Source organism: Chloroflexota bacterium (assembly GCA_016197225.1).
Lineage (GTDB): Bacteria > Chloroflexota > Anaerolineae > Anaerolineales > VGOW01 > VGOW01.
The window spans coordinates 114888-171010 of record JACPWC010000071.1; the positions used below are offsets into that span (position 1 = coordinate 114888).

At 59.3% G+C, this 56123-nt stretch carries 58 protein-coding genes and 2 tRNA genes (2 of these 60 cut by a window edge); 21 read left to right on the forward strand and 39 right to left on the reverse strand.

Features of this window, described 5'->3' with window-relative positions; translation table 11 throughout:
* The 28 genes from HYZ49_13525 to HYZ49_13660 all read right to left on the reverse strand — a co-directional run.
* Nucleotides 1-264: the 5' portion of an acylphosphatase gene (locus HYZ49_13525; protein ID MBI3243305.1), read on the reverse strand. It extends 15 nt beyond the left edge of the window; only the first 264 of its 279 coding nucleotides appear in the window; its start codon is at nucleotides 262-264; its stop codon lies off the left edge, out of view.
* Nucleotides 258-800 carry a ribonuclease H-like domain-containing protein gene (locus HYZ49_13530; GenBank protein ID MBI3243306.1) on the reverse strand — a complete coding sequence of 181 codons (543 nt, stop codon included), beginning with the start codon at nucleotides 798-800 and terminating at the stop codon, nucleotides 258-260. The genes HYZ49_13525 and HYZ49_13530 overlap by 7 nt, the downstream gene beginning before the upstream one ends.
* 115 nt (nucleotides 801-915) lie before the next feature.
* Nucleotides 916-2109: a hypothetical protein gene (locus tag HYZ49_13535; GenBank protein ID MBI3243307.1), complete on the reverse strand. Its 1194-nt coding sequence runs from the start codon at nucleotides 2107-2109 to the stop codon at nucleotides 916-918.
* A gap of 7 nt (nucleotides 2110-2116) precedes the next feature.
* Complete coding sequence (locus HYZ49_13540; GenBank protein ID MBI3243308.1) at nucleotides 2117-3019, reverse strand: AEC family transporter; 903 nt, start codon at nucleotides 3017-3019, stop codon at nucleotides 2117-2119.
* A 2-nt stretch (nucleotides 3020-3021) separates the two neighbouring features.
* Complete coding sequence (locus HYZ49_13545; GenBank protein ID MBI3243309.1) at nucleotides 3022-4020, reverse strand: HEAT repeat domain-containing protein; 999 nt, start codon at nucleotides 4018-4020, stop codon at nucleotides 3022-3024.
* Between the two features lie 6 nt (nucleotides 4021-4026).
* Nucleotides 4027-5157, reverse strand: coding sequence for a site-2 protease family protein (locus HYZ49_13550; GenBank protein MBI3243310.1), 1131 nt, complete (start codon nucleotides 5155-5157; stop codon nucleotides 4027-4029).
* 145 nt (nucleotides 5158-5302) lie between these two features.
* Nucleotides 5303-6823 (reverse strand): exo-alpha-sialidase, encoded by a 1521-nt coding sequence (locus HYZ49_13555; protein MBI3243311.1) that lies wholly within the window; start codon nucleotides 6821-6823, stop codon nucleotides 5303-5305.
* A gap of 190 nt (nucleotides 6824-7013) precedes the next feature.
* A complete protein-coding gene (locus HYZ49_13560; protein MBI3243312.1) occupies nucleotides 7014-7535 on the reverse strand; it encodes a hypothetical protein in 522 nt (173 codons plus the stop codon).
* Complete coding sequence (locus HYZ49_13565; GenBank protein MBI3243313.1) at nucleotides 7532-8317, reverse strand: ABC-2 family transporter protein; 786 nt, start codon at nucleotides 8315-8317, stop codon at nucleotides 7532-7534. The genes HYZ49_13560 and HYZ49_13565 overlap by 4 nt, the downstream gene beginning before the upstream one ends.
* 62 nt (nucleotides 8318-8379) lie before the next feature.
* A complete protein-coding gene (locus tag HYZ49_13570) occupies nucleotides 8380-9183 on the reverse strand; it encodes an ABC-2 family transporter protein (GenBank protein MBI3243314.1) in 804 nt (267 codons plus the stop codon).
* A complete protein-coding gene (locus HYZ49_13575; protein MBI3243315.1) occupies nucleotides 9180-10265 on the reverse strand; it encodes an ATP-binding cassette domain-containing protein in 1086 nt (361 codons plus the stop codon). The genes HYZ49_13570 and HYZ49_13575 overlap by 4 nt, the downstream gene beginning before the upstream one ends.
* A 36-nt stretch (nucleotides 10266-10301) precedes the next feature.
* Complete coding sequence (locus HYZ49_13580; protein ID MBI3243316.1) at nucleotides 10302-11366, reverse strand: GNAT family N-acetyltransferase; 1065 nt, start codon at nucleotides 11364-11366, stop codon at nucleotides 10302-10304.
* Nucleotides 11359-12714, reverse strand: coding sequence for an aspartate aminotransferase family protein (locus HYZ49_13585; GenBank protein ID MBI3243317.1), 1356 nt, complete (start codon nucleotides 12712-12714; stop codon nucleotides 11359-11361). Before HYZ49_13585 ends, HYZ49_13580 begins: the two co-directional genes overlap by 8 nt.
* Before the next feature lie 13 nt (nucleotides 12715-12727).
* The gene (locus HYZ49_13590; GenBank protein MBI3243318.1) at nucleotides 12728-13177 is read right to left on the reverse strand and encodes a GNAT family N-acetyltransferase; all 450 of its coding nucleotides are present in this window, start codon (nucleotides 13175-13177) and stop codon (nucleotides 12728-12730) included.
* Between the two features lie 43 nt (nucleotides 13178-13220).
* Nucleotides 13221-14123 carry an aminoglycoside phosphotransferase family protein gene (locus HYZ49_13595; protein MBI3243319.1) on the reverse strand — a complete coding sequence of 301 codons (903 nt, stop codon included), beginning with the start codon at nucleotides 14121-14123 and terminating at the stop codon, nucleotides 13221-13223.
* On the reverse strand, nucleotides 14120-14962 hold the full coding sequence (locus tag HYZ49_13600; protein ID MBI3243320.1) for a class I SAM-dependent methyltransferase: 843 nt from the start codon (nucleotides 14960-14962) through the stop codon (nucleotides 14120-14122). Before HYZ49_13600 ends, HYZ49_13595 begins: the two co-directional genes overlap by 4 nt.
* A complete protein-coding gene (locus tag HYZ49_13605; protein ID MBI3243321.1) occupies nucleotides 14959-15912 on the reverse strand; it encodes a hypothetical protein in 954 nt (317 codons plus the stop codon). The genes HYZ49_13600 and HYZ49_13605 overlap by 4 nt, the downstream gene beginning before the upstream one ends.
* A complete protein-coding gene (gene rsgA, locus HYZ49_13610; GenBank protein ID MBI3243322.1) occupies nucleotides 15909-16910 on the reverse strand; it encodes a ribosome small subunit-dependent GTPase A in 1002 nt (333 codons plus the stop codon). The genes HYZ49_13605 and rsgA overlap by 4 nt, the downstream gene beginning before the upstream one ends.
* Nucleotides 16911-17253: 343 nt before the next feature.
* A tRNA-Arg gene (locus tag HYZ49_13615) sits at nucleotides 17254-17325 on the reverse strand.
* Nucleotides 17326-17605: 280 nt separating this feature from the next.
* Nucleotides 17606-17851, reverse strand: a complete 246-nt coding sequence (locus HYZ49_13620; GenBank protein MBI3243323.1) for a hypothetical protein — start codon at nucleotides 17849-17851, stop codon at nucleotides 17606-17608.
* 19 nt (nucleotides 17852-17870) lie between these two features.
* Entirely contained in the window at nucleotides 17871-18119 is a 249-nt protein-coding gene (locus tag HYZ49_13625) for a MoaD/ThiS family protein (GenBank protein ID MBI3243324.1), read from the reverse strand.
* Nucleotides 18120-18165: 46 nt separating this feature from the next.
* Nucleotides 18166-18615, reverse strand: a complete 450-nt coding sequence (locus HYZ49_13630; protein MBI3243325.1) for a hypothetical protein — start codon at nucleotides 18613-18615, stop codon at nucleotides 18166-18168.
* 2 nt (nucleotides 18616-18617) lie between these two features.
* A complete protein-coding gene (locus HYZ49_13635) occupies nucleotides 18618-20213 on the reverse strand; it encodes a hypothetical protein (GenBank protein ID MBI3243326.1) in 1596 nt (531 codons plus the stop codon).
* 103 nt (nucleotides 20214-20316) lie between these two features.
* The gene (locus HYZ49_13640) at nucleotides 20317-21672 is read right to left on the reverse strand and encodes a LysM peptidoglycan-binding domain-containing protein (GenBank protein ID MBI3243327.1); all 1356 of its coding nucleotides are present in this window, start codon (nucleotides 21670-21672) and stop codon (nucleotides 20317-20319) included.
* A gap of 91 nt (nucleotides 21673-21763) precedes the next feature.
* Entirely contained in the window at nucleotides 21764-22120 is a 357-nt protein-coding gene (locus tag HYZ49_13645; protein ID MBI3243328.1) for a DUF192 domain-containing protein, read from the reverse strand.
* Nucleotides 22121-22181: 61 nt separating this feature from the next.
* Nucleotides 22182-23543, reverse strand: a complete 1362-nt coding sequence (locus HYZ49_13650; protein ID MBI3243329.1) for a LysM peptidoglycan-binding domain-containing protein — start codon at nucleotides 23541-23543, stop codon at nucleotides 22182-22184.
* A 135-nt stretch (nucleotides 23544-23678) separates the two neighbouring features.
* Nucleotides 23679-24077 (reverse strand): response regulator, encoded by a 399-nt coding sequence (locus tag HYZ49_13655; GenBank protein ID MBI3243330.1) that lies wholly within the window; start codon nucleotides 24075-24077, stop codon nucleotides 23679-23681.
* A 117-nt stretch (nucleotides 24078-24194) separates the two neighbouring features.
* Entirely contained in the window at nucleotides 24195-25541 is a 1347-nt protein-coding gene (locus HYZ49_13660) for a M20/M25/M40 family metallo-hydrolase (GenBank protein ID MBI3243331.1), read from the reverse strand.
* Between the two features lie 91 nt (nucleotides 25542-25632).
* Here HYZ49_13660 and HYZ49_13665 point away from each other — a divergent pair, with 91 nt between their 5' ends.
* The 3 genes from HYZ49_13665 (at nucleotide 25633) to HYZ49_13675 (ending at nucleotide 27762) form a co-directional block, all read left to right on the forward strand.
* Complete coding sequence (locus HYZ49_13665; GenBank protein ID MBI3243332.1) at nucleotides 25633-26457, forward strand: tRNA (adenine-N1)-methyltransferase; 825 nt, start codon at nucleotides 25633-25635, stop codon at nucleotides 26455-26457.
* Between the two features lie 43 nt (nucleotides 26458-26500).
* Entirely contained in the window at nucleotides 26501-27091 is a 591-nt protein-coding gene (locus HYZ49_13670) for a hypothetical protein (GenBank protein ID MBI3243333.1), read from the forward strand.
* 95 nt (nucleotides 27092-27186) lie between these two features.
* Nucleotides 27187-27762, forward strand: coding sequence for a CoA pyrophosphatase (locus HYZ49_13675; protein ID MBI3243334.1), 576 nt, complete (start codon nucleotides 27187-27189; stop codon nucleotides 27760-27762).
* Nucleotides 27763-27766: 4 nt separating this feature from the next.
* Here the strand turns inward: HYZ49_13675 and HYZ49_13680 are convergent, their stop codons facing one another.
* Complete coding sequence (locus tag HYZ49_13680) at nucleotides 27767-28693, reverse strand: DUF1385 domain-containing protein (protein ID MBI3243335.1); 927 nt, start codon at nucleotides 28691-28693, stop codon at nucleotides 27767-27769.
* A 258-nt stretch (nucleotides 28694-28951) separates the two neighbouring features.
* Here HYZ49_13680 and HYZ49_13685 point away from each other — a divergent pair, with 258 nt between their 5' ends.
* Nucleotides 28952-29539, forward strand: a complete 588-nt coding sequence (locus HYZ49_13685) for a sigma-70 family RNA polymerase sigma factor (GenBank protein ID MBI3243336.1) — start codon at nucleotides 28952-28954, stop codon at nucleotides 29537-29539.
* A 14-nt stretch (nucleotides 29540-29553) separates the two neighbouring features.
* Complete coding sequence (locus tag HYZ49_13690) at nucleotides 29554-29967, forward strand: hypothetical protein (GenBank protein ID MBI3243337.1); 414 nt, start codon at nucleotides 29554-29556, stop codon at nucleotides 29965-29967.
* A gap of 41 nt (nucleotides 29968-30008) precedes the next feature.
* On the opposite strand, the gene HYZ49_13695 is transcribed toward HYZ49_13690, so the two are convergent.
* The 9 genes from HYZ49_13695 to HYZ49_13735 all read right to left on the reverse strand — a co-directional run bounded on the left by HYZ49_13695 (nucleotide 30009) and on the right by HYZ49_13735 (nucleotide 39351).
* On the reverse strand, nucleotides 30009-30905 hold the full coding sequence (locus HYZ49_13695; GenBank protein MBI3243338.1) for a phosphotransferase family protein: 897 nt from the start codon (nucleotides 30903-30905) through the stop codon (nucleotides 30009-30011).
* Between the two features lie 71 nt (nucleotides 30906-30976).
* Nucleotides 30977-31786 carry a hypothetical protein gene (locus HYZ49_13700; protein ID MBI3243339.1) on the reverse strand — a complete coding sequence of 270 codons (810 nt, stop codon included), beginning with the start codon at nucleotides 31784-31786 and terminating at the stop codon, nucleotides 30977-30979.
* Complete coding sequence (locus HYZ49_13705) at nucleotides 31783-33009, reverse strand: NAD(P)-binding domain-containing protein (protein MBI3243340.1); 1227 nt, start codon at nucleotides 33007-33009, stop codon at nucleotides 31783-31785. The genes HYZ49_13700 and HYZ49_13705 overlap by 4 nt, the downstream gene beginning before the upstream one ends.
* 206 nt (nucleotides 33010-33215) lie before the next feature.
* Nucleotides 33216-33884 carry a hypothetical protein gene (locus tag HYZ49_13710; GenBank protein MBI3243341.1) on the reverse strand — a complete coding sequence of 223 codons (669 nt, stop codon included), beginning with the start codon at nucleotides 33882-33884 and terminating at the stop codon, nucleotides 33216-33218.
* Nucleotides 33885-33928: 44 nt separating this feature from the next.
* A complete protein-coding gene (locus HYZ49_13715; GenBank protein MBI3243342.1) occupies nucleotides 33929-36436 on the reverse strand; it encodes an FAD-dependent oxidoreductase in 2508 nt (835 codons plus the stop codon).
* Nucleotides 36437-36547: 111 nt separating this feature from the next.
* A complete protein-coding gene (locus HYZ49_13720) occupies nucleotides 36548-38203 on the reverse strand; it encodes an APC family permease (GenBank protein ID MBI3243343.1) in 1656 nt (551 codons plus the stop codon).
* A gap of 132 nt (nucleotides 38204-38335) precedes the next feature.
* A complete protein-coding gene (thpR, locus tag HYZ49_13725) occupies nucleotides 38336-38941 on the reverse strand; it encodes an RNA 2',3'-cyclic phosphodiesterase (GenBank protein ID MBI3243344.1) in 606 nt (201 codons plus the stop codon).
* 89 nt (nucleotides 38942-39030) lie between these two features.
* Nucleotides 39031-39103, reverse strand: a tRNA-Lys gene (locus HYZ49_13730).
* 95 nt (nucleotides 39104-39198) lie between these two features.
* Nucleotides 39199-39351 (reverse strand): hypothetical protein, encoded by a 153-nt coding sequence (locus HYZ49_13735; GenBank protein MBI3243345.1) that lies wholly within the window; start codon nucleotides 39349-39351, stop codon nucleotides 39199-39201.
* Nucleotides 39352-39541: 190 nt separating this feature from the next.
* On the opposite strand from HYZ49_13735, the gene HYZ49_13740 reads away from it, so the two are divergent.
* Nucleotides 39542-40249, forward strand: a complete 708-nt coding sequence (locus HYZ49_13740; protein ID MBI3243346.1) for a response regulator transcription factor — start codon at nucleotides 39542-39544, stop codon at nucleotides 40247-40249.
* Between the two features lie 157 nt (nucleotides 40250-40406).
* On the opposite strand, the gene HYZ49_13745 is transcribed toward HYZ49_13740, so the two are convergent.
* A complete protein-coding gene (locus HYZ49_13745) occupies nucleotides 40407-41114 on the reverse strand; it encodes a response regulator transcription factor (protein ID MBI3243347.1) in 708 nt (235 codons plus the stop codon).
* Nucleotides 41115-41550: 436 nt separating this feature from the next.
* Here HYZ49_13745 and HYZ49_13750 point away from each other — a divergent pair, with 436 nt between their 5' ends.
* The 15 genes from HYZ49_13750 to HYZ49_13820 form a co-directional block, all read left to right on the forward strand.
* Nucleotides 41551-41802, forward strand: a complete 252-nt coding sequence (locus tag HYZ49_13750; protein MBI3243348.1) for a hypothetical protein — start codon at nucleotides 41551-41553, stop codon at nucleotides 41800-41802.
* Between the two features lie 59 nt (nucleotides 41803-41861).
* A complete protein-coding gene (locus HYZ49_13755; GenBank protein ID MBI3243349.1) occupies nucleotides 41862-42089 on the forward strand; it encodes a hypothetical protein in 228 nt (75 codons plus the stop codon).
* A 9-nt stretch (nucleotides 42090-42098) separates the two neighbouring features.
* Nucleotides 42099-42611: a hypothetical protein gene (locus HYZ49_13760; GenBank protein ID MBI3243350.1), complete on the forward strand. Its 513-nt coding sequence runs from the start codon at nucleotides 42099-42101 to the stop codon at nucleotides 42609-42611.
* Between the two features lie 90 nt (nucleotides 42612-42701).
* Complete coding sequence (locus tag HYZ49_13765) at nucleotides 42702-43436, forward strand: acyltransferase (GenBank protein ID MBI3243351.1); 735 nt, start codon at nucleotides 42702-42704, stop codon at nucleotides 43434-43436.
* A gap of 10 nt (nucleotides 43437-43446) precedes the next feature.
* Complete coding sequence (locus HYZ49_13770; protein ID MBI3243352.1) at nucleotides 43447-44643, forward strand: glycosyltransferase family 2 protein; 1197 nt, start codon at nucleotides 43447-43449, stop codon at nucleotides 44641-44643.
* Nucleotides 44644-44667: 24 nt separating this feature from the next.
* Nucleotides 44668-46320 (forward strand): radical SAM protein, encoded by a 1653-nt coding sequence (locus HYZ49_13775; GenBank protein ID MBI3243353.1) that lies wholly within the window; start codon nucleotides 44668-44670, stop codon nucleotides 46318-46320.
* Between the two features lie 85 nt (nucleotides 46321-46405).
* Complete coding sequence (locus HYZ49_13780) at nucleotides 46406-47956, forward strand: O-antigen ligase family protein (protein MBI3243354.1); 1551 nt, start codon at nucleotides 46406-46408, stop codon at nucleotides 47954-47956.
* A 37-nt stretch (nucleotides 47957-47993) separates the two neighbouring features.
* Nucleotides 47994-48569, forward strand: coding sequence for an N-acetyltransferase (locus tag HYZ49_13785; GenBank protein MBI3243355.1), 576 nt, complete (start codon nucleotides 47994-47996; stop codon nucleotides 48567-48569).
* Nucleotides 48566-49636, forward strand: coding sequence for a DegT/DnrJ/EryC1/StrS family aminotransferase (locus HYZ49_13790; GenBank protein ID MBI3243356.1), 1071 nt, complete (start codon nucleotides 48566-48568; stop codon nucleotides 49634-49636). Before HYZ49_13785 ends, HYZ49_13790 begins: the two co-directional genes overlap by 4 nt.
* Nucleotides 49637-49654: 18 nt before the next feature.
* Nucleotides 49655-50617, forward strand: coding sequence for a Gfo/Idh/MocA family oxidoreductase (locus HYZ49_13795; GenBank protein MBI3243357.1), 963 nt, complete (start codon nucleotides 49655-49657; stop codon nucleotides 50615-50617).
* A 10-nt stretch (nucleotides 50618-50627) separates the two neighbouring features.
* Nucleotides 50628-51398: a glycosyltransferase family 2 protein gene (locus tag HYZ49_13800; protein MBI3243358.1), complete on the forward strand. Its 771-nt coding sequence runs from the start codon at nucleotides 50628-50630 to the stop codon at nucleotides 51396-51398.
* Nucleotides 51395-52477, forward strand: a complete 1083-nt coding sequence (gene wecB, locus HYZ49_13805; GenBank protein ID MBI3243359.1) for a UDP-N-acetylglucosamine 2-epimerase (non-hydrolyzing) — start codon at nucleotides 51395-51397, stop codon at nucleotides 52475-52477. Before HYZ49_13800 ends, wecB begins: the two co-directional genes overlap by 4 nt.
* A gap of 96 nt (nucleotides 52478-52573) precedes the next feature.
* Nucleotides 52574-53896 (forward strand): NAD(P)/FAD-dependent oxidoreductase, encoded by a 1323-nt coding sequence (locus tag HYZ49_13810; protein MBI3243360.1) that lies wholly within the window; start codon nucleotides 52574-52576, stop codon nucleotides 53894-53896.
* A 118-nt stretch (nucleotides 53897-54014) separates the two neighbouring features.
* The gene (locus HYZ49_13815; GenBank protein MBI3243361.1) at nucleotides 54015-54767 is read left to right on the forward strand and encodes a polyprenol monophosphomannose synthase; all 753 of its coding nucleotides are present in this window, start codon (nucleotides 54015-54017) and stop codon (nucleotides 54765-54767) included.
* Nucleotides 54706-56123, forward strand: partial view of a glycosyltransferase family 39 protein gene (locus tag HYZ49_13820; GenBank protein MBI3243362.1) — the 5' portion only. Its footprint extends 226 nt past the window's final position; only the first 1418 of its 1644 coding nucleotides appear in the window; the start codon lies at nucleotides 54706-54708; its stop codon lies beyond the right edge, outside the window. Before HYZ49_13815 ends, HYZ49_13820 begins: the two co-directional genes overlap by 62 nt.

The window sequence follows — 56123 nt, forward strand, 5'->3', positions numbered from 1 at the left end:
GCCGGTGAATTCGCCGCTGGCGGCTTCCCACTCCGAGACCACCCGCTCGACGCAGGCGTGGGTTGGGCCGACGCGCAAAAAGTCCAGCAGACTCTCCAGCGCCGGCTTTGGGCCTTCGGCCATCACTTCCACCGAGCCGCCAGGCAGGTTGCGCACCCAGCCGGTGAGGTTGAGCGAGCGCGCTGTCTGGCGGGTGGTGTCGCGAAAGTAAACGCCCTGGACAAGGCCGTGAATGCGGGCATGAAGGCGAGTGGATTCTACCATTTGACCGCCACGGTCTTCACCCGCCCGAACTTGTCGCGGTATTTGAGGTGCTTGTGTTGTTGGCCGTAGTCGTACAACTCGCGAGTCACTTGCACGTCCTGGCGGCAGTAATCGAGCACCTTCTCCACCTGCCCGGCCTTGAACCAGGCTACAGCTTGCAGGCCGTCGGCGCTTTTGCTGTGATTGAGGGTGGCGGCGGCCACCGAATCGAGCGAGAGCCGGAAGCCCAGCGTTTGATAAATGTTCTCCAGCATGTCGAGGGTGGGCAGTTGAAGCGGTTTCCCGGCGTAAGGCCGCAGGACTTCATAATCGAAGCGGCGGGTGTTGAAGCCCACTACCAGGCCGGCGGTGCGCAAGTCGGCCAGCAGTTTGTCCACGTCGGCTTCGAGATAGTCGGTAAATTCGCCGCTGGTCAGGTTATACGTCACCGCGCAGGCCAGCTTCATTTTGGCGATGTTGCTCCAGCCGCCCACGTCGTCGGAGAGAAGCTGGGTTTCAAGGTCGAAGATGAGGGTGGGAGCGGTTGAAGTGGACATGGTAAATGATCCCTTCGGGTGGCAAATGACAAATGACCAATGACAAATGACGAATGACCAATGACAAATGACGAATGACCAATGACGAGTGACGATGAACAAAAGTTGTCGTCCGTCACCGTTTTCGCCGGGGCGCGAAGATGAGGGCGGCGATGGCAATGGCCGGCAGGCCGAAGACGGCCAGAGCCGGGAGGGTGTCGCGCAGAAACTTGGTGACCGGGCTGGCTTCCAGCACATCGTTTTGCCAGTCGGCTTGTAGTTCGGCCAGGCTCACGTTGAGCACCCGTTGCACGCCGCCCTCGCACGAGGCCCCGTCGCGGTACGCCAATAGCAGGTCGTTCATCTCACCCGGCCCCCAGCGATCCAGAATATAGCGGGACATGGATCGGCTTTGGGCGTAGGAGAGCAGGGCCTTATCCTGATCCACGGCAAAGGGCGCGCACAAGACGCGGAGGGTGATCAGCGAGTCGGTTCGGGCGGCGGCATCGAGGGCAAGCGCCAGGTCGGAGCGCGGTTGCAGTTCGTTGTTGGCCGCCAGCCCCTCGTCCAGCCAGCGCGGCATGTTGTCGTAGCCGGGGCCGACCACCTGATAGATCATGACGTGAGTCAATTCGTGCGGCAGGTCGCGCTCCAGGTTGAGCACGGCTTCGGGGCCGGGGGCGGCGGTGATGAGCACCACCCCCAGTTCCGGGTCGGCGTGGCCGGCCACCCATTCGCGTCCGCCGAGCCGCAGGCCCGATTGCAAGTCGTCAATGTTGGCGTATACGTAGACGTTGATCTCCGGCGGCGACTGGGCGGCAATGAAACGGCTGACCTGGTTGAGGGCTTTGTAGCCGATGTCGGCGATGGCCTGACCGAAGATCAGGTCGCCGTTGTACCAGTGAGCGTTGATGGCGCCGCGCCCGACGGTTTGCCAGTTGAAGCGGTTGTCTTCGTAAATTTTGATCGCGTCTTCAGTCACCAGGGTGTGGCCGTCGGCGTCGGTGAGCCGCCAGGAGTAATGAACGGGCGCGAAGGGCGGGATGGGCCGGGCCTGCAAGTCCCAGGTGTATTTGGTTTCGATCCGGGGCGAGGGGGTGATGGGCACTTCGAGGACGTCAGTGTGGTCGGCGTCCCCGATTTGCACCAGCAGGAAGGCGGAAATGATGTTCGACTCGCTGTGGGCGACGAGGGTGAAGATCATCTGCCCGCCGAAGGTGTAGATCACGTCGTTGGAGTCGTCAACGATGCCGACCTGGGCCTGGGCGGGGCGGGCGGCTTGAACGAAGAGGACTGATAAGAGAGACAGGGTGACAAGCAGGCGAGGCATATGTTCACTATTGAAGGAAGGCGATGAGAGGAGCGAGGGTGAGCGGGCTGAGCAGGGTGGTGACGAACACCACGCCGGTGACAAAGACCGGGTCAACATTGTATTCGACGGCGATGATGGTGGTGATGACGGCGGTGGGCATGGAGGCTTCCACCACCGCCGCTTGCCGGGCCGGGCCGGCGAGGCCCACCAGGGCCGCCATCAGCAACCCGACGAGCGGGCCGCAGACCAATTGAAAGATCGAAGCCGTTGTCACCAGGCGCAAATTTTCCGGTCGGCGCACTTCGGCCAGTTGCAGGCCCAGCACCACCAGCATCACCGGCAGGGCGGCCTGGCTCAACAACTTGACGGCGCGAAAGATCGGTAGGGGCAATTCCCAGCCCATCAATCGTAGAAAGATGGCGAGGATAAGACCGTAGATCATCGGCACTTTGAAAACGCCCACCAGCGCCTGGCGCAATGCCGCCCGGCCACTGGAGGCGACCACAATGCCGGCGGTGTAAACCAGCGCGGTGCTCACCACGTAATAAATGGTGGCCCAGGCCAGGGCGGTTTCCCCGAAGGCAAACAGGTTGAGGGGCAGGCCGTAGTTGCCGCCGTTGCCAAACATGTTGACGAGCACCAGCCCGGCCAGAGTGTGACGCTCCAGCCTGAGCAGGCGGCCAAATAAAAATGCGGCCAGCCCCAGCAGGGCCACGGTTCCGGCGGTGAAGAGGGCCATGCGCCCGAATTGCTCGCCGCTCAGGTTGCTTTCGGTAAACGAGGTGAGCACCAGGCACGGGCTGAAGATGTAGAAGATGATGCGCGAGAGGGTTTTGAGATCGATCTTCTGCGCCCGGCCAATGGCAAACCCGGCGCCGGCGGCCAGCAGGATCGGCGCGATCTGGTTCAGCAGGATGGAAAAGAGCAATGTCAATTCAGGCGGGCTTGGCGCGCGCGCGGATCGTCTTCGTCGTCATCGTCGAGGCCCAGCAGGCTAAAGTCGGCAATGCCGTCCATCAGTTCGGTGTTGGCCAGGGCGTCGTCAATGATCTCGGCCAGTTCCTCGTCGTCGGTGTCTTCCAGCAGGTTCTGCAACAACTCGCGGGCGTCATCGCCGCCGATCTCGCCCAGCGCCCAGATGCTGATTTCTTTGACTTCGGGGTCATCGTCGCGAATGAGTTGGCCCAGAGCCGGGATGGCATCGGCCAGCGACAGTTCGCAGGCGGCCCGCGCCGCCTCAAACCGGATTCTGGGAGTGCCACGTTCCAGGTTCTCGATCACGGCCCGGCCCCAGCGTTCGCGATTCAAACTGCGGCCCATAGCAAACAGGGCGCTCACCTGCAGTTGTTCGTCGTCGCTTGTGTAAGCCTGATTAATGGCGGCGGTCACTTCGGGCTGGTCGGCGAAGCCCAGGGACTCCAACGCCCGGCGGCGAATGTCGAGGGTGTCGGTTCCGTCGTAAACGGCCAGGAGCGCCTCTTCAACTTTGTGGGCCAGGGCCGGGCCTATTTCTTCCATCTGGCTCAGGTAGATGTACTGGCCGAGGGCGGTGGCGGCGGCGGCCCGGGCTTCGGAGGCCGGGTCGCGATTGAGAATGACAATAAAGGCGTCAATCAGGTCAACGCCCTCATCTTCCCACAGGTTGCGAATGGCCCCGGCCCGCACTTCGCCATCCGGATCGTCGAGGACGGCCCGGGCGACGGCGCGAATATCCAGATCAAAAGTCTCTTCGGCCAGTTCGCCGAGATCGTTCATGATCGTCAAGCGCCGGGCGGTTGATATTTTGGGCCAGGCTTCGACGAAAGCCGCCACCTGTTTGGCGTTGAGATCAGAGAGGGCGCGCAGGTCTTGTTTTCGCGGTGGAAATTTTTCATCCGCCAGGTCGGCAAGAATCTGGGGGAAGGCTTTGGGGCCGTGTTTGGTGGGCATAGGAACTCAGCGTGGAAAGATGGGATTGAAGATGTCGTTGATGATGAGGAAGACCATGAGCGCCAGCAGGAAAGCCAGGCCCATGACGTGAACAAAGCCCTCGCGCATCGGCTCCACCCGCCGCCCGCGCACGGCTTCGATAAGGACAAACATAATGCGTCCGCCGTCGAGGGCCGGGAGAGGCAGGAGGTTGGTGAGGGCCAGGGCCACGGTGATGGTGCCGATGAATTTGAGAATTGGGAACCAGGCGTTGATTTCAATGGCCGTGTCCACGGCGGCGTCGTTGATGCTCTTGAGGCCGACGACGCTGACAAAACGCACGTCGCTGGCCTTGATCTCCTGGCTGATAATCCGCACCGGCATCATGATCGTTTCGCTGATCTGATAGAAGACTTCCCTGACTCCAAGAACGAAGGCTTGCGGCCACGGATGCTTGACCAGTTGCCAGCCGCTGTCCAGCGCCACGCCCATCGGCCCCTGGCCTTGCGGCCACTCGGTGCGCGGCGTCACTTGTATGTTCATCGTCTGGCCGTCGCGGCGGATAGAGAGCGTGACCGGCACGCCCAGGTTCTGGCCCACCACTTCGCTCAGGCGGTTGTTGTTGGTGGTCACCGCCTCGTCGTTGATGGTCAGGATCGTGTCGCCCGGCCTGAGACCGCCGGCCTCGGCGGGCGTGCCGGAGACGACTTCGGAGATTTTGACGTTGTTATCGTAGATCGGCCAGCCGGTGGCGTAGCCGATGGCGAAGACGATGAAGCCGATGAGGAGGTTGGCCGCCGGCCCGGCGGCCAACACGGTGAAGCGGACTCGTTTAGAAGAGGCGGCCAACCCGTCCGGCACGTTGGGGTCGTCCTCCCCGGCGGGCCGCACAAAGCCGCCGAGCAGTAACCAGTAGAGCGAGTAAATGACATCGTCGGGATCAATATCGGCTGGCGGCTTGCCGAAGAACCAGCGGCGCTTGCCCTGCTTGTCTCGCGCCGTGCCCAGCAGGCGCGGCGGCATGGGCATGCCGATGCCGAATTCCTTGACCTTGACTTTGAGCTTGATGGCGGCGATGAAGTGGCCCAGTTCGTGGAAGAAGATCAGCCCGCCCAGGACGGCCACAAAGATGGCGAAATTGCGGATGGCTTCAAGCATGTTAATTTCCTCTGCGGGAAATTATACCCCGTTGGAGGTTAATGGGGGGTGATAGTTCGGTTGCCGCCCGATTGAAGAAAACAAAAAGCGGGCAGGAGGCCGCCTGCCCGCTTTTGCGTAACATTGAGATTCCGCTGAAGAAGGGTTAGCGCGTGATGATCGGCGCGTTGGCCGAAGCGTGATCAGAAGCCGCGCTGGGGATGGCGTGCTCGCCGCCGGCGTTGACGACAAAGCTACCCGCCGCTCCTCTCAAGCCGCCCGACACTGTGTACGTCGCCTGATTACAGTTCGGGGTTGCTGTGGCGCAATCTGTTCCGCCAGCCGTTGGAGTAAAGGCAACCGCAAACGCCCCAAACGCCTGGCCGCTGGCGTTGAAGGAGGTCGAGATGTAATCGCCAACCATGCGGCCCTGACTGGTGTTGGGGAGCCAGCTCAGGCTCATTGGCCCGGCAATTGCGGTCGGCGCGCTCCAGCTTGAGCTGCCGTTCGCCGACTCAATGAAACCGACGTTGAGTTGACAGGTGGAGGCGCTACAACTTGACTTGGGGTAGTAGTAGTAAGTCAGCCCCAGGTGGGCGCTGGCGCCGGAGGTGGCCTTGTCAACCGCCAGGCCCGGAATGAAGTGATCAACTTTGCTGCTGGTGGCGTCAATTGGAATGCGAGTCACTGCCGACCAGGTGACGCCGTCATTGGAAGTGCTCATCACAATATCGTTCCGGGCACAACCCGCTCGGAAGCGGCAATCCTGCCAGGCGACATACACCTTGCCAGCGCTGTCAATTTCGGCGGACGGCAACGGCCCGGTTCGCAGGCCGCCGGCCACGGTGTGGTCTATGGCCGAAGCGACCGTGACGGTGCTGCTCCAGCTTGTGCCGCCGTTGGTGGAGCGGAAAGCAATGATTTGCGTTTCGTTGGCGTTGGCCGCCGGCACAATCACCGTGCCGTTGGGCTGAACCACCGGCTGGCCGCCGAGGCCGGTGGCATTGTTAGCCGGCTTGAGGCGCGGCCCCCAGTTCAAGCCGCCGTCCGTTGAGGTGCTCATGTAGATTCGGTCACCATCGCTAAATTCATCCCATTCGGTATAGCAATTGCCATAGAAAAGGCTGGTGGCCGTGTTGTCGCAGGCAATCCAGTTCTTGTCCACATCGCCGATGGAGGAGTCTGGGATGAGGATTGGGTTGCCCCAGGTGAGGCCGCCGTCGGTGGAGCGGCTGGTAACAACGCCTACCCCGCTCACCCCGCCGGCCTCGAGCAGAACCAGAGACGAGATCATCCAGACGTTATCCTGGGCGTCGTAGGCGACAGCCGGATCGGTGGCGCGGTCCCAGGGATTGGCCGGGTTGTCGTGCTTGGTGAGGCCGGGCAAATTGCCGCCCGTCCAGGTCGCGCCGCCATTTGTCGAAGTGGCCCAGGCAATATTGGATGAGCCGCCGTCGAAGAAGCGGCCCGTTTGAGTCGCCATGACAATGGTGTTGCCAAAGGAGAACGTGTCGGGTTCAACCTGCGTTTTGTGCTGGCTGGTGGTGTTGGTATATGTGTCGAAACTGATCTGGGTGACAGGCACATTGGCGAAGACGAGCAAGGGCAACGCTAAGACGAGCACGAGCGAAAGGGCCACGATAGCCGCCCGGCGGGTCTGCCGGAGCGCGCGAAAATGCAATTGCATAGCTTCCTCCTGATTGGGGTGAGAATTATGTTGAGACGATGAGTTGCCAGCCTGGGAAACAATTCGATGGTATTCTCCCTGACGCCTCCTTTCTGGCCTAAATAAGTTGGAGTGAATGGTGCTGTAGAATCAAACCGACGAATCGCCAAAAAGGATACGGAGAATCCGATTAAGAGTTGAGGGCCTTTATTTACCCTACACAGGGCAACAAGCTGACACTGGTGTCGAGCAGGCTTTGGCTGGTGTTGCCCGCTCCATCCTCGGCCACAATGTAAAACTCCCACGGGCCGTATTCCGACCCTGGCACGTCCAGGCCTCTGACAGTTGCCCTGTATTTGTCATTACCCAAAGACTCCAACTCAATTGGCGTGAACGATTGAGCCGCGCCAACGCGATACCATAACACCACCTGCGTCACGCCTGACGGATCGGTAATGGTGGCCGTGACCGTGATTGATGTCGGCTTGCAATCTGACTTGGCGAAGACGGCGCTGGAGGCGGCGATGCTGTCGAAGTCTGGACCGACTGTATCGGCTGAAGTTGGAGAGGCCGGCGGGGCGGTGAGGGTCGGGACATCGCCGCCCCGCGTGGGCGGCGGCTGACCCGGAATCACCTCCTCGCCCACACAAGCCGCCAATGTCGAAGCGCAGATCATGATGACAAGAAAACTTTTCGTCATCCGTTCAATCTGATAAATCCGTTGACCCTTCATGCCGACGCGCCCGAGTAAGCTCTCAGGCCGCGCCGCCACACCCAGCGAGCAAGCAGAAGCAGGGCAACGGCCAGCGTCGCCGCGCCGGGCAGCGTTTGTGGCGTGAGGCGGTTGGTGAGCGCCTCGGCTGGCACGGTGACGGCAAAGGCGACCGGGACGAGGAAGGTCAGACCCGTGCGAAGCCAATCGGGATAAATGCCCACCGGCCAGCGCCCGGCGGCGTACACGCCCTGAAACAGATTGACCATCTCGTCAATTCGCAACACCCAAAACGCTATGGTCGTGAGCATGAGCCAGAAGCTATAAATCATCGCCGCGCCGCAGAGCAAGGCCACTGCGAAAGACAGCGCCTGCCCCGGGCCAACTGCAAACTGCAATTCATAAAGCGCCACGCCCATCACAACTGCTCCCATCACCAAATCGGTCGTTTGCCACAAACGGAACTCGCGCACGCTGATGAGAACCTGCGAGTCGGCGGGCTTGGTGAGGGCGAAATCGAGCGTGCCTTCCTGGATGTCGCCCATCAGCCGTTCCATGTTGGGCTGGATCACGGTGCGGATGACGCCGCCGGTGAGGATGTGGACGCCCATCACCATCAACAATTCCGGGCGCGACCAGCCGGCGAGGTCGGCGGTGTGGCTGAAGACCAGCGACAGGCCGACCAGGCCGGTACCCAGGGCGATGAATGATTGAAGCAATTGAATGAAGAAGTTGACGCGATATTGCAGTTCGTTCAACACGCCAACGCGGAAGTGAATCCAGATGAGTTTGAGAGTGTTCATGGTTGCACCGTCGCCAATAACCAATAACGAATAACCAGTTATCAGTTATTCGTTATTGGTTATTAATTTCCAACAGACGAAAACTGCCGAATGCCAAACCGCCACACAATGTTGACCAGCAGTGTGCCAGACAGAATCCAGAAAAATTGCATGCCCAGGCCGGCGAGCAATTGGGTGGGCGTGAGCTGACTGACGAGCGACTCAATGGGAAAACCGAACGTCCACTGAAAAGGCAGGAAGCTCGCCAGCTTTTGCACCCAGCCGGGCATCAACGACATGGGCACCAGCCGCCCGGAAAGCAATAGCTCAATCGCAAAATACAACTCGTAGATGGCGCTCACGCGCGTTGTCCAGAAGGTGAGCATGCCCAGCAGGGAGAGGGCCATGGTCCGAATCAGGTACGCGCCCCAGATGGCAAAGAAGAAGACGGCGATCCCCAAAGGAGTCGGGCTGAAGGTTGGCTTGAAGACCAGCGACAGGAACGCGGCCAGCGGCAACCACAAAATGATGACGGCCACTTTCCAACCTGCGAAGTAAGCGATGTCGTTGTGAAGCGGGTGCAACGGGCGCAGAAGTTCGGCGGCCAGGCGGCCCTGCCGGATGCGCCACTCCCAGCCATAAGGCGTGAAGACGATGTTCATATTGCGCACCAGAGTCCACACGATGTAGTAAGCGGCGAACGCGCCCGGCGTATAGCCGCCCACCGAGCCGCCCTGGGCGTTGGCGACGGTTGACCAAACGACCAGGTAAATCACCGGCTCGGCGACCATCCCGATCATGTAAAAGTAATTCGCCACCCGGTATTGCAATTGAGTCACGACGGCGATCTTCATCGTGGTCAGATAGAAGTCGAGCATCCGTTTCATGAGACGGCCTCTTTCTGCGCCGGCGCTGCCTGAGCAAAGACGCGCTCGATCACGTCGTCAATTGGCGTGTCTTCCACCGTCAGGTCAGACACAGACAAGTCGGCCAGCAAGCGAGCAGTGGCGCGGGACGTTTCGGCTTTGGGCACACGCAGAGTCACGCGCTCGCCGTCGCGGCCCGCCACTTCGCCGTAAGCGCTCAAGTCAACGCTTGGGTCGTCGAGCGTCAGGCCGATGGTTTTGTAGGACGAGAAGCGCTCGACCAGGGTGCTCAGGTCGCCGTCGAACAAAATCTGGCCGTGATGGATGACGATGACGCGCTTGCACAACGCTTCGACATCGGCCATGTAGTGGCTGGTGAGAAGCACGGTTGCGCCGTAGCGCTGGTTATACTCGGCCACGAAGTGGCGCAGGCGGCGTTGCATGGTCACGTCGAGGCCGAGGGTCGGCTCGTCGAGGAAGAGCACTTTGGGGCGGTGCAGAAGCGCGCCCACCAGTTCCGCCTTCATGCGCTCGCCCAGCGACAGATTGCGCACCGGTTTGTGGACGAGTGGCCCAAGTTCGAGCAATTCGATGAACTCGTCGCGGGTCTTCTTGAAGTCGGCCTCGGGGATGTTGTAGATGGCCCGGTTCAGATCGTACGAGTCCAGGGCCGGGATGTCCCACACCAGTTGATTACGATTGCCCATCACCAGCGTAATCTGCTGGAGAAAGTCTCGCTCGCGCTTCTCCGGCAAGTGGCCCAGCACGCTCAACTGGCCGCCGGTCGGATAAAGCAAACCGGACAGCATCTTGAGCGTCGTCGTCTTGCCGGCGCCGTTGGGGCCGAGAAAGCCGACGACCTCGCCGGGGGTGATGTCGAAGGTGATGCGGTCAACCGCTTTCACCTCGCGTGTCTTGCGGCGCACCAGGCTTTGCATGGCCGCCTTCAGCCCGGCCTCGCGCTCCGGCACAAAGTAGCTTTTGCTGAGATTGGAAACGTGAATGACAGAATTGTTTGTGGACAAGGTGACCTCTTGGTTGATAACTTTAGCGTCAGCAGTTGGCGCATACTCGGCCAGGGCAACTCGCTGGCCATAAGGCATGTTGGCCTGGCGCACGCGCCACTCCGTTGCCCGCTCTTAAACTGGCTTGCGGTAGATGGTATCGCGCCTAACGACTCGAAAGCCACAGCTCTCATACAAGCGTGTTGCGCCCAGGTTTTCACTATCAGGAGTTAGAGCAGACTCGGACATGCCTTCTGCTTTTTGCGCTTGTAGGCTGCGGGCGATCAGCGCCCGGGCCAGGCCCCGACGCCGCCAGGCCCGATCTACCCCAATTCCCTCTGTATAGCCGCGTTTTCGGTTGAACTTCTCGTTCTGTGCCTGATCGATAAAAGTCAACACATGCCCTGCAACTCGTTGGGTCGCGAGATCCCAGGCTATTTGCCACAGATGCGGTTGAAAGAGAGGGTTGGTCAGCCAGGCTTGATAATCTTCTTCAGTGGACTTTGTATATCCCCACTCGTCTTGACTGGTGTCGTCAACAGATGCCCAGATGGGGCGATAATGTTCAGGTAATGCCGGGCGCACTTCCAGCCCTTCGGGCAACGGCAAATCGGGAATGTCATCAAGTGATGACCGCACCATTTGATAGAAGTGGCGTATGGGTTGGTAGTCTGCGCGCTCCAGCATTAGGGTCGTGCCTTCTTGAAATTGCGAGGCCGAAGCCTGAAAGAATTTGGCCTGATCCGTTGGATGTGTCGCCGCGATGTCACGAAGGCGATTCTCAATCCACCACAGCATCACCCGACCAATCCCCTGACGCCGCCACGTCGGCGCCAGAAAGCCGACAAATTCATATATTCGTCCGGTTGCTGGTTCATCCCACCACCACCCTCGCGAGTAGCCAATGACCGCGCCCGCGATTTCTGCAAAGATCATATCTTGGTAGGGATCACAGTTGGTCAGGTGGTTATTATAATTATTGGCGATACCTTCAACGGTATCCGTGCGCTCGATTTTGTCTGCCCCGGCACTGGCCGTAATGACGGCTAATATATGGGGATAGTCACTCTCGCCTCGAAAGCGGCGAAAACTCAATCCAGAGATAGCAGGGGCATTCGCTACGGCAATCTGATCATCAGACATAATTGCTCCTAAGTTGCTGATCGGATTCAATAAATCCGTGATTTCTTTCTTACCCAACCAGCGCCTCAACGCTCTCTCGAAACACTTTCGTGTGATAGTCAACATCCTCCGCTGTTGTGCTGGGCGACATGAGCGCCATGTTGTGAAACGGCGTCATCAGGATGCCACGATTGAGGGCGAACAGGTGCATAAAACGATCAAGCTCAACGTCCACCGCGGCGGCAGCCTCGCCGCCGTTTCGTGGCGGCGTCTCGCGGAACCAATATTCGGCCCGGCATCCGAGCCGCTTCACAATCCACGGCAGTCGCTTCTCACGAATCACTGATTCGACTCCTTCGCCGAATCGTTCGCCGAGCGGAATCATTCGGGCAAAGGCTTTTTCGGTGAGCACGTGCTCAAGCGTGGCCCGCATCGCCGCCAGCGCCAACGCATTGCCCGACAGTGTGCCGCCAATGCCGCCCGTGTCAGCATCTTCCACGCTGGTTGCGCTGCGGATTCGTTCGGCCACCTCGACGCTCAGGCCGTAAGTTGCGGCGGGCATTCCGCCCGCAATCGGCTTGCCGATGGTGAGCAGGTCCGGCTTGAGGCCGTAGGCTTTGGTGTAGCCGCCCGGCCCGGCGCAGATCGTGTGCGTCTCGTCAATGATCAGCAATGTGCCGGTGTGGCGGGTGATCTCCCGCAGGGTGTCGTGGTAGCCAGGATCGGGATGGATGATGCCGATGTTGGTCATGGCCGGTTCGGCCAGCACACAGGCCACGTCGCCGGGGGCGAGCGCCTCTTCAAGAGCGGCCAGGTCGTTGAACTCGATCACTTTGGTCGTCGTGGCCGGGTTCACTGCAGGGCCAAGGTTGCCCTGCCTGGGGCCGGCGACCCCGTCGTTCAAGGTGACGAACGTCTCATCCACCGTGCCGTGATAACAGTAATTGAAGGCCAGAATCAGTTTGCGGCCCGTGATGTGTCGGGCGAGCCGGATCGCGAAACGATTAGCGTCGGTGGCGGTCATGGCGATCTGCCAATAGGGCAGGCCGAAGCGTCGGGCAAGTTCCTCGCCAACCCAGATCGCGTTTTCGGTGGGGAGCATGAGGGTGATGCCATGCCGTGCTTGCTCGACGAGGGCGTTCACCGTGGCTTCGGGCGCGTGGCCGGTCATCGCGCCCGTGTCGCCCAGGCAAAAGTCAACGTAGTCGTTGCCATCCACGTCGGTGAAGTGCGCGCCCTTTGCTTCTTTGACGAAGACGGGGTACTTGCCCGCCCAGCGCACCATCCAGTTCATGGGCACGCCACCCAGTAGGCTGGATTTGGCCCGCTCGAACAGTTCGCGCGAGCGCGGGTGCTTCTCGACGAAGAGTTGTTCTTCTTGTGCCAGGCGTTCTTTCAATCGGGTTCGGTCAATGGTAGTCATCATTTTCCTTTCGGCTTTATGACTCAGCAATGGTGGGGTGTGACTCTGATTCTAGCGCATCATTGACCAACCACTGGCCGACCACTTTCCCCAGGCCAATGCCCTGATCCTTGAAGCCCAGCTTCTTGTAAAACTCAACCGCGTCGTCGGTGAACAGGTAGACGTGTTGTCCCGGCAGTTTGTCGAACACAATTTGCATCATCTTGCTGGCAATGCCCTGATGACGATAGGCCGAGAGCGTCCACACGTCCACAATGTAAGCGTTGCAAACGCCGTCCGACAGCGCCCGCACCGTGCCGATGATGCGAGCGTCGGCGTAAGCGATGCACGTGATCGCGCTGTTTTCAAACGAGCGCCTGAGTTGCTCCGGGTTTCGGCCATTGTCGAAATTGTCCTGAAGCAGAGTCGCTTTCATCTCGGTCCAATCCACGCTGTCGAGGTTTTCTTTGTAGACGACTGTTGTCATTGCATTCTATTCCTTGCTCTGGGCGGTAGTTTCAGATTGCGGTCTATCCGTCCGCAAGAACTTCCGCGATTGCACGTCGGGCTATTCCGGCAAGCACTGGATTCGTGTTCTGGTAGTAAGGGAGGGCAATCAACCCGACAGACAGCGCCCAGCCGCGACCTCGCGCCCAAGTCGCATCATCGACTTGTAGGGTTGCACGGAACACGTCCCGGGTTTCGGCAGACAGGTAGAGCCACGCGGCCATCACGTCGCAGGCTGGATCACCCACGCCCAGACATCCGAAATCAATGACAGCGATGAGCCGGCCCTGTACAGCCAGCAGATTCCCAGATTGCAGGTCTCCATGGAGCCAGACGGGCGGGCCGTGCCAAGCTGGCGCCTCGATGGCTGCGTCCCACACAGCGGTCACTGTGTCGGCATCGAGCGTGCCTCGCAGAGTGGCAATTGCGTCGCGGGTCTCCGTGTCTCGCCTTGCCAGCGGTTCGCCGCGAGAGGAGTTGTGCGGCCCGGGCGGCGGCCCGCCTGTTGCATCAAGTCGTTGCAGGGCAGCTATGAATTGCGCTAAATCAATCGCCGCTTGGCGTGGCTCGGCAATGCGCTCGAGGGCCGCATTCTCGCCTTCGAGCCACCGATAAACCGACCAATGCCAGGGGTAGCCCTCACCGGGTTCACCTTTTGCGAGCGGAACGGGGATGGCGAGCGGCAGGAACGGGGCAAGCCTCGGTAGCCACAAGTGCTCCTCCTCCACCTGTCCAACGGCCCTATGAATGCGTGGCAATCGCACAACCATGTCATCGCTGAGCCTGTAGAGCGCGTTGTCAGTTCCGGCGGAAGGGACCGGTTCGATGGGAAGGTCTGCCCACTGCGGAAACTGCGCGGCGAGCAACCGGCCCACGAGGAATGCGTCGGTATCCATCTCGTCGTCATGCATTTTGCCAGCAGTCATAAGCGCCTTTCACTGTCGGCAGATTCGTCCTCTTTCCACAGGAACCGCCCAACAGCCAGATATGTTTTGTCATCCTTGAGCGCGGGCGCGATCACGGCGTCGAACTTGAAGAACTGAATGTCGGTAAGGCCCGCCTGGCGATAAAGCCGGATGACTTGATCGCGGGTGTACCAGCGGGTGGCGGGCGAGCGGCGGTGGAGTTCAGAGGCAATCACTTCGCCGTTGAGAGTCACTTCGTAGCGGTCTTCAGTATGCTCAAGCTGATTGGCCAGGTCGTACCAGGCCCGCGACCAGCGGCGCACAGTTGCGCCATCCTCCGGCCTGACCTTCTCGCCCCTGGGTGCCCACTCTGTTTCCGTCGGGCTGCCGTCATCCCAGATGTCCATGAAAGGCATGGCCAGCGTGCCGCCGGGCAGAAGGTAGGCGAAGAAGCGGCCCATCGCCTCGGCGGCCAAACCCGGATCGGTGAGCAGTTGAAACGAGCTTGAGGGCACGATGATCGTCTGATACTTGCGCGGCAAGTCCAGGGACTCCATTCTCTGCTGGAACGTGTTTGGCTTGAGGCCAAGCTTCGCCGCCTTCTGGTGGCAGAGGGCCAGCATCTCCGGGGAGATGTCCACGCCGTCAATGTCTATTCCCTGCGAGAGGAAATCCAACAGGAGGCGGCCTGTGCCACAGCCCACGTCGAGGGCGGGCTGGCCGTACTTGCGAATCACTTCGAGGAAGAGAAAGCGGTCTTCCCAGTTGGAAGTGTCGCCGCGAAACAAGTCCCAGGTTGCCGCCATCTGGTCGCGATATTCAAAGTCTTGTCCGGTGGTAACAACAGCGGTGGTGTTCATGCTAACGGTTCCTTTTTTGAAGTGTATTTGTGCCACAAATCGTTCGCCAGTTGCGGCGGGTTGCTCGCCACGCCGTAGCGGGCAAAGTATTGGCACACCCGCTCCACGTCGCGCCGGAAGATGGCGCGGGCAGACGGGTTGGCTTGCAGGCCGACGACTTGCGGGAAGTCAATAATCGAGATCGCGCCGTTCCAGTACAGTACGTTGTAAGCCGAGAGGTCGCCGTGCACCCAACCGCACGAGAGCATGATCTCGACGTTCCACATCAGCCGCTCAAACAGCGGGCGGGCTTCGGCGGAATCCAGCGGCACGTCAATCAACACCGGCGCGGGCATCGTCTCGTCGCCCACGTACTCCATCAACAGCGCATACTCGTTGTGCTTGAGCGGCTCCGGCACGTCAGCGCCGGCTTCGTGCAGTTGTTGCATGAGGGTGAATTCGTGCATCAACCACGAAGTCTGAGCCGCCTCCAGCCCCTTGCGCGATTTGCCGGCGATGGCTTTGTGCATGCGCCAGTCGCGGGCGCTGATGGCGTTGCCTTTGGCGTCGAGCATGGCCCGGCCCTGTTGATACTCGGTTGTGTTTTTGAGAGCGCGGAACTTGCGCGGGCGATACAGCTTGGCGGCGATCAGGTCGCGGCCAGAGTCGGGGTGAGCGGCACAGCAATAGACGTTGGCTTCTTTGCCGCCCTTCACCCGCCGGGTCACATCGGCGATAACCTTGCCAAGATAGAACTGGCCGAGATGCTCGATGATCCAGCCCATCTCTTCGCTTGTCGCGTTCACCGACGGGCTGAAGAGTCGCTCGTTCTTTCCGGCGGCGTCCGGCTCGTAAAGCGAAGCGGCGGCTTCCCATTTGTTCTGTTTGGGTTTGTGATTCAGCTTGACCCGCCGGGGGCGGCGGTCATCTGTTTGAAGATCCAATTCTTCGTAAGATTCAAGATCGATCATAGGTTGAAGTACTCTTTCATGTCCAGGTAACTTTCATATCGTCGGACGGTGACGCCGCCGTTTTCAACAGCGGCTTTGATCGCGCACCCCGGCTCGTGGCTGTGGGTGCAGTCTAGCCCGAACTGGCACTGGCCGACGTAAGGCCGTAGTTCCGGCAAAAGCGAGGCCAAATCGTCGGAGCCGACATCCCACAGTTTGAACATCCGCAAGCCGGGCGTATCCACCACACTGCCGCCGAACTCAAGGTCGAACATCTCAAGGTGAGAGGTGGTGTGCCTGCCTTCGCCAGTGTGGGTGTTGACGGCGTTGACGCGCAGGCCGAGGCCGGGCTGGACGGCATTGAGGAGCGTCGTCTTGCCCACGCCCGACTTGCCGATGAAGGCCGAGAGCTTGCCGCGCAACGCCTCTTTGAGCGACGCGATGCCGGTTCCATCTACCGCGCTGGTGAGCAGAGTTGGGTAGCCGAGGCGGCCATACTCTTCGGCAATGAGCGTCAGCGGCTCGGCCTCGTCGGCCAGGTCGAGCTTGGTGAGGCAGATCAGTGCCGGGATGTTGGCAGCTTCGGCCATCGCCAGGTAACGATCCAGCAGGCGCCACTTAGGATCAGGGTGAACCGGAAAGACGGCCACCACCTGGTCAACGTTGGCGACGATCACTTGCTCCTGTGGGTGCTTGCCTGCCACTTCCGCCGTCGGTCGCGCCAGCTTGTTGCGGCGCGGGAGGACGTCGGTGATGACGCCCGTGCCGTGGTCGGCCTCGACGAAGCTGACGCAGTCGCCAATGGCAACCGGGTCAACGACGGCGATCTCTTTGACGGCCTGCACCCGCTTGCCGCGCCGTTTGGGGTCGGTGGGGGCGGCAATGGGGTAGATGAGATTTTTGCGGAGGCGGTTGGAGATCGAACAATCGAAGACCTGCCCCGCCGCGCGGACAAAGTATTTGCCCAGGAGTTTTTTGAAGACAGTTCCCTGATGAACTGCCTGAGGGTGTTGAGTCATGGTGTTCCTTATCGAAAGCGGGCAAGTTGCCAACTTGCCCTACGGCGACTTAAAACGTAACGGCCACGAGTCGCCGCATGTTGCCGCTCTCGTGGCCGGTGAATCAAAACGGCCACGGAGCAGAGCGCGCCCATGGCCGTTGATGGCTAAAGGGTCAGGCTAACGTCAGGTTAGCGTTCAGGCGCGGTCAGACAAGACATGATGGATTTCATGCTGGCGACAAGTTGAGGGGAGTTGAAGTAAAGGGTTGTCATTGTCTGTGCGCCTCCTTTCGATAGGATGCCGCGAGTTTAGCACGGTTTAGCGAAGCCTGTCAAGAAATTTTGAAAATTGCAATGAAGAGCGCCCCCGGCGCGACTCGAACGCGCATCCTTAGACTTAGAAGGTCTCTGCTCCTCCATTGAGCTACGGGGGCCTTTAACTCTCTGTCAGATTATACTATGGACGTAAAACAGGAGGGTGAAATGCCAATCTGTCATAAATGTGGCACGGAATTTCCCAACAAATTGACGATTGGAGGTACGACGCGAAACCTCCAATCTAGAAAATTCTGTATTAATTGCTCCCCGTTTGGGAGTCACAATACGAGAAATCTAAATGAGGTAACCGACCACGGGCGTCGAAAATGTCCTCGGTGCAAGAAGACTTTGCCGATCGAGAATTTTTACAACCGCCGGAGCAAGACAGGGCACTCATCATACTGCAAGCAATGTACTAACCTGCAAACCCTTGAGCGACAGCGCGAACTTAAACAGAAAGCTGTCAAGTATAAAGGTGGCAAGTGTGTGCGATGTGGTTACAACCATTACATCGGCGCGCTGGAATTCCATCACATTGACCCGAACGGAAAGGATGTGACTATTTCGCACCTCAAGCACACAACTTTCAGAAAAATCGTGCTTGAGCTTGATAAGTGTGTTTTGGTGTGTGCCAACTGCCATCGGGAGATTCACGCCGAATTCAAAGGATTGATCCGCCAACCACTGGCGGAAACAGGTTGATCTTGTCGCCGTCGTTCAGCGGCGTGTCGAGCGTCTTCTGCTGGTTGTTGATGAAGGCGTGGCGGACGAGTTTTTCGGGGAGTTTGAGAGTAGGGATGAGGTTGGCGGCAGTGGCCCCGGCCGGCAGTTCGACGACGAGCGGCTCGGAGCGGTTGGGGCCGGGATGGTGCTGGCGGAGCAGGGCGAAGAGTTTGACGTAGACCTTCATGTCCGCAGATTTCGCAGATTTGTTGTCAGCGCGTCCGGGAGACAGATTACCCGTTGTTCAAGTAGGGGCGCAAGCCTTTGTATACCCGCCCGCCGGAGAGCGTTTTGAGAATGGTGTTGGCCTGAGTGGGGCGGTTGATGCGCTCGGCCATTTCTATAGGAGTGAGCGGCGTGTTGCCATTGGCCAGAAACACGCGGAAGATGGCGTCTACCAGCGAAGTGTGTTGCTGGAGATAGCCGGGTTGTTGTGAGCAGTGGTGGCGCAGAGCATGTTGCAAGCCGTCCAGCCTCTGCACCTCCGCCGTTTCCGGGTCAACCCAGTCAATCTGATCAGTTTCTTCAAGCGACTGATATTTGGCTTGATGATCCGGGCACAGATGGCTTTGCAGGTAAACGCGAAGTTCCCGGCTCTCGCGCTCCCACCAGGCGTAATCAATGTGGAAGGGTGTGGTGATCGTCGGCTTGACCAGACGAGTATTCGTAGCAGGCAGAGTCATAGTTATTCGGTGTAGGCAGAGTCGTCAAAGCGCCAGTAGGCGTCGCCCACGTGAACAAAGTAAGGTTGGGAGACCAGTTCGGCGAAGATTGGGGCGGCGGGCGACCGGCGAATGACGTTGACGGCACTGTACAGTGACCGGGCATGAACGGCAGATTGCGGCGTGAGCTTGGCCAGTTCACGGAAGGTGTCGGCCACCACTTTCGCCAGCGGCGTTCGCCGCTCGGCGGCCTTCGTCCAAATGTCGTCAATCGCCGCCAGATTGTCGAGCGATACGATCATCTGCTCATCGTAGTCAACGGCAATCGGGCGCTTTTGCATGGCAAACGAAACGCGGCCTTCGCTGACGGTGGCAGTGCGCACCCACTCGCGCGTCGGCTTGCGGCGGGTAATTTTGATCACCACCTCGCCGGCGTTGTCGCCGCGTGAGACTTTGATGTGACCGCCGACCAGCATCTCATATTTCTGATACCACTCGGCCAGCCCGAAGACATAGCGGCCCTGCCGCACCACCCAGCCCGGATGTTTTTCGCCGGTGAAGCCGTCTATCAAAGTGAAACGGATTCTAGGCGACTCATAAGCCGTTGGGAAAAGAGGCGACAGAGCAGGTGAAAGCGGCAAGGTTCCGGCCCGGCGGTGAGGGAAGGTGAGAGTCAGGGTCACTTCTGCCGGTGATGTTTCCCCTGTCGTGGCGCGCATCGGCCCGAACTCGTCGTCCAGTTCAACTTCCAGTTGGCTTAGAACGTCAGGCAGTGCCGCCGTCTCCGAGGGCCGTTCGCATCGCAACCAGCGCGGCGTAGCCGTCACTTCGGCGGGTTCGAGGCGGTGCAGGAACCAGAGCACTTGCCCGGCCGGGCCTACCTCGTCGAAGCGCGAGTCTTCCTGCAGAGCGTAATCGAGCGAGAAGGTTTTGAGCTTTTCGTTGATGGTGGCCGGCAAGTCGAGATGCGGCAACAAGTCTGAGGTGGGCAGTGGCCCGCCGCCGGCCATGTCGAGCACGGCTTCGGCCAGGTTGAGGTGGCCTTCGTTGATGGTGGCTAACAGCCCGCGCGGGAACCAGCGGGTGGCAATGCGAACCACGTCGCCTTTGGCTTTGAAGCGGGCTTCGAGTTTGGCCCACACCAGCGGGCCGTACTCCGCCGCCAATTCTTCGGGCGCGCGTAACGGCGCATCGCCTTCAGCGCGCGTGCCATCAAATTCGTTCAGTTTGTGCTCGGCCATTCGAGCCGCAAAATGTCGTGGCGCTTTGCCGTCGCCGAAGTCAATGGCGATGACGTCGAACTCGCCAATTTCGGGATTGAGGCCGGGCCGCACTTCGGCGACTCTGCCGGAAGCGAACTGCAAATGAGCGAAGGTGATTTCCTGGCCGACGGCAAAGGTTTCTTTAGGCAGGTACACTGCGCCGCCGCGATACAACTGGCGTTGAATGGCGTGCTCTTCGCGCTCAACGCGGCGGCGGATGAGGGCCAGCACTAGCTCGTCGGCGGTGAGGGGGGTCTCGTCTTCGAGAAGGAGATTGTTGAGATGTTCAAGGTCGGCGTCTTCGACAATAAAGTTATCGTCCCAGTAGACAGCCGTCTGCGTTTGGCGTTGAATCACTAATGAGCCTCGGTGGATTGATATGCTGGCAGTGAAAATGAGGAGGGGAATTGCACCGCCGATGCAAGGTGAATTATATCCAGTGAGGGAGTGTTGTCAAAGGTTACGGAAACTCCCTCTCCAACCACTCCTCAGGGTTCACCTGGTTGCCGTTCACCCAAACGACGAAATGCAAGTGACTGCCGGTCGAGAGTCCGCTGGAACCCACTTCGCCAATCAACTCGCCGGCTTGCACCACCTGTCCCACCGTCACATCAATTCTGAATTGATGCCAGTAGCCGGTGTACACGCCCCAGCCGTGGTCAATGATGGTAGCGTTGCCGCGCACGGTGAGTTGCCCCGCAAAAACCACCGTGCCTGCCGCCGGGGCAGTGATGGGCGAGCCGCCCGGCATGCCCCAGTCAATGCCGTCGTGATAACTGTCGAACGGCCCGCCGTTGTAAGACCTGCGCCAGCCGAAGCCGGTCGTGATTCGCTCGGACTGCACCGGCTTGATGAACACGCCCTGCCACTGTTTGATCTCCGTGTAAGCCGACACGATTTGGGCCACCTGTTCCCGCTCCGGCCCCACCACGTTCGGATCGAGCAGGGCGCTTTGTTCGGCGCCGACGTACAACTGCTGCGCCGGATAGCCGGCGTCGGCCACCGGCACCATTTGCTCAAAGATTGTTGTGACTCCATTTGACGAAGTGGCCGTGATGATGAGCGGATACAGCCCCGGCTCGGTGAAGACGTGGATGCCTTGCAATGCGGCCAGCCCGTTGGCAGCCGTGTTGAAGCGCAATGCCCACTGGCCAAACTGGCCCGAAAGCGTCGTGCCTTCAAGAGTCTGCGCTAGCACCTCCAACGTGCCGCCCTGAGTCGGGCGTTCCGGCTGGAGGGTGAGCGAGAGGAAGGGTTGGGGCAGGCCGGTGAGGGCGGGGCCGGTGGCGGCGTCACCGGGGATGACAAGGTGTTGGCCGTTGTAGGTGATGAAGGGCGAGTCCAGATCGTTGAGCAGAGTCAGCCCCCACACTGTTTGCCCGCTCCGGGCCGCCAGCGCCGCCAGCGAGTCGCCTGGCGCGGCTACCGCCGTGATGCCAGCCGCCAGGCCGCCCACGCCTTCGGGATAGATCAGGAACTGGCCGACGTACAACGACTCGGGGTTGGTGATGCGGTTGAGGCGGATGAGGATTTCAGGCGCAACGCCGAAACGCTTTGCCAGGCCGGCCAGTGTTTCGCCAAGCTGGACTCGATAGGTGAGCAATTTGCCGTTCACACCCGTGAAGCCGGGGATGACTAAGGTTTGGCCGACGGCGAGCAGGGACGGGTCGGCGATGTTGTTGAACTGTTGCAGGGCCTCGACGGTGATGCCGAAAGCGCGGGCGATTGAGAACAACGTGTCACCTTCCTTCACCACGTATTCCGGGCCGGAGCTTTGGGCGCGGGCAGGCGCGAGGCCTGAAGCGGTAACAAGCAAAAGAGCTAAACAAACGTGAAACGTCAAACGTAAAAAATGACGTTTGAAGTTTGACGCTTGCTGAAAACCGGGGATGAGGGAAAGAGCAGATCTAGTCTTCAAAAGCAAGTTCATCACCGACGGCAACTTTTTTCAGGAGAAAGGGAGAAGCCTCAAGGACGTATTGGGCGGGCGCTTTGGAGGCGTAAAAGGGCCGCCAGGGTTCCGCGAGGCAAGTATCCACGACTCGAAAGCGCGCGTCAAGCCAGACGGCGGCGATGGGGAAGGACACAAAGAACATGTGAATGGAGGTGTCCAGGCGCGACTCGCGTTTTTCTACCAGCACCAGGCCTTCGCCCTCGGCCAACGGCCCGCGCAGAGTTAGCCCGCGCAGGCGGCAGAGGAACGTGTCACACCATTTGACTTTGGTGAGCAGGATGGCGTTGGTGGGTTTGTGGCGGAGGCGCATGAAATGGCGTAGGGGCGATTCAGGCCAAAGGCCCCCATAGTGGTGAATCGCCCCTACGGCGTTACGGCACGATCAACGTCTGCCCGACGAAGATTTTGTTCGGGTCGGAGAGGCCGTTGAGTTGTTGCAGAACAGCCGTCGTCGTGTTGAACCTGGCGGCGATCTTGCGCAAGTTGTCGCCGCGTTGCACCACGTAAGTCTTCTTCTCGCCGGCGTTGTTGAACGGCATGTTGATCACCTGGCCGGGGAAGATGCGGTTGGGGTTGATGCCGGGGTTGACGGCGATGATGGCGTTGGCGGTAGTGCCGAACTTGCGAGCAATGCTATACATCGTGTCGCCGCGCTGGACGGTGTAAGTGGTGAGCGAGCCTGGTGCGGCTGAAGTTGGCGTGGGGCCTGCGCCGGCGGGCGGCGCAGTGGGGGCCGGGGCGCTCGCGCCCGGAATCTTGAGCACCTGGCCGGGGAAGATCACATTTGGATTAGGGACGGCATTGAGATTCAGAATGGCCTGAACGGTGGTGTTGAATTTGCGGGCGATGCTCCGCAGGGTGTCGCCGCGTTGAACGGTGTAAGTTTGGGAAGCGGCGGTTGGAACCGTAGTGGGGGCGACGGTGGTGGGCGCTTTGGTTGAGGTGGGCGCGGCGGTGGCCCCCACGCTGGTGGATGTGGGCTGGGGGGTGGCAGTCGCTACCGTTGAACTGCCATCTGTGACCACCAGGCTGGCGTCGTCAATATAAACATCGTTGTGCTCCAGGCCCCAGCGCGGTTTGGAGTAAGTGAACACGGTGACGGTTGACCCCTGAGCGACGGCTTCCACAGTGAACAATGCCCAGTTGTCCCAGACGTTGGTCGGCGCGCTCCACACAATCCGGCTGTTGAAGGGATCAGTGCCGCCGGTTGGATCAATACCCACTTTCAGACTCATGTCGTTGTCTTTTGTGGTCGAGGTCACACTGCCGCCGTTGGTAGACCAGGCGTGCATGTAAACGCTGAAGCGCAGGCGCTGGCCGGCGCTAACCCCCGATGCTTGCTGGTACATGCCGGCTTCGTGAACGGAGAAGAAGGTGAAATATTTTTGAGCGTTGGCCCCGCTGTGAATGCGGTTGGTGAACGGGGCGGCTTCGCGCCACTCGGGGCGGTGCCAGGCGGTGCAACCAGTGCAGGTGGGCGGGTAGTTGGGGAAGCTGGGTTCGCGCCACCAGCCGCGCCAGCCGTTGGCGACCTGGACTTCGTCAATCGGGGTATTGGGCGGGAAGGTGGATTCGGTGTGACAGCACTGTTTGGCGTATGGGCTTTCGAAGCCAGGGTTGACGAGCAGGTTGGGGCCGTCGGCGGCGGTGTTTTCGGCCAGGGCCGGGATGGCGCTCCCGATGACGGCCAGAACGGCCAGCAGGCCGAGGGTGAGTTTGACGAACTTATTCATAAACAGGTGTCCTTTCAGGGGTATGACGATTGCCGCGCTTGTTTGGTTGCAATAAGTATACCCATTCGCCAAGACCGGGCAAACAAAAAGGGACGGCTCAGCCGTCCCCCGTTGACGCGCAGGTGTTGCCGTTACCTATTCCTGAACCCCGGCTTTGTTATTGGCGAAAACCTTGTCAATGCTGTCCAGAAGCTCTTGTGGGCCAAAGGGTTTGGTGAGGTAATCGTCCACTTTGGCGATGTGCAGGGCCAGAACTTTGTCTATGCTCTGGGCTTTGGCGGTGATGATGATGACCGGAATCTTGCGCATGGCTTCGCTGGCTTTGATCTGGTGATAGACTTCCCAGCCGTCTATATCAGGCATCATCAAGTCGAGCAGGATCAGGTCTGGCCCTTCACGCTGGATGGTCTCTATGCCTTCGTGGCCCCCCACTGCGCCAATCACCTGAAAGCCCTTGCGAACCAGGATCATTTTGATCAGGTCAATGATCCCCGGATCGTCTTCGATGCAAACAACGCGTTTTTGTTCAGCCATGTGTGTTCTTGTGAATGCGCCCAGACTCAGCGGCGGCATGGGTGAGTTTACCACACTCATGATGCCTCACAAACAGGCCGAAGGTGTGAGGCGCGTTTCAGGAAGCGGGCAGATTGATCACCGCTTGCAATACTCGGCCACCACGTCGTAGAGCACTTGCGCGCCCCAGCCCAGGCCGTCCACCGGGGCGCGCTCGTCGTGAGCGTGGAATAGCTCGGTGAAGTTGAAGGCGGGCGGCATTTTCATGGGCGCAAAGCCGTAGGATGGCACGCCAAGTTTGGAGAGGTATTTGGCGTCGGTTGCGCCGGTCATCATGTAGGGCACTGGCCGCGCGCCCGGGTCGTGCGCTCTCAGAGTCGAAACCATCAGGTCGAAGAGAGCCGTGTCGTGCGGCGTTTCGAGCGGCGGCGAGACCATATTCACTTCGTACTCAAAGTTCTCGCCCAGCACCGATTTGAGTTCGGCGATGAAGGATTCAGGGTCGAAGCCGGGCAGGGTTCGGCCATCAATCGTCACTTCGGCCTGGCTGGGGATGACGTTGGTTTTGTAACCGGCGGCCAGCCCGGTGGGCGTGGCCGTGTTGTGCAGAATCGCGTTGAAGAACGGGTGCAGTTCGTGCTTCTTGAGCACGCCGTTCAAAATGAGCGCCGCATCTTCCGGCGTCTTGAGTCCTTGCAGGAGCGGCCTGAACGACTCTTCGACGGCGGCGCTGGCCGCGTCGAGAAAACCGGTGGCGGCATCGCACAAATGATAGGGCAGGCCGCGCGAGGCCAGCCGATCCACGGCGCGGGCGAGGTGCACGACGGCGTTGTCGTCGTGCGGCTGGGAGGCGTGGCCGGGGCGGCCTTTGGCCCGAACCTTGAGCCAGCACGTTCCCTTCTCGGCCACCTGAATCGGATACAGTTGCGCTCCGGCGAAGTCCATGTTGTAGCCGCCAAGTTCGGTGAGGCCGAACTCGGCGCGGATCAACTCGGGGTGATGTTTGACGAGCCAGGCGATGCCATAACTGTCCTCGCCGCCGATTTCTTCGTCGGCGGTGGCGGCGAAGATCACATCGCGCTTGAGGGCGACGCCGTTTCGCTTGAGCAGAAGAAAGACCATCAACTGCTGGGCGACCGTCCCTTTCATGTCCACCGCGCCCCGGCCCCAGATGAAGCCGTCGGCGATCTCGCCCCCAAACGGCGGGTGCGTCCAATGCTCTGGTTCTGCCGGGACAACGTCGGTGTGGCCGTAGAGCAGGAGCGGCGGCGCGCCGCCCGTGCCTTTGAGGCGGGCGACGACGTTGCCTCGCCCCGGCGCAGATTCGAGCACGATTGGCTCAACGCCTTCCGCCTTGAGCACGCGGGCCAGATATTCGGCGGCGATCATTTCGTTGCCGGGCGGGTTGGTTGTGTCCAGCCTCAGCAGGGCTTGCAGGTGGTGGATGGTTTCCTGGGTGATGGCAGTTAGATTCAGCAGGGGCATTCAAAGGCTCCTTATTTCGTATTGTGTATTCCGTATCACGTGGCACGAAATACGCAACACGCAACACGCCTCACGCATTATAATCTCAGCCATGACAATTGCTTCCGCAGGTGACTTAATTGAATTGATTGACCGTGATGCCCGCAATTTCTACTTCCGGCTCACGCCCGGCCAGCGGCTGGAAACGCATCGTGGCATCTTCAAGCACGACGACCTCATCGGCCAGCCTTACGGCTCCGAAGTGTTCTCGCATCTCAATCACGGCTTCTTTCTGATCACACCCTCCATCGCCGACCTCATCACCGACCTCAAGCGCAATTCGCAGATCATCTTCCCGAAAGACATCGGCTTGATTTTGATGAAGCTGAACGTGCGGCCGGGGATGACGGTGGTGGAAGCCGGCACCGGCAGTGGCGGCCTCACCCTGGCTCTGGCTAATGCCGTCGGCCCGACCGGGCGAGTCATTTCTTACGATGCCCGGCAGGACATGCAAAATCTGGCCCGGCGCAATCTGGAGCAAGTGGGCTTGCAAGATCAGGTGACGTTCAAGATCAAGGACATCAAAGACGGCTTCGACGAGACGGATGTGGAAGCGCTGTTTTTGGACATGAACAATCCGTACGATTACACGGCCCAGGCCTACCGCGCCCTGCGCGGCGGCGGGTTCCTAGGCTCGCTGGTGCCCACCGCTAACCAGGTATCCGATTTGCTGGTGGCGCTCAGGCGCGAACGGTTTTATTTTCCCGAGGTGATCGAAATTTTACTCAGGCATTACAAGACCGTGCCGGAGCGTTTACGGCCCGTGGATAGAATGGTGGCTCATACCGGCTTTCTGATCTTCGCCAGGCCGGTGATGATGACACCGGAAGTTGTTCAAGAAGAGACGGCTGAGGGAGGCGAAGAGGGTGAAGCGTAAAGCGACAAACGACAAACGTCAAAGGTGACATACCCTAACTCCTATGCGTTTTCGACCTAACCGTAACCGCCGCAATCGCCCGTTCCGCCGACTCGTCGGCTCATTGCTTGGCCCGAACCGCCAGCTTGCGAATGATGCTCGCGCCATGCTCGACGAGGCCAATCGCTTGTTCGACGCTGGAGAGTACGCCGAAGCCGCCCACTCTCTGTCGCAGTTGGCCGAGATGGCGCAGGCCAACAACTTGCCGCGCCGGGCAATTCAACTGCACATTCGCGCCGCCGAGGCTCACCTCAAGAGCAACCAGGCGGCTGGTGCGGTGGAACATGGCCGCGCGGCGCTGGCGATGTTGATCCAGGCCGGAGGGCAACGCCGCGCTCTGAAGCTCGCGCCACAAATTGTCGGCGAATTACGAGCCGCCGGTTTCAGCGCCGAGGCAACCGCTTTTGAGAAAGAGATCAACGAACGGTTGGCGGGGTTGGGCTTGACTCTGGCATCCACACCGGCGGCCCCGCAACCCAGGCCTCGCCGAAGCCTCGCTTCTCATTGCTCGCAATGCGGAGCGCAGTTGCGCTGGACGGACGACGCCGACGAGGTGGAGTGCGAATACTGCGGAACGATTGCGCGGGCTGAGTAAACACGAGGACACAAAGGCTCAAAGACACAAAGAAAAACCTTGTGACTTGGTGTCTTCGTGCCTTTGTGTTAAGTTTCAGCGCCGATAAACCAGCTATGAACTTCGCCGAGTCTCTCAAAGCCGCGTTGACTGCCCGCCCAGTTCACACCGTCGCCGAGTGGGAAGCTCGCCCCGCCGCCGTGCTGGTTCCGTTGTATCAACACGATGGCGAGTGGCACTTGCTTTTCACCCAGCGCACCGATCACGTTGACGAGCACAAAGGGCAGGTGGCCTTTCCTGGCGGCAAGATTGACCCCGAAGACGAGTCGCCGACCGCCGCCGCCCTGCGCGAGGCCGAAGAGGAAATTGGTTTGCGAAGAGGCGACGTGGCCGTGATTGGCCGCCTCGACGACCTCATCACCGTCACCCAGTGGCAAATCACACCCGTCGTCGGCGTGTTTCCTTTTCCCTATGAATTTGTGATCAACCCAAAGGAATGTTCAGCCGTGTTCGGCGTGCCGCTCTCGTGGCTGGCCGACCCGGCCAATCTGGAGACGCGCTACCGCCAGATGCCTGTTGCCGGCCCGCCGGTGCCGGTGTACTACTATAAAGACTGGGACGGCCACATCATTTGGGGCGCGACGGCGCGGATGACGAGGATGTTGTTAGCAATCTTGGCGAATGAGGGGTAAGGTGTTATGCGATCACCCTTGTTCTTTGTCCCCCCTTCTCCCTTTCTTCTTTCTGCATCGTCTCAAATGCCTTGATCGCCACTTCCAGCATTTGCAAGTCCGGCTCGCGGGTGGTCAGGCGTTGCATGAGCAGGTTCGGGACGACGATGAGGCGGATGAACGGGTTGGAGATGTAGCGGGCGGTGAAACGCAAATATTCGTAGGCCACCGCGGCCAGCACCGGAACCAACAGCACCCGCGAGGCCAGCCTCTCCAACAGCGGCAAGGGGCCGAGCAGGGAAAATAACAGCACCGACAGAATCACCACCACTAACAGAAACGCCGTGCCACAGCGCGGGTGCTCCAACGGGAACTTCGCCACCGACTCGGGAGTGAGCGGCGCGCCGGCTTCGTAAGCGTTGATCGTCTTGTGCTCTGCGCCGTGATAGCCGTACAGCCGCTTGATGTCAGGGATGAAGCCGATGCCCCAGATGTAGCCGACGATTAACAACAGGCGGATGAGGCCCTCAGCCAGGTTGCCCACCCAGCCGGCGGCTTCCCCGGTTGAGCCGACGATAGTTCGGGACAGATACTCTACGCCTGCCCCGGCGGCGGCGGGAAGCAGGAAGAACAGGGCGATGCCAAAGGTCAGGGACATCGCCACCGTTCCCCACATGGCCGGCCCTTCAACCTTTATCTCTTCACCCCCGGCAATGTTGGCCGAGTAGCTAAGGCTTTGCATCCCCAGCCCCAGCGCATCCCACAACCCGAGCAGGCCGCGCAGGAACGGCAGTTTGCTAAAGCGCCCACGATAGATGTTGCCCAGCGGCTGGGTGTGAACTTGAATCTCGCCTTTGGGATCGCGCACAGCCACGGCCATGGCCTGCGAGCCGCGCATCATCACGCCCTCCAGCACCGCCTGGCCGCCGTAAATCGGAAGTTTGTCAGTCATCCAATCTCCAATCTCTGATCTCTAATCTCCAAGTTTGTCAGTCATTCTACCTTTCCCGGCGAAGGCGGGTCAAGGCGTCGTTCGTGCAAGGCGGCCTCCCCGAAAGTGCCGCCCTTGCCTAAAGTTGTCCGCCCCTGTTATCATGCTGGATGTACTGGTTTTAGTCATGACATTGTCATTATTACTTGCGTACTTGCCTCCATATCGCAACCCTTTTAGCCGGTCAGTGTTTTCTATGTTGAGCGGGTTGGATAACTCATGAAACCGCTCACCACACAGGACAGCGCTCTTATTGAGCGCGCCAAGGCTGACCCGGTGGCGTTCGGCGAGCTTTACGAACGTTATGTGGGCAAGATTTACAACTATATTTATTACCGCACCGGCAACGAGCACGACGCGGAAGACCTGACCGCTCGCGTGTTCTTCCGGGCCATGAAGCGCCTGCCCAGCTACACCGATCGCGGCCTGCCGTTTTCGGCCTGGCTGTACCGGATCGCACACAACCTGGTGGCCAACTGGCACCGCGACCAGGGCCGACGGAAGATTGTGCCGCTGGACGAGTACATCGTTCACGGCTTGCAGAGCGAAGCGCCGGAGTACGCCGCCGAGAGCCGCGAGGATCAGGACTTTTTGCTGGAGATGGTGCGGCGCTTGCCTGCCGAGCGCCAGCAGTTGCTGGTGCTCAAGTTCATCGAGCAAATGTCGAACGCCGAGATCGGCGCGGTGATGAACCGGAGCGAGGGCGCAATCAAAAGTTTATATCACCGGACATTGGTGGATTTGCGCGATGATCTGGACGGTCATCCCAAAGGCAACGGCTGGGCGTCGGTTCTGAGCCGGCAGTAGAAACAGGAAACACAATGAAGGACGTGACAGTATCAGAAATTTTGAGTCAGCATGTCGAGGCCTTGAACGCGGGCCGGATTGCCGAGGCCGAACGGCTGGCTGCCGGGCCGGGCCGCGAGGAGTTGGCCGGCCTGTTCAATATGGCCGGGCGGCTCAAGACGGCTATGAAGCCGGTGACGCCTCGGGCCGAGTTTGTGGCAAACCTCAAACAGCGATTAATTCGCGAGAGTCAGGCCGGCCATCAAAAGATCGAACGCCGCCAGCAGTTGGCGTGGGCGGCGGTTGGCGTGGGCGGACTGGTCTATTCCATCAGTTTGTTTGTGATGGGCATCCGCGCCACTTGGTGGATGCTGGGTGTGGTGGCCCTGTTGCTCGGCTGGCGCAAACGCCCGGCGCTGGTAAAAGCGCCGCAAGCGGTGAGACGCTAAAACGAAACCGGGACGAGCCAGCGGCTCGCCCCGGTTTTTATTTACACCGCCGCCAGCCACCCCTCAAACTTCGGCCCGTCCATCTTCGCCGTCGCCCGCCCCCAACGCTCCACTGCCCAGCCCCAGAAGTCAAAATCAATCGTCGAAATTTTGGCCTGAATGGCCGCCCACAGCGTCCAGCCCACGTCGGACATGATCATGTTCAACTTCATCCGCGCCAGCTTGTCGGGGTACGGTTCACCAAAATAAGCGGCACACATCTCAACGATTCCGGTTTCATCATATTGTTGCTCCTGACAGGTGTTGCCCAGTTCAAACGTCGGGTCGTTGTTGCCGCTGTACTCGTAGTCCACAATCCACAGCATCTTCCCGTCGTCAATGTAGTTCTCGGCCAGCAGGTCGTTGTGGCAAGGCACGGTCGCCAGCGGATGCCGCTTCATCGCCTCTTCAATTCGACCCACCTGTGGCATGTAGTCGCGAAACCGATCCGGGATTCGGACTTCGTGCTCGTCCACCACCTTCAGGTAAAACTCCGTCAGGCGGAACATGTTGAAGTCGTGCAGGAAGCGCGGGCCGGCGTGGAGTTTCTTCAACGATTGGGCGATCCGGGCCGGTTGCCCCGCCTCTTTTAGTCGGGCAATGCTCATCGTGTCGCCGTGAATGAAGTCTAGCACCATCACGTTGACATCGGCAAGATAGTGAACAACGGTGGGGCCGACTCCAGCCTGGGCGGCGGCCACGGTGTTGTAATGCTCGTTGACCCGATCCACCGCCAGCAGTTCAGTGGACGCGCCCGGAATACGAATGACGTAAGGCGTGCCTTCCACCTCCACCCGGTAGTTGGTGTTGGTGAGGCCGCCGCTCAACGGATAAATGGCAATGGTCTTTTCTTTCCAGTCAGAAATGTGGTTAACAACTTGCTCAATGGAGATCGTCATCCGTTTATTTCTCCCACGAGGTTGTAACGCCCGGCGATGGGCCGGCGTGTGTATCACGACGCAATACTGTTCTATGGCAACATGTAATTGGGTCGTAAATAGGCCGGCTTGAATCCGGTTCTGATCATATTGTGAAACGACGGGTTGGGCGCGGTCGGCGTCTCTTCGCCTGTTTCGGTGACCAGCCACTGGCAACCCAGTTCAATGCCATCACGAATCCGCCGGGCCATGATCGCGCCCTGCGCCCCGCGCCCGCGCGCCGCCGGAAGTGTTCCGGCGATGCCCAGCCAGCCGATGTTCTCTTTTACGAATAACGCGCCGCAACCTACCGGCTTGTCGCCGTCGAAAGCAAGGTAATGCCGCCAATTCATCCGGCCCATGATTGGCGCCAGCCAGGGTTTAATCACCAGTGACATCCCAAACGCAACGGCGGCGATTTCAGAATAATCATCGCCGCGCTCAGGCCCAACCACTTCAACGCGCAAGTCAGTGCGGATCGCTGGCGGCGGCTCTGTTCCGCGAATCACCTTCACCCAGTTGTCGCTTACGCGCAAGCCACGCGCGGCCAACCAGGCAGGTAGTTCCGTGGGCCGGGCCAGGGGGCTTTGTTGAAAAGCAAAATGCTTCACCCCGCGTTGCCGAAAGTGGGCGACCGCTTCATCTACCATTGACTCGGTCGCAGGCTCGTCCAGGCCGAGGCCGACCACGCGATTGAACAGTGGAATGTCGAAAGCCGCCGTTGTAAACACAAACCCCGATCCAAGCCGTTGCACGTTGATGCCAAACTGGGCGGCATAATCGGCGGGAGTCGCCGCGTAAAAATCGGCGTAGGCTTCAGCCTCGCCAAACTCGACCAGACGGGCGATCTCTTCAGGTGTCATTGTCCCCTCGTTGCAATGTGCTCGGCCACGTAGGCCGCATCCTCGCCCACGCCCAACAGCAGGGTAGACTTGGCAGTGTGTAACCAGTGCAATCCCAAGAAATACAAACCCGGATAATCCGTCACGCCGCGTTGCTGAACGGGGTAGCCATCGTCGTCGAAGATCGGCAACTGCACCAAACTGAAGTCGAAAGTATAGCCCATGGCCCAGATAATGCTGGATACCCCGGCGGCGCGCAAATCCAATTCGGTGATCACCTCGGTTTCATAACCATCGCGCAACTGTGGCGCTTCTTCCTTCGGCGCATCCAGGCCGCTCTTGGCGATGAAGCCGTCAATCATCTTCAGCAAGTTGACCTCAAACTCGTCAACTTTGCCCAGCGCTTCTTTCAAATTCGGGGCCAGCGCAATCCTGTGATCGTCCGCGCCCTGAACCCGGCCCAGCAGAGTCACGCCGTCACGGGCAAACTGGTGCAAGTTGATGGGGTGACCGCCGCGTGTGCCCGAGGCCTGCGGGTTGCCGGCGAACCGCGCTTTGGGTGAAGGCAGTTTGTCGAGCGTGCGATCAAAGAAGCCGCTTTTGTCCAGCCACCAGAAGACATCTTTGCCGCGATAACGTCGCGGAGCGCGGCCCGCACTGCCCACGCTCAAAAACACCTTGCGCCCGCTCTGATACAACTCCTCCGCAATCTGGCAACCCGACTGCCCACTGCCGATGATCAGCACCGCGCCCGGCGGCAGGGCGCTTGGGTTGCGATACTCGCCTGAATGAATCTGTAAAACGTCTTTGGCGATGTTTGCGCTGAACGACGGCGACTTGGGTTTCTGGAACGAGCCGGTCGCCACCACCACGTTGGCGGCCTCCCAGGTTGTGCCGTCGGCTTCAACCGTGTACCCCGTTTCTGTTCGTTTGACCGCCTTCACTGCCACACCGTATCGCACCGGCAGGCCGTGGCGAGTCACATACGCCTCAAACATCCCAATGATCTCGTCACGTGGCATGTAACCGTCAGGGTTGTCTCCTTGATAGTTGCCGCCTGGCAAGCGAATTGCCCAATTGGGTGTGACGAAGGTGAACGAGTCCCAGCGCCATCGCCAGGCTTCACCCGCGCGCCCGGCCTTCTCCAGCACCAGATGTTCGCGGCCCTGCTGAGTCAAAAGATAACTCAGCGAGAGTCCAGCCTGCCCGCCGCCGATGATAATCGTATCGAGTTTTTCTGTCATTTTGATTTACACCTTTATCCTGACAATCACGTGATCAGCGCCCTGAGCGGAGGCTCGCGTGTTCTTCGCGAGCCGCAGTCGAAGGGCGCGGCTCTCTCGCAGACACCGCACCCTTCGACTGCGCGACGGAACAGCACCGTCGCTTCGCTCAGGGTGCTACTCTCGCTGTTACAGAATTGCTTTCGCTCGCCTGCCACAAGTGTGGCCTAAAACTTCAACACTAGTGGCAGTGTCGGCCTCGCGTCCGCCGTCTTGCCCAATGCCCCCTCGTCAAAAGTCAACGTCAACAACGGCTCTGCGCCCAGCTCGAATTTCACCAGGCTGTTCTCTTCAAGTTGACGCGCAATTGGCGAAAGCGAATTTGCCTGAACGGCAATAGTCACGCCGGTAAGATTCTTCACGCCTAGCGGGTGCGGCAGGTCTTGAATGTTGGCCCGGAAGCCGCGAAAGGACATTTCTTCGGGGACGACGCCGTAGCATGGCTCTGCTACGACTTCGCCATTGAACCCGACCGAGGCGCCATTTGGCAGTTGGACCGAGTGAACCGGAAACGGCGGCGGGTCGGTCGCGCCCGGCTGGCGGCGCAACATCAGGTTGATCGGCGACGCGCCGCTCTTGCGCCAATTCATGCGCGGGATAGCGTTCATGGTCAACGGCTCAAAGTTCCGGCGCGCGGCGTCCTCATCGTCAATCCACAACAGTTCCAGATAGAGGAGATTGGAGAAGAAGAAAGAGGTGGAGGCCGAACCCAGGTCGCCGTGCCGGGTGACGCCGCCAAAGCCTTGCAGGCCGAGGGCTTCAAGCGCCTTCGCTTCCGGCGCGTCAACGGCGGTGAAGATGACGACGTGGTCGAGTTCCAATCCAAATTGACTCATTCAATGCCTCCGTTCGTAGAGCGATTTGCCCGCTTCGCGTCGCTCTACATTCTCAACCTTTCCCCTTTCGGATCATATAACACGTCTGCTGTCACGGTTGCCGGGACTCTTTCGCCGAACACTTCCACTTCCAGCGCCGTCCCTTCTTTGGCGAGTGCGAGCGGTAGATAGATGAAAGCGATGTTCTTGCCAACTGTATAACCCCAGCCGCCTGAGCGCAAGCGCCCGACAATCTCGCCGCTGGCAAAGACCGCTTCGCCGCCGTAAATCACAACCCCGCCGTTCATTATTACGGTGCAAAGTTTCTTTTGAATCCCTTCGGGTTTCAATTTTGCCAAAGCCTCACGGCCAATAAAGTTGCATGGTGAGCCTGTCGAACCATCGCCCTTGTTCAGTTTCACGCAGAAACCCTGCCCCGACTCGTAAGGCGTCTCGCCCGGCGTGATGTCGGCGCTCCAGTAACGATAGCCTTTTTCGAGCCGCAGAGAGTCCAATGCTTTGTAACCGGCAGGTGTGATGCCAAATGGTTGACCGGCTTTCATCAACGCATCCCAAACCGCGCCTGCATCTCTGGGCGACATATAAAACTCCCAGCCCAACTCGCCCACATAAGTGACTCGTTGCGCCCACACCTGTAAGGGCGATTGTAGGGGCGATTCAGGTAAGGGCGATTCATGAATCGCCCCTTCGATGCGTATCCAACAGGCCGTCATGTAGGGGAAGCCGCCGTTTGAAACGTCGGCGTTGGTCACGGCTTGCAACACCTGACGCGCCTTCGGCCCCCACAAACCAATCGTCGCCCAGTCTTCGGTGACTTCGCGCACTTCGACATCACCGCCCAGGTGCATCCGAATCCAGCCCAGGTCGCCGGCCACAAAATTGCTGCCGGTGATAATGCGAAAGTGATCGTCGCCCACGCGAACGACGGTCAAATCGGATTCGATGCCGCCGCGCTCGTTGAGGAATTGAGTATAAATGACACTGCCGACCGGCTTGTCTACGTCGTTGTCGGCCAAACGCTGGAGCAAGGCCAACGCGCCCGGCCCGCGCACCTCAATCTTGCCGAATGAACTCATGTCCCAGATTGCCACACGCTCGCGGGCGGCTCTGTGTTCCTCTCCAACCTGCTCAAAAAATGCTGGCCGCCCCCAGCCCCACTGCTTTTGTTCTGCGCCCATCCGACGCCCCGATTTCCCCGACTCAAAATAATTCACCCGCTCCCAGCCGTTCTTCTCGCCAAAGACCGCGCCCAATTTCATCAGCCGCGAGTCCAACGGGCTGAGGCGTTTGGGCCGCGCCCACTCATTCTCATCGTGCGGAAAACGCAGAACGTAATAATACTTATACGACTCGCGGGCGCGCTCGGCGGCGTAAGCCCGGTCTTGCATGATCGGGCCGAAGCGTCGGACGTTCATCTCGGTCACGTCGTAAGGCGGCTCGCCGTTCACGATCCACTCGGCGATGATTTCGCCAATCGCGCCGCCCGCACCGAAGCCGGTGTGCGAGAGTCCGCAGGCGGCCCAAAAGCCGCGCACGCCCGGAACCGGGCCGAGCAGTGGCCGCGAGTCGGGCGTGATCGCTTCGGGGCCGTTCACCAGATGCATCAACTCGGCCTCCTCCAGAATCGGGATGCGTTTGATCGCGCCTTCCATGATCGGGCCGAACAATTCCCAATCGGAGGCAAGCAGTTTGCTGGTGAAGTCCCAGGGGACGCCGCCAACTGACCAGGCGACAGGCTCTTTCTCAAACCCGCCGATGAGATAGCCGCCTTGTTCTTCGCGCATATAAAACAAGTATTCGGGGTCGCGGAGGCAGGGGGTGTTTTTGGGTAATTGGTTATTCGTTATTGGTTTGGTGGCAACGTGCTGGTGGACGAGCGGAGTCATGGGCAAGTCTGCGCCGACCATATCGCCGATCTGCCGCCCCCACATGCCGGCGGCGTTGATCACGATCTCGGTTTTGATAGAACCTTGCTCGGTGTTCACGCCGACGATTTCCCCGTAATGGCCGCGTTCGATCCCCGTCACTCGCGTGTCAGTGGCAATCGTCACGCCCATTTCCCGCGCCCGGCGGGCGATCTCCATCGTCACCCCGTTCGGGTCCACGTGACCGTCGTTCGGCAAATAGATTGCGCCGTACAACTCCCGATCGGTCATGTACGGAAAGATGTTCAAAGCTTCGGCAGGCGAGAGGATGGCGACGTTGAGGCCGATGGCTTTGGCCAGGCTTACTTGCCGCTGGAGGAACTTGAACTGGTCGGGGCTGGAGGCTACGCGCAAACTGCCCACTTCGTTCCAGCCGATGTGATGTCCGGCTTCAATCTGCAAATCGCGGTAGAGCGAGATGCTGTTCTTGCGCATTCGCATCAGGGCGGGCGAAGTGTGGAAGTGGGTGAGCAAACCGGCGGCGTGCCAGGTAGAGCCGCTGGTCAGTTCGCCTTTGTCGAGCAGAAGCACGTCCTTGCGGCCAAGTTTGGCGAGGTAGTAGGCAATGCTGCACCCGGCGATGCCGCCGCCGATGATGGTGATGGCTGTGTGAGAGGGGAGGGTCATGATGAAAGAGAATTGGAGGAGCAGAGAATTGGCGATTGGCCTATAAACAAGTGGAGGCCGGAGAAAACGTTCTCCGACCTCCACTGTTCACTGTTCACTATCCACTGAACACTATTCCGGCGGAATTTCCTTGAAGGCGTAATCCACGTTGATGCCTTTGGACTTCTGGCTGTTCTTCATCATCATATAGAGCGCCAGCGACGCCACGATGATGGCGATGGCGATGATCTGCGCCCAGACATGAGCCGGGAAGTCGGTAAAGTCCCAGTTGCCCAAGACGCCGAGTTGCGGAGCGAAGAGGAACGCAAACACCATAAGGGTGCCCAACACCGCGCCCAAACCGCCGAGGATCGTAATGAGCGGAGTGCCGCCGAGAGAATATCTCGACCCCGGTGAAGCATTGTACAAATCTTTGGCCCGATACGGAAGCAGGGCGCCGGCCAGGCTGGTGACGACGAACACGTAACCACAGCCAAACGTCACGCCCAGCGTCAGGCCAACCCAGCCCTTCACCAGGCTGTAGGCCAGGATGACCGGGATGCTGGCCAGGAAGTAAGCCAGGTGGGAGTTGACCGGCGTGTGAAGTTTCTCGTCCACTTTGCTGAACCACTCCGGCAGAAGCCGGTCGAGCGACATGGCCACCATTACCCGCGTCATGCCGATGTAGCAGTTGCAGACGATCTGGAAGCCGTTGAGGATGTAACCGACGCCGATGATGAGCACCACCAGCGGGCTGGCGGTAAGGGCGACGGCAATGATGGGCGGCCACAAATTGAAGCCGTTGATGTTGGCTTCGGCGATGAGCGACCAATAACCGGCTCCGGCCACCGTCAGAAATTCGGGCGGCGCAACGCGTTGCAGGCCCAGGGCCAGCAGAGCCAATAGCAAACCAGTGGCGACGAGCGAGCCGACCATGATGAAGGTCTGGGCGTTGAAATTCTTGGCATCCTTGATCTCGCCGTTCTGCTGGGCCGAGTAAGTCGCCCACTGGAGCGAAGTCCAGGCGATGGGCGCCACCAACAAGGTGGCCCACAAACTGAACGGGGGGTTGAGGTCAATGCCAGCGCCCTGAACCGCCGAGACGGCGGTCTGGTAAAAATTAGCCGCGCCGCCCGAGGCGACGGCGAAGGCGTTGAGCCGGGTCACAAAATCCGAAGCTGGCGTGGTGAACAAAATAAAGAACACCGTCGCGAAGGCCAGCAGAGTCCCCCACCACATCACATGCTGGAAGCGCACGTAATTCTTGAAGCCGCTGACGAGCAGCACCATGGACAGCAAAGCGTTGACGATGCTAGTGATGACGATGCCAGGCCCGGTGGTGAACCACACCCCGATGCCGGAAAATGTGGTGTTGCCCATCGTCGCCCCGAGGCCCAGGAAGAGCGGGGCAAACCCCAAATAGGCCACCAACCAACCCGAGAGCGCCACCCACTGCAAAATCCAGATCACGAACCCGGACATCACTACCGTGAAGGCGACGCCGCCGCCGAACACCCGGCTCTGAAACACGTAATCACCGCCGGAGCGCGGCAGGGCGGTGGACAGCCAGACGTAGGCAAAAGCAATTGGAATTTCGATGACGGTGGCCAAAATGATTCCCCACACCAGGTTGCCGCCGGGCAGAGCGCCGGGTGCCCACAGGTACGTCCAGGGGAAGATCAGGCCCATGGTAAGAATGTTATAGACGAACGCAGAATAGGGAGACATCACCCGAACCAGGCCGGACGCTTTTCGGGTGAAGACTTCAGGGGTTGCTGTCGCTGCCATTTCTTTCTCCTCCGAACATTCTGGGCCAGCAGGGCGCTGGCAAGGCCAATATGTTGACTTTGTTGATATAACCCCCTTTTCGCCGCCGGGTTGCTCAACGGGGCAAGCGCCGTTCCGGGGAAAAACCGGCGGCTACCCCTTTGCCGCGTGGTCGAGCGCGACGATGAAAAGTTGCGTGTAAACCGGCCCGCCCGGGCGCAGTTCACTCTTCATCAAGGTGACGGCATTCACCCGTTGAGTCCCCAACTCAACCTGCCATTGAGCGCGGACGGCCTCGCCCGCCTTCGCCGCCGCCTCGGGCCGGGCCTCGCGCCGCACCCGGCCCAGCGTAACGTGCGGCGAGAAAGCCCGGTCTTCGGGCGGGTAGCCCAGCGGCGATACCTGGTTTTCGATCCTCGCTTGCAATTCGATCAGCGTCTTTGCGCCCGCCGGATCGATCCCGGCCCAAAGCACGCGCGGGCGTTTGAAATTGGGGAAGCAACCGATGCCGCTCACCGAAAACGAGAACGGGTCGAACGGGGCGACCGCCTCTTTTAGAGCGGCGCTGATCGAAGCGATGCGGGTTTGTGGAATGTTTCCCAAAAACTTGAGGGTGAGGTGAATATTGTCGGCCTTCACCCAGCTGACAGCGTCGGGCGGCGTTGCCTGGCTGAGGCTGGCGATGACATTTTTCAGTCGCCCGCGCAGGGTTGGAGAGAATTCGATGGCGATGAAAGCGCGGAGTGTTTGAGGCGGCATGACGAAAGTATAACAGCCCAGACTTCCGAAGTCTCAAAGACTTCGGAAGTCTGGAATCAAAAAAGCCCCGGAAAGGGCTTTTTTCGAAGTGACCCCGGAAGGACTTGAACCTTCAACCAATTGATTAAGAGTCAACTGCTCTGCCAATTGAGCTACGGGGCCTGGCGGGCAGGCGAAATTATACCAGACCCTTTGCAAGGGTCAACGGCGGGCGCCTCCTTTGATCAAAAGCCAGCCTCAAACTCACCCGGCAACGATCAGATATGTTTGACGTTCTCTTTGGGGCGAGCCAGATCAATCTCGGCGTAAGCGGTGTTAAAGTCGCCGGTGACGACGACAGGCCGCCGGGCATGCATGTAACCTTGCGTCACTTCGAGAAAGCGCCGATAGAAGGCCAGCTTGTGCGCCACCCATCCCGGCCCGCGCCCGCCGTTGGGAAAGTAGATGTTGAGTAAACTGCCGTGCCCCCCTGACTAAGGTTTGGTCAAAATTTGGTCAAAGTGGCCTTGACAATACTAGTGAGAGAGCATACTATTGCAATCGCTAACATAACAGTTTGTCTAATCATCTTTGTTTTTCTGAATTTTTCGGGTCATTTAAATGATAACTAGCTCTAAAACTGCGCTCAAGGTTCTCGTGGTAGACGATAGCCAGGAGCATGTTGATCTATTGAAGATGATACTGGAACGGGCCGGAATGCAAGTGATTTCGGCCAACTCGGGTCTCGAGGCTTTGCGGGCTACGTTCAACCATCACCCGGATGCCATTCTCCTCGACATCATGATGCCGGGCATGGATGGCTTCACCACCAGCCAGCGCCTGCGAGAATTGTCGGATACGCCCATTCTGATTGTGTCGGCCAAAAGCCAGACCGACGACATTACGCGGGCGTTTGAATTGGGCGCTGACGATTACGTTGTCAAGCCTTACGACTCACGTGAACTGCTGGCCCGGCTCCACGCCTGTATTCGCCGGGTGCCCACGACCACCGAGGACGACGGGCAAATGACGTTGTCCAATGGCGACCTGGTCATTGATCCCTCACGCCACCGCGTCATTGTCCGCCAGCAGGAAGTGAAGCTTACCAAAACCGAATTCGACCTGCTCTATTACTTTGCCCGCAACCGGGGCCGCGTCCTGACGCACTCGATGATTTTGGAGGCGGTTTGGGGCCAGGACAGTTGCGTAAGCAAGAGCACCCTCAAACAGTTCATGCTCTCGCTTCGCAAAAAGATAGAGAAGAACCCCAACAACCCGCAGTGGCTGGTTAACGAGCATGGCGTCGGCTATGCCCTGATGTTTGATTAAGCCGGCCCGGCCAACACAATAATAGACTTTATCGGAAATAAGCTCTTAGCCCGCGTCACTGCGGGCGGCCAACCGCAAGGACGCGGTTGGGGAGCGTCATAATGTTATTCTCGATAAGGTTTAATAAACGCGAAGCCCGCTGATGCGGGCTTTTGTTTTATTTGGAGTCCTGGTTGGTGAAAGCGCGCGACTTGAACGAGTAACCCACTCCGCGCTCGGTGCAGAAGTAAACGGGGTGAGCAGAGTCGTCTTCTATCTTCTTGCGCAGGTAGCCCACGTACCGGCTCACGTGCGACTTGGCTTTGGCATAAGTGTGGCCGAGGATGTACTCCAGAAGCTCGTCGTACTTCAACACCTGGTTGGCCCTTCTGATAAAAAAGCTCAACAACTTGAACTCGGTGTCAGTCAAATAAATACTCTCTCCGCCCTTGCTCACCAGACGACTGGCCAGGTCCACCTTTAAATAGCCGTCGTCGTAAAGAAGCGTGTTCTTGTGCTCCGCCGAATAGCGCTTCAGCAGCGCCGAGAGTTTCGCCAACAGCCGCTCCCAGTTCCAGGGCGGGGGCATGTAATCGTCGCCCAGACTCAGCGCCCGTTCCATAGAGGCCCTGTCCCGGTGATCGGAGATAAACAGGATTGGAATGTCGCTCATCTCGCGAATGCGTTGGGCTGTGTCCCAACCGCTCAGGCCGGGCATCACGTCTCTCAAAATGATGGCTTGCGGCGTGTTTGCCAGAAACACTTCGATCCCCTCTTTGCCATTTTGAGCGCCAAGCGCCTCAAACCCACTGCGAGTCGTATGAGCCTTTACAGTTTCAAGAACATCACGATCAGGATCAATGATGAGCACTTTTACCGGTGTCATAGCTCTCCAAATTTGGCTTTCGCCGATGAGGGCGATGGCACAATTATATTGCGTTGGAGGAAAAACGACTTAAACTCGCTCTGGCCTCTTTCTTTCAAATTCAGTCCCTGCACTGGTTTAGTACCCCCGTCTCAGAATGTTGAGCCTGTCTCTGTTCCAGAACCTTTACCTTAGGAAGATTGACTATATTTTGACCAATCTTTGGCGTGGGTACTTTAACTTATAACCAGAATGTTAGCAGTTTAGGTGCGCTTCAAGTGAAGCCGGTACAGGTGCCAGTGAGAGGTCGTTGATTTTCAAAACGCCCCGTGTCCACCTCGAGGCGAAGCCGCCTGATGGCAATATCGAAACCATAACAAATGAAAGGAAGACTGGCGCTTCTTCGCAGAGGTGGAAAATCCCGCGAAGAAGATTTTATTTGCCGGCGGAGAGAGGAATGGAAAAAGAACTTTCGAGGAACTCCCTGCACAACCGAAGCGATGAGGCGTCGTTGCTTCGTTTCCTGCGACCTTCGCAGATCGCCATGATTGACGAAGCGCTCTCGGTGGTCGGCGAGTTCGGCGAAGTGCGCCTGATTGTGGAGAAAGGCCACTTGCGCTTCATCGTCACCGAGAGAAGCTTCGACGCTCTGAAATGGCAGCCGGGAAGTTTGTATCGCGACGCCAAACTGCCCCGACAGTCATCCTGAAAGCTACTGAAGCATCTTCATTATCAACTCCTTTTGATAACTTCAAAGGCGGGTAATCTATGAATGCGACAACGCTCCGTCATTCGGACTTGAATCAGGCTCTCTCCGGTCAGTGCCCGTTGTGTGGCAGTGATCAATTCACCTTGCAAACCACCAGCGGCGACGGCAGTTTTCTTACCCAGGTTTGTCCCGTGTGCGGGTTACTGTGCAAGGTGGTTGTCGGCCCGGGTTCCCCAACGTTAGAGACTCTCAATTCAGAATGGGCGGCGGTGTTCGCCCACGACTGAGGTACATGAATGGCGAGATGCTGGTACGCGTTACATAGCAAACCCAACAAAGAAGAAGTGGTCTGGCAACTAGTCAGGGCCAACCAGATCGAGACATTTTATCCCTGCCTGAAAGCGCAGACCGTAAACCCCCGAGCGAAAGAAATCAAACCCTATTTTCCAGGCTACATGTTTGTGCAGGCCGATTTGGAATTGACGGGCTTGTCGTTTTTTCAATATATGCCTCACACGAACGGGCTGGTAAGTTTTGGCGGCGAGCCGGCCTCCGTGCCCGACACTTTGATTGAAGCCCTGCGGGGGCGTGTCGTAGAGCTGGCCTTTGCGGTGGACGAGGCCGGTGAGCAACTGAAGGCCGGCGACTTGGTTGCCATTCAGAACGGGCCGTTTGCCGGTTACGAAGCCGTGTTTGACGCCCGGTTGCCCGGCTGTGAGCGGGTGCGGGTGTTGTTGGAATTTCTGGGCGGGCGGGCGATACCGGTGGAATTGGACGCCGCCCTGATTAAGCAGAAAGCTTATCTCTAAACGTCGAGCCTGGCCGACGTTGGAGAGTAATCTTGAATGTGATTGAACTGACGTGCCTTCTTTTGAGAATGTCGGAATGGCGGAGCGCGCATGAGTGAAGGGTTGCGGTTGTATCTGAGCCGTCAGGCCGACGGGCTGGGGCGCTACATTTTAGAGCAGGCGTTGTATGCGGCAGTCGGTTGGGTTCCCACCCTCATCGGCCTGGGCTTGCGAGCCTTTCTCTACCGGCTGATTTTGAAGATGGACGGCTGGGCGGCGATTGAGTGCAATGTTCGACTGCGCTTCGCGAGCAATATCAAACTTGGGCATAGCGTTTATCTGGATCAGGGAACTTATTTGCACGCCTGCCCCGGCGGCATTGAACTGGGCGCCGGAACGATTGTGATGCACGGGGCCGTGTTGCACGTTTATAACTTTCGCGATTTGCCCCACGCTGGAATCAAGGTCGGGCAGAACAGCCTCATCGGCGAGTACAGCGTCATTCGCGGGCAGGGCGGGGTGACAATCGGCGACCGGGTCTACACTTCGCCGTTCACCCAGATCATCGCCGTCAACCACGTCTTCGACGATCCCAACCGGCCTTTTGTCGAGCAGGGTATCACGGCAGAAGGCATTGTGATTGAAGATGATGTCTGGCTGGGCGCGGGCGCGGTGATCACCGACGGCGTGCGGGTGGGCAAGGGCGCAGTGGTGGCCGCCGGGGCGGTGGTGACGAAAGACGTGCCGCCCCACACCGTCGTCGGCGGTGTCCCGGCCAAACCGATCAAGTCTATCGAGAACACGATGGCTTCAAAGCCAGATCGTGTCATTTATTTTGACAAGTAGGAAGGTTATGATGAGCGCATTATCAGTGGTTATTCCAGCATACAACGAAGAGGATGGCATTGCCGAGATTGCGAAGCGGGTGTTGGCGGTGAAAGGTGATCTGGCGAAAGTCGGCGTGAATGAGTTTGAGTTGTTGGTCGTCAACGACGGCTCACGCGACAAGACGGCCGAGATCGCCGCCAAAATCGAGGGCGTTCGCCTGATCAGCCATCCCCGCAATCGCGGTTACGGCGCGGCGCTCAAGACCGGCTTCAACGCGGCCAAAGGCGAGCTGATCGGCTTCCTCGACGCCGACGGCACTTACCCGCCCGAATACTTTCCCAAACTTTGCACGGTGGCGATGAACGGAGCCGACCTGGTCATTGGCTCGCGCATGGCCGGGGCCGAAAGCAAGATGCCCATCACGCGCCGCATTGGCAACATCTTCTTTGCCACCCTGCTCAGCCTCATTGCCCATCAGCGCGTGACCGACAGCGCCAGCGGCATGAGAGTCTTCAAGCGCGAAGTGCTGGAGCGCATCTACCCCTTGCCCGACGGCCTCAACCTCACGCCAGTGATGAGCACCCGGGCCATTCACGAAAGCATCAAAGTGGCCGAAGTGCCGATTCCTTACAGCGAACGACTGGGCCGCTCCAAACTCAGCGTCGTGCGCGACGGTACGGTCTTCCTGCAGTCCATAGTTTGGACGGCGCTTTCTTATAACCCGGTTCGGTTTCTGGGTTTCATCGGCTTGGGCGGCGTGGCCCTGGCCCTGCTGGCCGTGGCGGCCCTGGTGGGCGCCCGGCTTTCGGGCGACACCACGCTCGGCCCCCTTGAAGTGGCCGGCTTGTTCGGCGGCATGATCTCCGGCGTCGCCGGCATCAGCGTCTTTGCCCTCGGCGTCACCTTCAACTATCTGGTGTCGCTCTTTTACAAGAAGCCGATTCGACAGGGACTCTTTGGCCGCCCGATCTTTGCCCAATCTATTGACCGTCATTTCGGCTGGGTCGGGTTGTTGGCCGCCATCGCCGGTTTAGCCGTCGGCGGCGTGGCCCTGGGCCTCGGCGTCAGCGGCTGGGAGATCGCCCGCCTGTGGTTGTATCTGCTGGGCAGTGCCATGATGATCCTGGTCGGTGTGCAATTGGTCATTTACTGGATATTATTACGGGTGTTGGAAGAACTCAGCCAGCGTGAACTGTTGACTCGCAAAGACATGGGCACAGCCTAAACACGAGTGAGAAGGAGAATCATCATGAGCGCCGAAAATCAAAACACGGAATGGAAAAATTTGGGAACCCGCCGCATCGCCAACGTCAAGATGGCGGACTTCCCGAACGTTGACGACATCGTGCATGAAGGGTTGATGGCAACTCCGCGCGCGCCAGAGATGGTGGACATCCTGCTGGTGAACCCGCCGACGCCGGATGGGGGGCTGTGGATTCGCACCCAACACCGGGTTGGCCGCCGCACCCGCGAAAACATGGTCTGGCCACAGGTGTCGCTGGCGCAGATGGCCGCGCTTCTTCATCCGGTCTACACGCTCAAGATCGTGGACGCCAACGCCGAGCGTATGGGCTGGAAGGAATTTGAAGAACTGCTCGACAAATACAAGCCGCGCTACTACCTGACGCAATGCACCGCGCCCACTCTGCAAAACGATATGTACGGCTGTTTCCTGGCCAAAGCGCGCGGCGCGAAGACAATTGCCTTCGGCACCCACGTCACGCCCATGCCGCGCGAAACGCTGACGGCCTACCCGGCGCTCGACTTCGTCCTTATCGGCGAACCCGACCTGCTCATCCGCGACCTGCTCGATCATCTCGACAACAAGTTCGACCAGCGTGATGCGCTGATCAAGAAGATGATTGACGAGCACGACCCGGCCTGGCGGCCTTCGATGACCGAAGACGGCAAGCCGATTCTGGAAGGCATCAAGGGTCTGGCCTGGCGGCGCGGCGAAGAAATCGTGGTGAACGCGCCCCGGCCCTTCGTCAAAGACCTGGACGACCTGCCGATTCCACTGCACCACCTTTTGCCGCTGGACAAGTACCGGATGCCCCTGATCAACGGCCCGTTCACCTTCATGGTCACCAGCCGGGGTTGTACCGCCGGTTGCACTTATTGCATTAAGCACGTCAGCTACCAATACAGTGTCCGCCTGCGCTCGCCGGAGAAAATTCTGGAAGAGATGTGGGTGCTCAAGAAGCTGGGCATCAACCACATTCACATGTACGCCGATCTGTTCACCGTGAGCCGGGAGCAGGTGGTGAAGATGTGCCAGCTCATGATCGAGCAGAAGATCAACGTCACCTTCACCAGCAACAGCCGGGTGGATTACGTGGACGAGGAAATGTTGCAGTTGATGGGCAAGGCCGGGTGCAAGCTGATCTCGTGGGGCATTGAAAGCGGCAGTGAGCAGATACTCAAACACGCCCGCAAAGGCGCTTACCCCGACAAAGCCGAGCGCGCCCTGCGCTGGGCCAAGCAGGCCGGCATCATGAACTGGGGCTATTTCATCATCGGCTTGCCCACCGAGACTGAAGAAACCATCCGGCAGACGATTGACTTTGCCAAGAAACTGCCGCTGGATATTGCCCTCTTCCACGTGGCCGCGCCGTATCCCGGCACGCCCTTCTTCTTTGAAGTGGTGAAGGAAGGCTGGTTCCGGCCCGGCACGCGCTGGGAGCAGGTGGACATGGACAGGGGCACGGTGCTCGACTACCCCGGCCTGCCCGCCGAGCGTTTGCTCTACTGGCAGAAGCGCGCCTTCCGCGAGTGGGCCTTCCGGCCCGGCCCGATCATGACCTACCTCAAGATGTTGTTGTCGGACTCTTCGACGATGAAGACCGCGCTCGACGTGGGTCTGCAACACCTCCGCTGGTCAACGGGCGAAGCCAGCCATTAATTGCTTGTTAGGTTGAGGGGCGGTTTGCTGTTGCGATGCGTTTGCATTGTGAGGGCAAGCCGCTTTTCCTTGAATCGGGCTTGCCATGAACAAGATTGCCATCGGTCGTTTCAAACGCACCCCGCTCGACATTTTCTTCGCGCTTTACCTGCTCACCGCCGCTGTCGGCGTGTGGGCGGCTTATGATCGCGAAGTTGCCTGGGCCAAGTTCGGGTTTCTCGCCGGCGCAGTGGCGATCTATTATGCAGTGGCAAGCCAACCGCAAGAGAGCGTGTGGCCGGCGGCTGGCGTGTTGAGCGCGGGCGCGGCTTTGCTGGCCGGCATTTTCTCCCTCACTCGCGTTTTGCGAATCGGCAATTTAGACCCGCACGTCTTCGGCGGCGTCATTGCTATGTTCATCCCGATCAACACCGCCTTCGGCCTCTGGGCGTGGAAAGAGCGGCGCCGGGCGCTCGCCGCGCTGGCTATTGTTTCAGGCGCGGTTTCGCTGGCCGGTTTTGTTTTTGCCTCGAAGCGCGGCGCACTGCTGGGGCTGGGCGTTGCCTTTGGCGTGTGGCTGTTGTGGCGTTTGAGTCGTTATGCCGGAAAGCGGCAGCGATTAGCCTTCATCCTGACTCTCGGGTTCGCCGCCATCGGCGCAATCGTCTTCGTGGCCCTGTTTCCCGGCCTGGTGATCAAAGTGGCCGCGCCCGGCAACCGGCTGGAAGTTCTCCCGCAAGTGGTGAAGCTGGTAACAGACTTCCCCTTCACCGGCGGCGGCCTCGGGTCATTCCCCGGCCTGCTCTCGCGTTACATCCTTGTCATCCCCTGGCTCTTCATGCCCCACAGTTCCAATCTCTTTTTGGACACACTGGTTGAGCAGGGCGTGTTTGGCTTGATTGCTCTGGCTGGAATCTTCGTCGGCAGTTTTTGGTTGTTGGGGACGCGGCCTGTAAGGGCGTTATATATAACGCCCCTACAACGTTGGGCGGCGCTGGCGGGTTTGATCGTGATGGCGGTCTACTGCCTCGTCGAAGACCCGTTTCACAGCGGCTGGCCGACGCTGTTGCTCTTTGTGCTTCCCGGTTTCGGGGTCGCCGCCACTGAACCCAAACCGTCTGCGGCGCTCCGGCCCTCGTTGAAGATCGCCGTTGCGGTTGGCGCGCTGGCGGCTCTGGCCGGGTTGCTCGTTGCCTTTCGCCAGCAAGGGCTGGCCGCCTGGTACGCTAACCTGGGCGCGGTGGAGATGGCTCGGGTAGAATTAGCCGGCTGGCCGGAGACGGTGCGTTGGCAGAGCGATTTTGATCTGACCGAATTACGGCCTGCCGAAACTCTGTTCAATCAGGCTTTGCAATTTGCGCCGGGCAATGTCACGGCCAACTACCGGCTGGGGCTGATTGCCGCGAAACAGGGCAATGAAACAGAGGCGGTTGCCCGTTGGAGTCTAGCCAACCAAACCTCCCCATCCCATCGCGGCATCCGCAAAGTTTTGGGGTATGCTTACGTCTGGCAGGGCCGGCTCGATCAGGCCATTGTTTTGTTGAACGACATTCCCGAAGCGAAAAACGAGATGGATACCTACTCGTGGTGGTGGGGAACGCAGGGCCGCGACGACCTGGCGGCTCAGGCGGCGGCGATGGTGAGGCTCTTACCCTGAATACACTGCAAACGCCTATAAACGGAGACAAATTTTCATGATTCATCCTTCAGCCGAAGTTTCTCCCAAAGCGCAAATTGGGGAGGGGACGCGCATCTGGCATCAGGTTCAAGTGCGCGAGGGCGTTGTGATTGGCCGGAATTGCATCGTCGGCAAGAACACTTACATTGACTTTGACGTGAGGCTTGGCGACAACGTCAAAATTCAGAACAACGCTTTGCTCTATCACGGCCTGACGGTGGAAGACGGCGTGTTCATCGGCCCGGCGGCCTGTATGACCAACGACGTGTTTCCGCGAGCCATCACCCCGGACGGCGCTCTCAAGGGCAACGACGATTGGGAAGTGGGGCCGATCCTCTTAAAGTACGGCTCTTCAATCGGCGCGGGCGCGATCATTTTGCCGAATGTGACGGTGGGGCGGTTTGCGCTGGTGGCCGCCGGGGCCGTCGTCACTCGCCCGGTTCCTGATCACGGTTTGGTGATGGGGACGCCGGCGCGGTTGGTTGGTTACGTATGTAAATGCGGGCGGCGGCTTGCCCTGCAGGAAAGCGGCGAGTGGGTTTGCCCAAAGTGCGGCTGGTCGTTTACGCCGGCCGAGGAGTCTAAACTGTGATCCCGATTTCACGTCCATTGATTGGTGAAGATGAAAAAGTTGCGGTGATGGCGGCTCTGTCGTCCGGGCAGTTGGCCCAGGGGCCGCGTGTTCGCGAGTTTGAAGAAAAGTTTGCGGCCTGGGCCGGAGTGAAGCACGCCGTGGCGACCTCGTCTGGCACAACGGCCTTGCACGTGGCGATGTTGGCGCACGGCCTCAACGAAGGCGACGAGGTGATCACCACTTCCTTCAGCTTCATTGCTTCGGCCAACTGCGCGCTTTACGCCGGCGCCAAACCGGTGTTTGCCGACATTGAGCCGAACTACTTTTCACTCGACCCGGTTGAAATTGAAAAGAAAATCACGCCGCGCACCAAAGCCATTGTCGTCGTCCATCTCTTCGGCCAGTCGTGTAACATGGGCGCGATTGCGGCGCTGGCCGCGAAACATAACCTGGTCGTCGTCGAAGACGCCTGCCAGTCACACGGCGCAAAGTTCAACGGCAAGATGGTTGGCTCGTGGGGCACGGCTTGTTACTCGTTCTATCCGACCAAGAACATGACGACCATCGAAGGCGGCATGTTGACGACCAACGACTCGAAAATTGCCGAGCAGGCCCGCTTGATTCGCGAGCATGGCAGTCCCAAACGCTATTTGCACGAGCGCCTCGGCTTCAACTTCCGCATGACCGATCCTCAGGCGGCTGTGGGGCTGGGTCAGCTTCAGAAATTGGATGGCTGGAATGAACAGCGCCGGGCCAACGCGGCCTACCTCACCGCCCGGCTGGCCGGAGTGGCCGGCGTCACCCCGCCGCCCATTCGTGACAGCAGCGGCCACGTGTTCCATCAATATACAATTCGGGTGGTCAACCGCGAGGCGGTGATTGAGCGTCTCACTCAGCGCGGAGTCGGTTACGGCATTTATTATCCAATGGCAATTCATCAACAGCCGCTATACCAAAAGTTGGGCTACAACGATCATCTGCCCAACACCGAAGCGGCCTGCCGCGAGGTGCTTTCTCTGCCGGTTCACCCGTCGCTCAGCCAGGCCGACCTGGACTGCATCGTGGACGCGGTGACTGGCCGTTGACGGAGCAAGGAGGGTGACATGGAACAAATGAAGGTGGGCGTCATTGGCGTGGGCCGCATGGGGCAACGCCACTGCCGGGTTTACTCCAATTTGCGCCGGGCGCAGTTGGCGGGCGTGTACGACGTGAACGCCAAAATGGCCGAGCAGGTGGCCGGACAGTACGAAGTGCCCTCGTTCAGCGATCTCAACGATTTGCTGAAGTACGTTGATGCGGTAAGCTTGACGGCTTCAACTCCGTTTCATTGCGAACTGGCGATGAAATGCCTGGAGCGCGGCGTTCACGTGCTGATCGAAAAGCCGATCGCCGAAACGCTGGAGCAGGCCGAGTCGCTGGTGGAAACCGCCGAGGCCAGTGGTCACGTGGTTCTGGTGGGCCACATCGAACGCTTCAACCCGGCTTACGTTGAATTGAAGAACGTGCTGGACGGCATGAACGTGCTGGCCGTCAACCTGCGCCGCCTCAGCCCGTACGAAGGCAGTAACACCGACGTAGACGTGGTGCTCGACCTGATGATCCACGACACCAACCTGGTGCTCGATTTGATCGGCCACGACCCGCTGGCGGTGAACGCTTACGGCTTGTCGGCGCACGATAACGCCCTCGATCACGTGGTGGCCAACCTGACGTTCGACTCCGGCCCGCTGATGACGATGACGGCCTCGCGGGTGACCGAGCAGAAGATCAGGTCAATTGAAGTGACGGCCATGCAGGCTTACCTTGAATGCGATTTGCTGAACAAGAGCATCTCGGTTCACCGCCGCACGGTGGGCGAGTACGTGGCCCACAACAAGTACCGCCAGGAGAGCGTCGTCGAGCGCATCCAGGTGCCGATCTTCGAGCCGCTGTTCATGGAACTGCAACACTTTGCCGAGTGCGTGCTGGACGGCAAGAAGCCGATGGTGTCGGCCCGGGACGGCCTGCGGGCGCTGAAGCTGGTGGATGCGATCCGCAACAGTGTGCAGGAACGGTTGGCGGCGTAAAGGTGCGGTGATGGATCTCTCAATTGTCATTCCCTGTTACAACGAAGCTGATAATGTTCAAAAGCTCGAAAGCGAATTCTTCCCCGTTGCCGCCGAGTTAGCCCGGTCTCGTTCTGTCGAGATTGTGTTTGTGGACGACGGCAGCCTGGACGGCACGTGGCCGGCCCTGACCGAAAATTTTGGCGGCGACAAGAAGCCCGGCCTCGCCATCAAGTTTGAGAAGCATGCTGTCAATCGCGGACTAGGCGCGGCCATTCGCACCGGGTTCGCCGCCTCCACCGGGGAAATTGTGGTAACGACAGACAGCGACGGCACTTACAAGTTTTCTGAAATCCCGGCCATGCTCGCCCGGCTGGCCCCGGACGTGGATATGGTGACGGCTTCCCCCTATCACCCGCAAGGCGGCATCGCCGGCGTCCCGGCCTATCGCCTCATCCTGAGTCAAGGTTCGTCCATCCTCTACCGGATTTTGGTAAGCTGGCGGGTTCACACCTATACCGCCCTGTTCCGGGCCTACCGCCGCAAAGTGGTCGAGACCGTGCCGTTTGAGTCGAACGGCTTTCTGGCTGGCACCGAGATTCTGGTGGGCGGCATGTTGCGCGGCTACAAAGTGGCCGAGCATCCGGCGGTTCTACACTCGCGAGTCTTCGGCGTCTCCAAAGCCAAGATCATGCGCACCATCCGCGCTCACTTGCAGTTTCAGTGGCGAATTCTTCTGCACCGTCTGGGCTTCGTCTCGCTGGTCAACCGGCGAGACACGGTTGGAGCCGGTGCGTCGTGAAGATCGTTTCCGTTGTCGGGGCGCGGCCCGAGTTTATTCAGGCCACGCCCGTCAGCCGCGCCTTGCGGGCGCTGGGGCATCAAGAGCTTCTGGTTCACACCGGCCAGCATTACGATTTCTTGATGTCGCAAACGTTCTTCGACGAACTCGGCATTCCTGCGCCTGATTACAACCTTGAAGTCGGCTCCGGCCAGCATGGCCGCCAGACGGCGGAAATTTTGAGCCGGATGGAAGAAGTCGTGCTCAAGGAACGGCCCGACCTGGTCATCGTTCGCGGCGACACCAACTCCACCCTGGCCGGGGCACTGGCGGCCAGCAAACTGCACATTCCCACGGCTCACATCGAAGCGGGTGAACGCAGTTTTGATCGGCGGATGCCGGAAGAAATTAACCGGCTGGTGTCGGACTGTCTGGCCGATTTGCATTTTTGCGCCAGCCGGGCTGCTGTGGGACGTTTGGCCGCCGAGGGTGTGGTTGGCTCGGTTCACTGGGTGGGCGACGTGATGTTGGACGCTTCGATCCAGAACCGGCTCATCGCCCGAAACAAGTCGGATGTTGTCAAACGTTTGGGGCTGAAGCCGGGCAGCTACACGCTGGTGACAATTCACCGGGCGGGCAACACCGACGACCCGGCGCGGCTCAGGCAGATCGCCGAAGCTCTTAACAGCGTCGGCGAAACCGTCGTCTTCCCGGCCCACCCGCGCACGCGAAATATGCTGGCTCAGCTCGACCTCAAGTTTGCCGATCACGTCAAACTGATCGAGCCGGTGGGCTACTTTGACATGATGATGCTCGAAGAGAGCGCCCGCCTCATCGCCACCGACTCGGGCGGGGTGCAACGCGAAGCCTATTTTATGAGCAAGCCATGCCTGACTCTGCGCGACGAAACGGAATGGACTGAAACCGTTGAAGCGGGTTGGAACAAACTGGTGGGCGCTGAGACCGGGCGAATCGTAGAAGCCTGGTTCAGTTTTGCGCCGCCGGCAGACCAGCCCCCAATTTTTGGCGATGGAGCCGCCGGGCAGAAGATTGCTAAGATTCTGACGGAAGAGAAAGTGGTGTTTGGCAGGCGGCGTTAGATTGGTCAACGAATGCCTTCGGCAAACGAATAAATGAATTTGCTGTGAACGGCGATCATTCGTTTATTCGTTGAGCATTCGTTGACCGGCGTTTCAATGGAGACTGTTGTGAAAGTTGGCATTGTTGGCGGCGGCATTATGGGTATTACACTGGGCTACTGCCTGGTGAAGCAGGGCGTTGAGGTTGAGATTTTTGAGGCCTCGCCGGTGCTGGGCGGGCTGGCCGGGCCGCTGGTGTTGGACGACGGCGTCGAAGTGGATCGGTTTTATCATGCGATCCTGTCGAGCGACAGCCACTTGCGCGAACTGTGCGCCGAGCTTGGCCTGGCCGACCAGATGCGGTTTCGCGAAACGCGGATGGGCTTTTACTACAAAGGCGGCCTCCATCCGATGAACAACACGATTGACTTTTTGCGCTTCCCGCCGCTGGGCTGGATTGACCGCTTCCGGCTGGGGCTGACGGTGCTTTACGCCCAGTTTGTAAACGACTGGAAGAAGCTCGAAGGCGTCAGCGTCGAGAAGTGGCTGATCGGACTCAGTGGCCGCCGAACTTTTGAAAACATCTGGCGTCCCATGCTCAAGGCCAAGTTCGACGGCGGGTTTGAGAACACGCCCGCCACCTACATCTGGTCGCGCCTGGTGCGCATGAAGTCTACGCGCGGCGGGGCCAACCAGAAAGAAGAGGCCGGACACATCATCGGCGGCTACAAGACGTTGATGACGGCCATGGCCCGGAAGATCGAAGAGGCCGGGAACAAGATTCACCTCAACTGCCCGGCCCAGGAAGTGGTGATCGAAAACGGACGGGCGACGGGCGTCCGCCTCAACGATGGGGCGCATTCGTTTGATCGGGTGGCCGTCACTTTGCAAACGCCGATCTTCCAGCGCCTCATCCCAAACGCCGGCCAGGACTATCACAACTACTTGAGCCAGACTGACTACATTGGCATCGTCTGCCCGTTGCTGGTGTTGAGCAAGCCGCTTACCGGCTACTGGACTCTGAACATCACCGACGACAACATCCCGTTCACAGGTGTGATCGAGACGACCTCTTACATTGACCCGAAGTACGTGGGCGACCATCATCTGGTGTATCTGCCCAAGTACACCGCGCCCGGCAGCCACTGGCAAAAGTTGACGGACGACGAAGTCCGCGAGACGTGGCTGAGATACATCGAAAAGATGTTCCCCGATTTTGATCGCGGTTCGGTTCGTTACTTTCTCATTCATCGCGAACGCTACGTCGAGCCGCTTCACCCGCTCAACTCGTCGCACCTCATCCCGGCCATCAAGACGCCGGTTAAGAATTTGTATCTGGCAACCACGGCCCAGATTTACCCGGCGCTGACCAACGGCGAGTCGGTGAGCCGCCATGCCCGCCAGGCCGCGCAGGTGATTTTAGAGACGGCCCCGTTTTAGCTTTCAGACACGGAGCGTTTTTGCAAAGCAAAACGGCCACCCTGTTCCCTGCCAGAAGATTGTTTCTTTATCAGGCCCACAGCGCGCTTGCGCGGTCGGCTAGAAAGGTAATTTCCGAATGCCCAAGACAACAGTTGTAATCCCGACGTATAATGAAGCCGACAACCTGCCCGCCATCACCGCCGCCTTGTTTGAGTTGAACATTGACGATCTGGACATCCTGGTGGTGGACGACGGCTCGCCCGACGGCACCGGCCAGGTGGCCGAGAAGCTGGGGGAGCAATATAATGGCCGGGTGAGCGTCATTCATCGCCCGGGCAAACTGGGGCTGGGCACGGCTTACGTCGAAGGATTCAACCGGGCCATTTCCTGCGGCGCCGATTACATTATTCAAATGGACGCCGACTTCTCGCACTCGCCCAGCTACATTCCTCAATTTTTGGAATGGATCAAGACTCACGACGTGGTGGTCGGCTCGCGTTACGTGCGCGGCGGCGAACTCGACAAGCGTTGGAGCTGGTGGCGGTGGTTCCTGAGTTGGTGGGCCAACTCGGTCTGGGTCAAAATGATCCTCGGCTCAAAAACATCGGATGCAACCGCCGGCTTCAAATGTTGGCGGCGCGCGGCTCTGCAATCCATTGAGTTGAGCCGGATTCGATCCGGCGGCTATATCTTTCAAGTTGAGATGTGTTATGCCGCCGAGAAGCTGGGACTGCGGATCAAGGAAATCCCGATTTACTTTGAAGACAGGCGCATCGGTCAGAGCAAAATGTCCATGAAGGTGAAACTCGAGGCGGCCCTGCGGGTGTTTGAAATCCGCTGGCGCTATCGAGGCGGCCACCTCATCGCCAGGCCGGTTGAAGGGCGGTAATGTGAAGTCAGAAGTCAAGCGCGAAGCAAATGTAATTGCCGGAGCCGGGGTGCAACCCCGCCTCACCTGGCAGAACATTCTCATGGCGGCCAGCCTGGCCGGGGTGTTATTTCTCGCGCTTTACAACCTGACGAGCTATCCGCTCCCCTGGTACGACGAAGGCTCGCACCTTCACGTCCCCAAAACCCTGGTGCGCTTTGGCGTGTACGCCGACTACAGCAGTGAAGGCTTTCGTTATTACGGCCCCACCGTCGGCATCGGCCCCACCGTGTTTCTGCCCATCGCGGCCATGTTCAAACTTTTTGGCGTCGGCCTCTTTCAGGCGCGGCTGGTCATGGCCCTCTTTCTGCTGGCGGCCATCGCCGCTTTCTACCGCCTGGCAGGCGTCATGGGCGCGCAAAAATTCGCCTGGGTCGCCACGGCCTTGCTGGTTGCCACGCGGGCAGTCGGCTTGTTGGAATATGGGCGGCAGGTGCTGGGCGAAGTGCCTGGCCTGTTCTTCATGGCCGCCGGGTTCGCCGTGTGGTTCGGAGTGTGGGAGAAGGCAAGCTGGCGGCAACTGACTCTGGCCGGGCTTTTGCTGGGCCTGGCCCTCGTCACCAAGAATCAATACCTGCTGGTGTTAGCGCCCACCTTGCTCTTTGCCTGGGCCGCCAACCTGTATTACCGTTCCGCGCCGCAGAGAGTCTTTCTTGTGCCGGGTAGCATTGCCGCCGCCTGTTTTGCCCTCTGGCAGGCTTACACCATCATCTATCTTGGCCCGGCCACGGCTGGTGAAAACCTGGCAAGCTGGCGGGCGGCCACGGCCTCGGTGGTCGTCCTCTTCGATCCGTCTTTGATGTCTCGGGCTTTGGGCGAACTGCTCGGCATGAAGGCCTTCCTCGGCCTGCTTCTCCCGGCCCTGATCTACAGCGTCACACTCATTCTGCCCCGGCGGCGCGACGGCCATCAGTGGGGGATTTTGTGCGCCCTCGTGGCCGTGAATTTTGTCTGGTACGTTGTCGCTTCTATTAGCTGGACGCGCTACGCCTTCCCCGGTCTGGCCGTCTCCTGTTTATTTGTCGCCCGGTTCTTCCACGACCTGACGGACGGCTATCATTTCGACTGGCCAGCCTTGAAAACGGCCTGGCAGAAGCGGCAGTTCCCTCAGGCGGACTCGTTGCGTTGGGTGTTGCTGGCCTGGTTGACTGCCGCCATTTTGATCCCGTTGGGTTTGATAGCGAAGGACATCGTCCGGCCACCCTTCAACGCGCCGCAGGCCATGGCCGCCTACCTCGACGAAAACGTGCCGAAGGATCAACTGATTGAAACCTGGGAGCCTGAACTTGGCTTCCTCACCGACCACAACTATCACTA

Bases quoted from the DNA above. Each gene is read 5' to 3' on its own strand.
- HYZ49_13605 (MBI3243321.1), bottom strand. From the start codon at position 15,912: ATGATCGATCTTGAATCTTACGAAGAATTGGATCTTCAAACAGATGAC.
- HYZ49_13680 (MBI3243335.1), bottom strand. From the start codon at position 28,693: ATGACTGACAAACTTCCGATTTACGGCGGCCAGGCGGTGCTGGAGGGC.
- HYZ49_13660 (MBI3243331.1), bottom strand. From the start codon at position 25,541: ATGCCCCTGCTGAATCTAACTGCCATCACCCAGGAAACCATCCACCAC.
- HYZ49_13775 (MBI3243353.1), top strand. From the start codon at position 44,668: ATGAGCGCCGAAAATCAAAACACGGAATGGAAAAATTTGGGAACCCGC.
- HYZ49_13665 (MBI3243332.1), top strand. From the start codon at position 25,633: ATGACAATTGCTTCCGCAGGTGACTTAATTGAATTGATTGACCGTGAT.
- HYZ49_13750 (MBI3243348.1), top strand. From the start codon at position 41,551: ATGGAAAAAGAACTTTCGAGGAACTCCCTGCACAACCGAAGCGATGAG.
- HYZ49_13685 (MBI3243336.1), top strand. From the start codon at position 28,952: ATGAAACCGCTCACCACACAGGACAGCGCTCTTATTGAGCGCGCCAAG.
- HYZ49_13780 (MBI3243354.1), top strand. From the start codon at position 46,406: ATGAACAAGATTGCCATCGGTCGTTTCAAACGCACCCCGCTCGACATT.
- HYZ49_13620 (MBI3243323.1), bottom strand. From the start codon at position 17,851: ATGGCAGTTGGCACACACCAAAACACACTTATCAAGCTCAAGCACGAT.
- HYZ49_13815 (MBI3243361.1), top strand. From the start codon at position 54,015: ATGCCCAAGACAACAGTTGTAATCCCGACGTATAATGAAGCCGACAAC.
- HYZ49_13590 (MBI3243318.1), bottom strand. From the start codon at position 13,177: ATGACAACAGTCGTCTACAAAGAAAACCTCGACAGCGTGGATTGGACC.
- HYZ49_13715 (MBI3243342.1), bottom strand. From the start codon at position 36,436: ATGACCCTCCCCTCTCACACAGCCATCACCATCATCGGCGGCGGCATC.
- thpR (MBI3243344.1), bottom strand. From the start codon at position 38,941: ATGCCGCCTCAAACACTCCGCGCTTTCATCGCCATCGAATTCTCTCCA.
- HYZ49_13705 (MBI3243340.1), bottom strand. From the start codon at position 33,009: ATGACAGAAAAACTCGATACGATTATCATCGGCGGCGGGCAGGCTGGA.
- HYZ49_13720 (MBI3243343.1), bottom strand. From the start codon at position 38,203: ATGGCAGCGACAGCAACCCCTGAAGTCTTCACCCGAAAAGCGTCCGGC.
- HYZ49_13545 (MBI3243309.1), bottom strand. From the start codon at position 4,020: ATGCCCACCAAACACGGCCCCAAAGCCTTCCCCCAGATTCTTGCCGAC.
- HYZ49_13810 (MBI3243360.1), top strand. From the start codon at position 52,574: ATGGAGACTGTTGTGAAAGTTGGCATTGTTGGCGGCGGCATTATGGGT.
- HYZ49_13600 (MBI3243320.1), bottom strand. From the start codon at position 14,962: ATGAACACCACCGCTGTTGTTACCACCGGACAAGACTTTGAATATCGC.
- HYZ49_13800 (MBI3243358.1), top strand. From the start codon at position 50,628: ATGGATCTCTCAATTGTCATTCCCTGTTACAACGAAGCTGATAATGTT.
- HYZ49_13795 (MBI3243357.1), top strand. From the start codon at position 49,655: ATGGAACAAATGAAGGTGGGCGTCATTGGCGTGGGCCGCATGGGGCAA.
- HYZ49_13585 (MBI3243317.1), bottom strand. From the start codon at position 12,714: ATGATGACTACCATTGACCGAACCCGATTGAAAGAACGCCTGGCACAA.
- HYZ49_13625 (MBI3243324.1), bottom strand. From the start codon at position 18,119: ATGAAGGTCTACGTCAAACTCTTCGCCCTGCTCCGCCAGCACCATCCC.
- HYZ49_13570 (MBI3243314.1), bottom strand. From the start codon at position 9,183: ATGAAACGGATGCTCGACTTCTATCTGACCACGATGAAGATCGCCGTC.
- HYZ49_13740 (MBI3243346.1), top strand. From the start codon at position 39,542: ATGATAACTAGCTCTAAAACTGCGCTCAAGGTTCTCGTGGTAGACGAT.
- HYZ49_13645 (MBI3243328.1), bottom strand. From the start codon at position 22,120: ATGCGCCTCCGCCACAAACCCACCAACGCCATCCTGCTCACCAAAGTC.
- HYZ49_13630 (MBI3243325.1), bottom strand. From the start codon at position 18,615: ATGACTCTGCCTGCTACGAATACTCGTCTGGTCAAGCCGACGATCACC.
- HYZ49_13650 (MBI3243329.1), bottom strand. From the start codon at position 23,543: ATGAATAAGTTCGTCAAACTCACCCTCGGCCTGCTGGCCGTTCTGGCC.
- rsgA (MBI3243322.1), bottom strand. From the start codon at position 16,910: ATGACTCAACACCCTCAGGCAGTTCATCAGGGAACTGTCTTCAAAAAA.
- HYZ49_13710 (MBI3243341.1), bottom strand. From the start codon at position 33,884: ATGAGTCAATTTGGATTGGAACTCGACCACGTCGTCATCTTCACCGCC.
- HYZ49_13700 (MBI3243339.1), bottom strand. From the start codon at position 31,786: ATGACACCTGAAGAGATCGCCCGTCTGGTCGAGTTTGGCGAGGCTGAA.
- HYZ49_13655 (MBI3243330.1), bottom strand. From the start codon at position 24,077: ATGGCTGAACAAAAACGCGTTGTTTGCATCGAAGACGATCCGGGGATC.
- HYZ49_13595 (MBI3243319.1), bottom strand. From the start codon at position 14,123: ATGACTGCTGGCAAAATGCATGACGACGAGATGGATACCGACGCATTC.
- HYZ49_13560 (MBI3243312.1), bottom strand. From the start codon at position 7,535: ATGAAGGGTCAACGGATTTATCAGATTGAACGGATGACGAAAAGTTTT.
- HYZ49_13755 (MBI3243349.1), top strand. From the start codon at position 41,862: ATGAATGCGACAACGCTCCGTCATTCGGACTTGAATCAGGCTCTCTCC.
- HYZ49_13670 (MBI3243333.1), top strand. From the start codon at position 26,501: ATGCGTTTTCGACCTAACCGTAACCGCCGCAATCGCCCGTTCCGCCGA.
- HYZ49_13535 (MBI3243307.1), bottom strand. From the start codon at position 2,109: ATGCCTCGCCTGCTTGTCACCCTGTCTCTCTTATCAGTCCTCTTCGTT.
- HYZ49_13675 (MBI3243334.1), top strand. From the start codon at position 27,187: ATGAACTTCGCCGAGTCTCTCAAAGCCGCGTTGACTGCCCGCCCAGTT.
- HYZ49_13760 (MBI3243350.1), top strand. From the start codon at position 42,099: ATGGCGAGATGCTGGTACGCGTTACATAGCAAACCCAACAAAGAAGAA.
- HYZ49_13745 (MBI3243347.1), bottom strand. From the start codon at position 41,114: ATGACACCGGTAAAAGTGCTCATCATTGATCCTGATCGTGATGTTCTT.
- HYZ49_13550 (MBI3243310.1), bottom strand. From the start codon at position 5,157: ATGCTTGAAGCCATCCGCAATTTCGCCATCTTTGTGGCCGTCCTGGGC.
- HYZ49_13690 (MBI3243337.1), top strand. From the start codon at position 29,554: ATGAAGGACGTGACAGTATCAGAAATTTTGAGTCAGCATGTCGAGGCC.
- HYZ49_13555 (MBI3243311.1), bottom strand. From the start codon at position 6,823: ATGCAATTGCATTTTCGCGCGCTCCGGCAGACCCGCCGGGCGGCTATC.
- HYZ49_13785 (MBI3243355.1), top strand. From the start codon at position 47,994: ATGATTCATCCTTCAGCCGAAGTTTCTCCCAAAGCGCAAATTGGGGAG.
- HYZ49_13695 (MBI3243338.1), bottom strand. From the start codon at position 30,905: ATGACGATCTCCATTGAGCAAGTTGTTAACCACATTTCTGACTGGAAA.
- HYZ49_13530 (MBI3243306.1), bottom strand. From the start codon at position 800: ATGTCCACTTCAACCGCTCCCACCCTCATCTTCGACCTTGAAACCCAG.
- HYZ49_13765 (MBI3243351.1), top strand. From the start codon at position 42,702: ATGAGTGAAGGGTTGCGGTTGTATCTGAGCCGTCAGGCCGACGGGCTG.
- HYZ49_13575 (MBI3243315.1), bottom strand. From the start codon at position 10,265: ATGCCTTATGGCCAGCGAGTTGCCCTGGCCGAGTATGCGCCAACTGCT.
- HYZ49_13770 (MBI3243352.1), top strand. From the start codon at position 43,447: ATGAGCGCATTATCAGTGGTTATTCCAGCATACAACGAAGAGGATGGC.
- HYZ49_13565 (MBI3243313.1), bottom strand. From the start codon at position 8,317: ATGAACACTCTCAAACTCATCTGGATTCACTTCCGCGTTGGCGTGTTG.